We start from the raw sequence: 57,671 nt of genomic DNA, 5'->3' as shown, positions 1-57,671 counted from the left end.
CTCGCACGAGCTCGCCACCCGCATCGACGACGCCAAGCCGAAGCTGGTCATCTCCGCGTCCTGCGGCCTGGAGCCTGGACGTGTCGTGGCCTACAAGCCGCTGCTCGACAAGGCGATCGAAATGTCCCGCCACAAGCCGGACGCCTGCCTGATCCTGCAGCGCGACCAGCTGCGCTGCGATCTGAGGGAGCATTACGATATCGATTTTGCCGACGCCGTTGCCCGCGAGCGCGCCGCGGGCGCCAACGTCGATTGCGTTCCGGTGCTCGCCACCGACCCGCTCTACATCATCTACACCTCCGGCACGACCGGCCAGCCTAAGGGCATCGTGCGCGACAATGGCGGCCACATGGTCGCGCTCAAATGGACGATGGAAAACGAGTTCGGCGTCAGACCGGGCGAAGTGTTCTGGGCGGCCTCCGATGTCGGCTGGGTGGTCGGCCATTCCTACATCGTTTACGGACCGCTGCTGCATGGTGCGACAAGCGTGCTGTTCGAGGGCAAGCCGATCGGCACACCCGACGCCGGCACCTATTGGCGGGTGATCGCAGAACACGGCGTGGTCGCGCTGTTCACCGCGCCGACAGCCTTCCGCGCCATCAAGGGGCAGGACCCCAAGGGCGAATTCGTGCCGAAATACGATCTGTCGAAATTCCGCACTCTGTTCCTGGCCGGCGAACGCGCAGACCCGGAAACCATCAAATGGGCGGAGCAGAAACTCAACGTGCCGGTGGTCGATCATTGGTGGCAGACCGAGACCGGCTCGCCGATGACCATCAACCCGGCAGGCCTCGGCCTGCTGCCGGTGAAATACGGCTCGCCCGGCGTGCCGATGCCGGGCTACGACATTCGCGTGCTCGACGATGCCGGCCATGAAGTGCCGCGCGGCACGCTTGGCAATGTGGTGGTGAAACTGCCGCTGCCGGCCGGCTGCCTGCCGACGCTGTGGAATGCCGACGAGCGTTTCCGGCGAGCCTATCTCGAGGAATTTCCCGGCTTCTACAAGACGGCCGATGCCGGCATGATCGACGAGGACGGCTACCTCTATGTCATGGCGCGCACAGACGACATCATCAATGTCGCCGGACACCGGCTGTCGACCGGGGCCATGGAGGAGGTGCTTTCAGCGCACCCCGATGTTGCCGAATGCGCCGTCATCGGCGTCGCCGACGCTATGAAGGGCCAGGTCCCGCTCGGCTTCGTCGTGCTCAATGCCGGTGTGTCGCGCGATACCGCCGTCATCGAAGGCGAAGTGGTGGGGCTGGTGCGCGAACGGATCGGCCCGGTCGCGGCCTTCAAGACCGTGGTGACGATCAAGCGCCTGCCCAAGACGCGCTCCGGCAAGATCCTGCGCGGCACCATGCAGAAGATCGCCGACAAGGAAGAATGGACGATGCCGGCGACCATCGACGATCCCGCCATTCTTGACGAGATCACCGCGGCGCTCAAAGCCCGCGGCATCGGGGTCTGACGGCCCCAGTGGCGTTGTTTCAGCGGTCCAGACCTCCCCGGCCGGCGCCGCGCGAGCGCCTGGAAATGGATATGGACGACACCGTCGTCTACGCGATCGGCGACGTGCATGGCTGCTACAAGGAATTGCTGTCGCTGGAGCAGAAGATCCAGCTCGACGCGCTGCAATTTCGCGGCCGCAAGATTATCGTCATGCTCGGCGACTATATCGATCGCGGGCCGCAATCGGCGCGCGTGCTCGACCACCTCTTGGCTCTGCCGCCAACAGGGTTCCTGCGCGTCTGCCTGGCGGGAAACCACGAAGTGGCGATGCTGAACTATCTCGACGGCTATCTGTCGCGGGACCGCTGGCTGGCGGTCGGCGGCCTCGAGACGCTGTTTTCCTATGGGGTCGATCCGGCGCGGCTTGCCAGCCTCTATGCCTCAAGCGACGCGGTCGACCGGCGCGTGAAGGAAGTCATTCCGGCCAGCCATATCGACTTCCTGCGCAGCCTGCCGGTGCTGCTCTGTTCGGATAAATTCGTTTTCGTCCATGCCGGCATCAGGCCGGGCATCGACCTGGTCGCACAGGATGAGCAGGACCTGCTCAACATCCGCGACGAGTTCTTCAACGCCGCCTATCTGCTCGACCGCTTTGTGGTGCATGGGCACACGCCGGTCGATATCCCCAGGATTGACGGGCGAAGGCTCGGCATCGACACCGGCGCCTTTCAAAGCGGCCGGCTGACAGCGCTCAGGATCGCCGGTAAATTCGGCAAGCTGATCTATTCCTGACCTGCCGTGCTTCTTCGTTTGAGCGTGATCCTTTCCGAAAACCGGATCTGCTTTTCCGGATCACGCTCCTTTTCCGGATCGCGCTCCGTTCAGGCGGCGGTCTTGGCCCGCACGTCCGATTTCTCCAGATAGTAGGTCGAATAGCGGTCGAAGAACTTTTCCGAGCCGCCGAGCGAGCCGTATTTCGGCAGCTTCTTCAGATCGACCTTGTTGAGCACGGCGCCGACGACCTTGCTTGCGACGTAGGGTTCCTGCTCCAGCAGCGAGCGCACCATGGCGCGCGGCGTGCGGCCCCATTCGGCAACCAGCACGAAGCCGTCGACCAGCGGCGCAAACGCTTTGGCGTCGACCACGGGGCCGAGCGGCGGCAGGTCGACGACGATGTACTCGAACGTCTCCTTGGCGTTGTCGATGAAGCGCCGCATGCCGGCCGACGACAGCAGCTCGCTGGTATGCGAGAACTGGCCACGCAGCACGGCCGGGATGATCGCCAGCTTGGTCTGACGGTCAACCTTGCCGACCGACTGCCAGGTCTGGCCGTTGACCACGGCCTCCATCAGCCCCTGCTCGGCCTCCATGCCGAGGTTGCGGCTGAGGCCAGGATTGCGCAGATCGGCGTCGATCAAAAGCGTCTTCGAGCCGTTGGCGGCCAGCAATCCGGCGAGATTGGCGGCGACCGTAGACTTGCCCTCGCCGGGCAGGACCGAGACCACGCCTATGACCCGGCTGCCTTGCCCTTCCATGACGACGTCGAAGGCGATCTTGGCGTTGCGCAGCGTTTCGGAGAACATCGATGCCGGCGCATCGACGCTGACCCGCATGCGCGCCCGTTTCTCGGCCGCCGACAATGTGTTGGCGCCTTTGGCATCCGCCGCACCGCCGTCGGCGTCCTTGCCGAGCCTGCCGCCGATCATCGGCAAATAGCCGAGGAATTTGAGGCCGACGCGATCGCGAATGTCCTCGCCGGTCCTGAAGAAGCGCTCGTTGAACTCATTCAGGCCACCAAAGCCGGCGCCAAGCAGCACGCCAAGCACCAGCGACAGCGCCAGCACCCTGGAGGTGCGCGGGCTTGAGGCGGAAAGCGGCGTTGAGGCATCCGAGATGATGCGGACCTTGCCGACCGGGAAGGATTGCTGCTGCGAGGCCTCCTCGTAGCGGCTAAGGAAGGTCTGGTAGAGCGTGGTCAGCGCCTGCGCCTGCTGGTCGAGTTCGCGCAGTTTGACCTGGCTCTGGTTGTCGATGGAGCTCTTGCCGGCCGCGTCGGCGATCTTCTGCCTCAGTGAGGTCTCGCGTGAAAGCGCGACTTCATATTCATTGCGATAGCTTTCGGTCAGTTGCTTCAACTCGCCGAAAATCTGGGTCGACAGGTCGGCCTTTTCCTTGGCCAGCGCCACCGCCTGCGGATGGTCGGCGCCGAAATTGGCCGTCACGTCCTGCAGCCGCTTGGCCACTGCGAGATAGCGGGTCTTGAGCGTTGCAATGACGGAGCTTGCCGGCTGATCGCTTGAGATGGCGGAATCGTTGAAGGCATTGTCCGAGCCGCTTTCGACGATGGTCTTGTATTGCTGATAGCGGGCGCTGGCGCGCGCCGTATCGGCCTGCGCGACGATCAGTTGCGCGGTGAGATCGGCAATCTGCTTGTCGCTGATCAGCTGGCCGTCGCTGTTGGCGGCCAGACCATGCTCGGCCCTGAATTTCTCGACCGCCATAGCGGCCGCCTGTGAGTTCTGACGAAGCTCGGTCAGCCGGCCCTGCAGCCAGACCGCAGCGCGCTCGGTGGCGTCGAAGCTGGCATTGAGCTGGTCGGCGAGATAGGCGTCGGCATAGGCCTTGGTGATGGCGGTGGCGAGCGCCGGATTGGTCGACTGGTAACCGATGGCGAGCACATAGGAGCGGCCGTTGCGCTGCGCCAGCACCTCGCTCTGCAGCTTCAGCACGGCATAGTCGTGGCGCGCCGTCTGCATCATGGCCTGGCGTGTCGCCTCATCGACGTTTTCCATGCCGGGAATCTGCTCGGCGGAACTTGAGCGGAAATAGCCGATCACGCCGCGCACGAAGCCGATGCCCTTGACCAGCGCCGATTGCGGCGGGTTCATGAACTCTGCGTTCTGGTCGAGTTTCAGCTTGTCGACCACCACCGAGGCCAGCCGCGCCGAGGTGATGATTTCGATCTGGCTGAGCAGGGCGGCGTCGGTCTGCATGGTGACGGATGCAGCCGAGATGTCGTCGATGACCTTGTTCAGGCCTTCGTCGATCAGCACGCTGGCGACCGACATGTATTGCTTGGGCGTGGTCTGCAGATAGAGCAACCCCAGGAACAGGCCGATGATGGCGCAGACCGCCACCACCTTGACCTGACGCGCCGCCATGCCAAGCAGGCGCTCGACGTCGATGAAGTCTTCACCCTTTTCCTGATCGGGGTTGGGCAATGGCATCCTCTTGTCGAGAGGAAAGCTGGCATAATTCATCTTCGATCCAATTCTAGGTTACAGGCGCCGGAGCGAGACGGGTCAGGTCCCACCTCGTCCGAAGCTGCGGAGATCGGGGGCAAGATATGCAACGCAAGCTTCATGCCATCCGGCGCCGGACCTGAGCGGCCAGGCGTGCAGGCATGAGCCGCGCCATCGTCCAAACGCATATGCCCTCGAAAGATGGGCATTATGCGGCCACTTCCTGACGCTCATGCGACCGCACGAACGCCTGCAGCATTTCCAGCACAGGTCCCTTCATGTCGTCGCGCGCCAGCGCGAAGGCGATGGTCGCCTCTATGAAGCCTTCCTTGGAGCCGCAGTCGAACATGCGGCCATTGAAAGGCTGGGCAAAGAAAGACTGGCTTTTCGCCAGCCGCACCATGGCATCGGTAAGCTGGATTTCGTTGCCGGCGCCGCGCTGCTGGTTGCCCAGCAGCGAGAAGATCTCGGGCTGCAGGATGTAGCGGCCGTTGATGTAATAGTTCGACGGCGCATTGGCCGGCGCCGGCTTTTCGACCATGGCCGTCACCTCGAAGCCGCTGCCTGTCTCGGCGCCGCGCCCGACGATGCCGTATTTGCTGGTCTCGCTGGGATCACAGCGCTCGACGGCGATCACATTGCCGCCGGTCTGCTGATAGAGATCGACTGTTTCAGCCAGGCAACCTCGGCGACCGAACGACACCATATCGGGGAGCAGCAGGGCGAAGGGCTCGTCGCCGATGACTTCGCGTGCGCACCACACCGCATGGCCGAGACCATGTGGCGACTGCTGGCGGATGAAGCTGGTGGCGCCGGCCACAGGCAGCATGCTTTCGAGCGCCTCCAGCTGGGTCTTCTTGCCGGTTTGTTCGAGCGTTCCAATCAGTTCGGGGTGCAGGTCGAAGTAGTCCTCGATGACAGCCTTGTTGCGGCCGGTGACGAACACGATGTGCTCGATGCCGGCTTCGAAGGCCTCGTCTACCGCATATTGGACGACCGGCCGGTCGACCACGGGCAGCATCTCCTTCGGAATCGACTTGGTTGCCGGCAGGAACCGTGTTCCAAGCCCCGCCACAGGGATGACTGCCTTCCTGATTTTCTTCATCGCAAATTCCTTCTGAGCAGATCGATTTCAGCCTGTTGCAGGCCACGAACAAACGTCTTCATGTACTCGCCCTCCTTACCTCTCCGCGCCGACGGCAAACTGCGCCGCCACCCTTTTGAGGCGGACGGCGATCGGCATCGACATGTGCCTGACAGCCGCCGGATCACTTAGCGCGGTGCGTATCGCTTTCAACGGCGAACGCGCCTTGATGTGCTGGACCAGCGACAGGAACGATGCCGCCTTGCGCAGGCTGCGGGCGCGTTTGGCGAAGGCGGCCGCAGCAGCAGCGTCCATGGAATTGGTCTCGGCGAAGACCGCGTCGGCCTTGCGCATCGCCTCGATATGGTGAAGCTCGAGCACGCGCGAGATCGAGCCCGTGCGGATATGGTAGATATAGCCGGTCGTCGGCTCGACGACGCATTTTCCGCCCTTGGCCAGCGCGTTGGCGAGCAGGATGTAATCCTCGCCTATGCTCAGACTTTCATCATAGCGAAGCCCGTTTTCGATCAGGAAACGGCGCTGGAAGATCGGCTTGAGATAGCCAAAGTTGAACGTGGACTCGAAAACGATGTTGCCAGCGATGTAGTCGGCGAGCGTGATTTCACGCAGGCCCTCCAGATATTCGGCGGGAAACATCGTCGCTTCGGCAATGCCGTCCTCGCGCACCACCTGGAGGTTGTCGACGGCGATCACAGCGCCCGCGCTTTCGGCCCGCGCGATCATGGCGGAAAGCCGCCCGGGCAGGACGGCATCGTCGGAATCGAGCACCGCAACCCAGCGGCCGGAAGCCAGTTCGAGCCCGGCATTCCTGGCGCCGCCAGGGCCACGATTTGCCGGCAGCGCAACCACTTTGACGACATCTTCGGGATAGGCTCTTGCAACGTCGAGCGTGTTGTCGCGCGACTGGTCGTCGACGACGATGATTTCGACGCTGACACCGCGCTGGGCCATGGCGCTTGCGATCGCCCGGCCGAGCGTGGCCGCGGCATTGTAGGCGGCGATGACAAAGGAGACGTCAGGCTGCACGCTTGCCCCCTTGCTGCGCGGAGGTGAGGCCGTATTGGCGAATTTCGCTGATACCGACCAGGCCGCTTACGACGCCGACATGCATGATGCCGCGCAGCACGCTGCGGTTGCGGCGGACCGGGCTGATCGCGGTCAACGCCGCCATGCCGAAGCAATAGGCGGCCTTGGCCGAGGCAAGGCAGACAGCCTTCGCACGCTCTATCACGCCTGCGTCATGGCCGATGAGGTGGCCGTGCGTCTGGCCGAAGCGGAAGCGGCGGCGGCGCAGCCAGTCGAAAGCGGCTCGCGAACGCGGCACGACTTCCTCGACCCACGCCTCCGGCGCAAAGGCGATGCGACCGCCTGCCTTGACCATGCGGTCGAAGAATTCGGTGTCCTCGCCGCCGCTCTGGCCGCGCGCCAGGCTGAAACGACGGTCGCGCAAGCTGTCGGCGCTCATCCTCAAAAGGACGTTGCAGGTGTAGCCGGTGCGGATTTCGCCCTGCACCCAGACCGGCAAGGTCGAATGGAAATCGCCCTTGCGCATCCAGTCCGGCGCATCCGGGCGGTAGAGCGCCCGCACCGGACCGAGCACGGCCTCGGCGCCGCTTGTCTCCGCGATAGCAATCAGTTCGGCCAGCCATTGCCGGGAAGCGGTTTCATCGTCGTCGATGAAGGCGACAAAATCGGCCGTGCTGGCATCAAGACAGGCGTTGCGGGCGACCGAGATGTTGCGCGCCGGGGCGTGCCGGTAGCGGACCACGAGCTTCAATTCGCTCGCCAGCGCGGTCACCAGCGGCTCGGCGGTCGGCTCGTCGTCATTGTCGGCGACGATGACGCCGATGCCGAAACCGGCAGGCATATCCATGGCAGCGAGCGACCGCAGCGTGTCGGCCAGTTCCGGCCGCCGGAACGTGCAGACGCAGATGTCGATGCGGCGGCTGTCGGCGACCATCATGCCACCCCGCGCTGCGATCGCGAGCCGAGCAGTTGCAGCCAAAACCCGAGCGACCAGCCGAAATGCATGACCATCGCCGAAATGCCCGCCAGCACATTGTTGGGATTGCGCTGGCTGATGGCGGTCACAGCGCCGTAGCCCAGACAGACCGAAGCCCAGACCAGCAGCGGCACCGCCGCCAGCCAGTGGATAAAGGAAAATACCGCGAGAAGGACGACCGGCGCCACCAGCAGCGGGATCATCTGCCGAACTTTCGGGATCATGCGGTGCTTGAGCACATTCTTGGCGCGGCCGCGGCCATAGCCGAGATATTGGAAATACAGGCCCTTCAGCGACGAACGCGGATAGTAGACCATCTGCGTCTTGCCGCTCATCCAGATGCGGTAGCCTGCCCGGCGCAGGCGGTAGTCGAGTTCGGCATCCTCATTGTGGCTGAAGGTCTCGTCATAGCCGCCGACCGCGGTGAAGGCCGAGATCCGGATCAGCGCGTGATGGCCATGGTCCACCCATTCGCCGGCGGAAAGGTGCCGGTGCTTGGAGCCGCCGGTGCCGAGCTTGGAATTCTGCGCCGCCGCGACCGCTTTCTGCACCGCGCCGCTGCCGCTGGTCAGCATCGAGACGACGACCGAATCGGCTGAAGTGGCGAGCGCCTCCTCGACCAGCCGGTCGCAATAATCGGCGGGATAGCCGCCATGGGCATCGATGCGGATCAGATATTCGGCGCCGTCACCGAGGCAGGCAACGGCGAGGTTGATCGCCGCGCTCTGGATACGTTTTGGGTTGTGCAGGAGGACGACCTGAGGGTCCTTGGCCGCAACCGCTTCGACAATGGCCAAAGTGCCGTCGGTGCTGCCGCCATCGGCAACGACGATGCGGGCGCCGAGCCTTAGCGCTGCCGGCCTGAGCTGCTCGAGCAGCGCGCCGATATGGGCTGCCTCATTCAGGCACGGAATGACGATCAGGCTCGACGGAAGCGCTTCGGTTTGCGTCATCGGCGCCTTCCCATACTCTGTATTTTTCCCGTCATCAGCCATCGCTAAGCCAGCGCTTCGGTCACGAAGGGACCGGGGACCGCCGCCAGACCGCGCAGCCTGTCGACAAAGGCGCGGCAGTCGCTGCCGTCGTAGCTCCAGGTTCGTGGGTTGCGGGCCAGCACGCGCGCCTTGGCCTTGCCGAAGTGCTCCTGGTCCATGCGGCCGAGCGCGGTTTCCAGGATTTCGGGCGTGGCATCGGAAAGCAGGATGCCAATGTCCTGCTGGTTGAGAAAGCGCCCCGTCTCGGTATTGCCCATCGAGATCGGTACGGCGCCGAAGCGGCAGCCCTCATAGAGGCGGTTGGGCAGCAACCATTCCGAATTCTGCCCTTCCTCGAAGAAATCGATCGCCCAGGAAAAATGCACTTCGCCGTAGATCGCGGCCATGTCTTCCGGGTTGCGGTAGGGGCCACGAAAGGAGAGATAGGGTTCGGCCTCGACAAAAGCATGGAAATCCGGGAATTCCGAGAGTGCCGGACGGCCCCGGAGGACGACCTCGAAGCGCCCGCCCTGACGGCGCGTGAAGTCGGCCAGCAGCTCCAGCGAGCGGCGGCAGCGCAGCGCGCCGAACCAGCCGATGCGCCATGGGGGTGCTGCAGGGTTTTCGGCCTTTGACCGGTGATCCAAGACGATCGGCGCGGTTTCGAAGTATTTGTTTTCGACCAGTTCCACCGGTGCGGCGACCTGTCCGAACGGCTTGAAATAATTGGCGATGAAGGCCGGTGAACTCGTCACCAGAAGCTTCACGTCGCGGGCGAGATAACGCTCCGCTGTGCGCAGCGCCTTGCCCAGCATGTCATTGCGCAGCACCAGGCGATGGATGTCGAGGCATTCGTAGACAATCGGCGCGCCGCGAAAGGCGGCCTTGGCGCGCCTGGCCAGCGCCAGCATTTCCAGATTGCGCGCGATGATGAGGTCGGGCTTCGGCATCGCCGCAAGCTTTGAGCCTATCGACAGCGCCGCCTTGGCGACCGCCGCCAGACGCTGGCCGAATCGGCCGTCACGCGTCGCGCCGAGGTCGACCGGCTGCAGCCCCTCGACGTCGGGAACAGCATTTGTGGTCCGACGGAAGCCGGCCAACGTGACCCGCGCGCCGCCTGCCTTGAGCATTATGATCCGCCGGCGCACCGCCGGGTCGGAAACATCGTGCACAAGGTACAAGACATGCAGCATGAAAACTCGACCGCTGTTGGCCCACCCACGGGAATGCTAACCCAGCTTTTGCTGCATCGCAACATTTTTGGTGCGCCGTAGCATAAGTGCACGTTTTTTGTTGCACTGCAAAATTGATGCGTTACCCTCCGTCGGGCTTGAGCGCCGCTCTGACTGGTCACCCAGCCCGATGCAGCGATGAATTGTGACGCGAGCCGCATCGGGATCGTCCTGGCGTTGGTGTTTTCGGTCACCATGCCCGTCCTAGGCACCGCAGGCCCCGCCGCGGAATCTGCTGACGAAATGAGGTATCCCATGAAGATCGTCGTTGAAAACACAGTCTGCCTGAATACCGGGGATGCGGCGATTCTGCTGGCGATCCGCCACATTCTCAAGACGATCGTGCAAGGCGACGTGCGGTTTGCCGTCTTCGACAGCCAGCCCGAGGTTGCGGAACGACTCTATCCGAAGACGGATTATCCCGACCTCGAATTTCATAAGCTGCTGTCGGAATCCCTGTTCCGATACAAGAATGGCAGCGGGCTGAGGGACCGGTTCAAGCCGATCTACAATCGGCTCGTTCTCCAGGCCCTGCGCTGGTTTGGCAGCAGCGCGCTAGGCAATTTTTTCAGCCATCGCGACCGGCGCGGTCTCGATATCTACGCCGACGCGGACATGGTGGTCACCACAGGGGGAACCTATCTCGTCGAGAACTACAATCTCGAACGACGCCTCAATCAGTTCAGGCTCGATGCCGTATTTGGCAAGGATCCGGTCTTCTTCACGCAATCCCTCGGTCCGTTCGACAAAAGTTACAACCGCCAGGAGCTCGGCCCGATCTTTGACCGCAGTCCGCTCATCCTGTTGCGCGACGAACGGTCGCGGACCCATATCCGGGACTTGGTGAAGGATCTCGGCAAGTGCCACGTGGTGGCCGATGCCGTATTCGCCTTGGCCGATACCGACAGGATCCGCAAGCGTCTCGCTTCCAGCCAGCCGCCGGCGTCGACGGGCCGCGTCGCTATTTCGGTCCGCCACTGGAACTACGTCAGCGACGGTGAGGGCGGCATGCGCCGCTATCTGGATTCGGTCCGCGAGATCGCCACAATTCTTGTCAGGGACCTTGGCAAGGAGGTGACCTTCGTCTCCACGTGTCAGGGCGTGCCGGAATATGCCCATGACGATTCCAAGACCGCACAGGCCATCGTTGCCGAGCTCGATCCTGAGATCGCCAGCCACGTGACAGTGGACGCTTCGTTCCACACGCCGGACCAGTTGATGGCGCTGGTGAAGGGCTTCGACTTCGTCGTCGCGACGCGCATGCATATGATGATCATGTCGCTTTGCGTCGGCACGCCGGTGCTGCCGATCGCCTACGAGTTCAAAACCAAGGAAGTGGCCAAGCGAATCGGTGTCGACGATGTGCTGCTCGACATCGACACCGTGACGCCCGAAGAGGCGCGCGAAAAGCTCGGCCGGTTTGCGGGAAATCTCGACCGCTATCGCAAGACAAGCCTTCAGGCCGTGCTCGAAGAACATGCTTCGGCAATGTCGGCCACAAACCTGCTGGCGCCGCTGATCGCCGGCCGCTCAGCGGATATTGCGCGCGGCGTTGGACAGGGTGGTGAACAAAGCGCGTCGCGACTGCGGGACGGCAAGCATGAAAACGAGACCGATGCCGTAGTTGAGGGCAAGCGCCAAAAAGACCGCGAGCAGGTCTGACTGGCCCGTTAGAGACGCCGGCAACCACAGGTACAGGAACCAGGCAAGCAGGGACGAGGCGATGAAAAGCCCCTGCATGAGCAGGAAGTCGGCGGCGGTCACCGGACCGACGCGATGGACCAGTAGCGCCAGCACGGGAACGCGCAGCACGTAACCGCTGATGGCATAGGCCGCGGCAACGCCGACGGCGCCCCAGTGCAGGCCAACGACGAAGGCAGCGACGGTCGTCAGCGACGAATAGATGCCCCAATAGAACATGGTCTTCGTCTTGCCCTGACAGATGAATATCCATCCCGTCGTGCTTGAAACGGACTGGACCAGGCTGGCGATGCCCAGCCAGGCAAAGATCGGTGCGACCGGTGCCCAGCCCGCGCCGAAGAGAAGTCCGACGATCTGATTGGAGGTCAGCGTCAGCGCCGCGATGCCCGGCATGGTAACGGCCGCCAGCATCCAGTTGGTGCGCACATAGATATCGCGAAAGCGGGCCTTGTCATCGTGGATGCGGCTGAGCAGCGGCACCATGACCCGTGTAAGCGGCTGGTTGATGTTCTGAAGCGGGAACAACAGGAGCTTGTAGGCGCGGTCGTAATAGCCGAGTTCGATCGCCCCGGAATATTTTCCGATGAGAATGTTGTCGAGATTGCGCGAGAAGAAGTTGGCGAGGTTGAAGCCGGTCAGGTTGGCGCCGAACGACAATATATCGGCATCGACCTTCAGGTCCGGCCGCAAAGGCGTCCAACGCGCCACCAGCCAGGCGGCAGCCAGGGCGATAGCTGCCGAAACCGCCGGGCCGATGACCAGCGACCAGTAGCCCAACCCCGCATAGGCCGCGATCGCGGCGGCCAGAAGTCCGGCGGCGGCGCTTATCACGTCGTTCAGTGCGAGCTGGCCGAACTGCAGGTGCCGGTTCATCAACGCCAGCGGCACTGCGGCGAGACTGCCGAGAAGCAGCGGCAGGGCGGAGCCAAGGGTGATGCCGGACATACGTTGATCGCCATAGAACGCGGCGATGGCAGGCGCCAGGCCGGCCACTACCACGGCACTACCCAGCCCGACGAGCGCGCTGATCCAGAACACCTGGTTGAGCTGCTGGTTGCTGATGTCCTTGCGCTGAACCACAGCCTGCTGCAGGCCCAGATTCTGAAGCAGCCCGACGAAGGCCACGATCGGCCCGACGGAAGCCACCAGACCGAAATCCTCGGGGACGAGCAGACGGGCCAGCACGATGACGGAGAGAAACTGGATCGCCATCTTGAAGCCCTGGGCGCCGATGGTTACCAGCCCGCCGCGCAGGGCGACACGACCGAACTGGGGGGGCGGATTGGCGTTCATGCAAGCGACCTCGTTTCGCCAAGCCGCATGGCGATTTCCACGAAATGTTGGTTCAGCAGATCGGAGTTGAACTCGGCCTCGATCTTCTTGCGCGCTGCGAGAGCGATCTCTTCACACGGCTTCGGATTCTCGGCGATCCAGGCAAGCTTTCCGGTCAGCGCCGCAACGTCCCGCTCAGCCACGAGAAAACCCGTCTTGTGATCATCGATCAGTTCAGGGATCCCGGAATGATACGTGCTGACCACCGTCAGGCCGGCGGCCATCGCTTCCATCAGGGAAACCGGAATGCCTTCCAGATCGCCATCGCGGGCGCCGACGCTGGGCAGCAGGAACACATGCGCATCGCGCAGACGCTGTTTGACTTCGCTGTGCGGCCGGGGCCCAAGAAAATTCACCCTGTCGGCAATGCCAAGCTCTGCGGCGATCCCCTTCAGCTGCTCGAGAAGTTCTCCGCCGCCGATCACCGAGTAGATCCAGTCTCGCCGCGGCAGGCCAGCAAGCGCGCGAAGCGCATATTCGATGCCCTTCTTTTCAGTCAGGCGGCAGACCGAGATGAAGGAGAGCGTAGCCTGCTCCCATGAACGCCACCGATAGTCGATGTCACTCGGCCGCACCCCCATATGGTGAACCACAACCTGCTCCGGCGATGCACCGACCTCAATCAAGGCATCGCGGAAAAACGCATTCACCGGCAGTTGAAGAACGCCCTTTTCGAACACAATCTTGTAGCGCGCGAGCGTATTGTCATGCAGCGGTTCGCCGACATCACGGCCGTGAAATATCGTCACCAGGGGAGCGGAAATCCTCCCGCGCTTGATCGCGCGGGCCACGCGCATGCCGTTGTTGCCGAAATGGGCAACGATGACGTCGGCGCCCTGCAGTTTTCGCGCATGAGCAATGTCGATGGCGGTCGAGAGCTTGTCCCAGAACCTGCCGGACCACTTCCTGAGCAGCGGGCGATAGCGACCCAGGCCACCCCACCAGCATACGACCTTTCCTGGCAACGCCTGCCAGCGCGGATCATCGATGTTGCTGTCCCTGCCGAAGGACGTCTCGTTGCAGACGACGCCGACTTCCATGCCGCGCTCAAGGCATCCGGCTATCTGGTCGAGAACAAAGGTTTCGGACAATGAGGGAAACTTGTCGACTACAAAGCAGATCTTCATCGGCAGGATGCGCTCGTCCGGGGAGCCGGTGTCCCTTTGACAAAAGCCGGGCCGAAGACAGGGTGGCGGAAGCACAAGACATGCAGCATGGAACTCTACCGCTGTTGGCCCACCCGCAGGAACGTTAGTACAGGTCTTGCTGCACTGCAACATTTTTGGTGCAGTGTAGCAAGATTTCCCTCAGCTTGGCGTGCCTGCCGATCAAACGCAGAGGAGCAGTGTCAGCCGGCAGATGAAGGATCCGCCAAGCCCTCGGAAACGCCGACATGACCGGTGGGTGCATGCGCAGGGCTCGATGTGGCCAGTTGGGTAACGATCTGCGCAAAACGTTCATTCAGAACATCTGCGTTGAAGTCCTCCTCGACTTTGCGGCGTGCGGCAAGCGCGATACGCTCGCATTCGGTCGGGTGCTCCGCGGCCCAGGTAAGCTTGCCGGCAAGCGCTGAAATATCTCGCTCGGGCGCAAGCAACCCCGTCTCCCCATCCTTGATGAGCTCCGGGATTCCCGAATGATACGTGCTGACCGCAATCAATCCGGCGGCCATGGCCTCCATGAGCGCGACCGGAATGCCTTCCATATCCCCGTCGCTGGCAGTGATACTTGGCAGCAAAAAGAGATGCGCCATGCGAAGCCGTCTTTTCACCTCTGCGTGAGGGAGGCTGCCGAGGAATGTTACGCGACCAGCCAAGCCCAGCTCTACGGCCAGCTTCTCCAGATTCATCCGCAGAGGACCGTCGCCAACAATGTCGTAACGCCAGTCTAGCTGCGGCTGGGAGGCCTTGAGGGAGGCCAGGGCTCGCAAGGCGAACTCGACGCCTTTCTTTTCGACCAGGCGGCAAACCGTCGTCACGACCAGTTGGGTGCCTTCCCACGATTCCCAGCGATAGCCGATTTCGCGGGTGTCAATTCCCATATGGTGGACCGTCGTGCTCGCCTGGGACAGGCCGGCTTCCAGCAGCATCGTGCGGAAGTAATCGTTGACGGGCAGGTTCAGGGTCCCATGCTTGGTCAGCCCGGCATATTGTGTCGCGAGCACTGCCTGCCGCGCCGGGATCGCCACGTCCGCGCCGTGAAAGATGGTTATGATCGGTGGTTTGAGCACCTTCCATTTCTTCAGTGCGGCTGCTCTCTCGCCGTTCTGTCCGAAGTGGGCGACAATCACGTCGCAGCGGTTCAGGCGGCGTGCAAAGGCGATGTCGAGAACGGTCGAGGCCTTGTATCGCAGACGCGGCGGCAGACGCTGTACAAATTTGCTGATTACAGCGGCCCATCGCCACCAATGTCGGGTTCTGGCGAGCAGCGTCGCCATCGGCTCGCTTTGCCGGTCAATTCGGTGGTCACCTTGCATCTTTTCGCAGACCACTTCGACCTGAAAGCCCCGCGCCAGCAGCCCAGCCATCTGGTCCACGACGAAGGTTTCCGAAAGCAGAGGGAATTCGCCGACGACAAAGCCCACGCGCATGACCCGCCCATAAGGTTGGGGCTTGCTCGGACCAAGCGGTCCATATCGCACAAGCCCTAATGTAGACAGGCAGAATACACGTTGATTGCTGCAGTGCCACAAAATATTGCACTGCAGCAATTAAAAGTGATCCGGACGGGCGCACGACGCCTGGACCTGGCTAACGGGAACTTTGCGCGACCACGGTCGTGCAGCGTCTCAGCTGAAATGCAACACGACGCGTTTAGGCTGCGCGCTCCAAACCGACACGTCTTGCGCGGTCGAGAACGCCCATGAACGTTGCGAACTGGCTGTCGGGGTTCATCTGCCGCCGCTCCGAAAACTGACGTGCTGTCGCTGACAGCCGCTTGTACTCGGCCTCATCGCTCCACAGCCGCCTGATCGTTGCGACCCAGTCGGCGAGCGGGGCGTCGTAGTCCAGTACCACGCCGCCGGCGCCGATCGCTTCCGGCAGACCGCCGCGCCGCGAGCCGACCACGGGAATGCCACTACAATGCGCTTCCGAGGCCACCCGGCCCCAGGCTTCTTCCCATTTGCTGGGCGCAAGCAGGATTTTCGTGCGGCCGTAGACCGTCTTCATGTCGCTGGTGCGGCTTTCCAGCTTGACGTTCTGGAGGGGAGAGATTGTTGCTTCGATCCGGGCTCGATGATCGTCGTCGAGCTTCCAGCTTTCGACGAACAGGAACGGGATCTCGGGACAGGCGGCGGCAATGCGCACCGCAAGATCGAAGCCTTTTTCCTCATATGGATTGATGAGCGTGACAAATTCACCGGTCGTCGGTGTGCTGTAGAACGCGGGATTGATGGTCGGCGGAATAACCGTCGAATCGATATCGAATTTTGCCTTATAGGCGCGCGCGGTGAACTCGGAGTTGGCGATATAGACCGCCGAATGGAGCTCACGCAGATCGCCGGCCAATTCGTCGAATTCGACATTCCTCAGATAGACGGTCAGCGGCACGCCAAGCCTCTGCAGCTCTCTGCCGATCGGCACCGAATTGTGGCACTGCACGACCGCGACATCCGGCCTCAACTTTTTGACGGCGAAGTCGGCCGCTTCCCAGGGGAACCACGCCCGTACAACCGGATAGCCCGGGAAATTGTCGATGACCGCGCGCTGACGAAGGAGCTTCATCTTGGCGCGCGCCCTGAAGCCGAACATGCCGTCGCCGAACAGCGCTGCCAGAACGGATGCCTCGTGACCGTTTTCGCGCAATTGCTCGACCAGGTGGTGGGTGCTCGACTGGACGCCCCCGCTGAATTGCGGCGTGTAGCCGGTGCCGCCTGCAAACAGAACTTTCATGAACCTGGCTCCGCGTTGTGCCGCCCTGCCTTCACGCCGCCATCCTGCCGATCGAGAAATACTCGATGCCGTGACGGGCGATGACCTTGGGATCATAGAGGTTACGGCCATCGAAGATGACCGGCGTGGTCAGGGCATCCTTCACCGCGTCGAAGGACGGGGCGCGGAAACTCTTCCATTCGGTGGCGATCAGCAACGCGTCGGCGCCGCGCAGTGCCGCCTCCTTGGTGCCGCACAACAAAAGGTCGTCGCGCAGGCCGTAGATGGCCTGGCATTCCTGCATCGCCTCGGGGTCGTAGGCCTGCACATTGGCGCCGGCCTGCCACAGCGCCTCCATCAGGACGCGCGCCGGCGCCTCGCGCATGTCGTCGGTGTTGGGCTTGAAGGCGAGGCCCCAGAGCGCGAAGGTCTTGCCCTTGAGACTGCCCTTGAAATAACGGTGCACCTTGTCGAACAGCACCGACTTCTGGGCATTGTTGCGCTCCTCCACGGCGCGCAGCAGCTTGGCGTCGAACTTGACACCTTCGGCGGTCTTGATCAGCGCGCGGACATCCTTGGGAAAGCACGAACCGCCATAGCCGAGGCCGGGATAGATGAAGTGGTAGCCGATGCGCGGATCCGAGCCGATGCCCTTGCGTACCTCCTCGATGTCGGCGCCGAGCTGCTCGGCCAAATTGGCCATTTCGTTCATGAAGGAGATCTTGGTCGCCAGCATGCAGTTGGCGGCGTACTTCGTGAATTCGGCGCTGCGCACGTCCATCACGATCATCTTCTCGTGGTTGCGGTTGAACGGCGCGTAGAGCTCCCGCATCACCGCCTCGGTGCCCTCGCTGTTGGTGCCGACAATGATGCGGTCAGGCTTCATGCAGTCGGCGACGGCGGAACCCTCCTTGAGGAACTCAGGATTGGAAGCGACGTCGAAAGCCAGGTCCTGGCGCCCGCGCGCCTTCAGCGTCGCGGCGATTTTGGCCTTCACCTTTTCGCAGGTGCCGACCGGCACGGTCGACTTGCCGACGACGATCTTGGGACCGTCCATCTCGCGGCCGATGGTCTCGGCCACCGCCAGCACATATTTGAGGTCGGCCGAACCATCTTCGCCGGGTGGCGTGCCGACCGCAATCATCTGGATCTCGCCATGCTTGACGCCGGCGGCGGCATCGGTGGTGAACTTGATGCGGCCGGCGGCGTGGTTCTCCTTGACCAGTGCCTCCAGTCCCGGTTCGAAAATCGGCACCAGGCCCTGGTTGAGCCGCTCGACCTTCTTTTCATCGACATCGACGCACACCACCTGGTGCCCGACCTCCGCCAGCACCGCGGCCTGCACGAGACCGACATAGCCAATTCCAAAGACCGTCAAATTCATTCGGGTTAATTCCTGTTCACGCCCTTTGGCCTTATATGGCCGGGCCGGTTCAGATCTACTTTATGCTGCTTACACTGCATGCCAGCGATTCCGGAAACTGGCACGGCTGGCCGAGCGCGGTGAAGGCGACGCGCTGCACCTGCATCGTCACCTGGCGGCCGGGGTCGGAAAAGGCGCCCATCCAGTTTTTCAGCGTGTCGCTGCCCCAGAGGCTGAAGAATATCTTCTGCGAGTGGGTCGGCAATTGCTCGGGATTGGTCACTTCCTGGACCAGCTTGCCGTTGACGTACCAGCGCAGCCGGTCCTTTTCCCAGATAAAGGCATAGTCGTTGAAGCCCTTGTCGGCGCCGCCTTCGACCTCGGCCAGCTTCTCGTTCTTGGGCTTGCCGGCGATGTAGCTGTTGACCTGCACCTTGGATGTATCCTTGGTCAGCACCTCGAAGTCGATCTCATACCAGGGCTGTTTGTCGGCAGGGCCGATATAGGTGAAGAAAGCGGCGTTGAGACCGGATCCGGTGTCGGTCTTCATCCGTGCTTCATAGGTCCCATAGCCGAAGCGCTGCTTGGTCTGGATCTCGGCGCAGGCGAACTCGCGGTCCTTCAGTTTGCGCTTTTCGAAGCCGAGCGTCAGCATGTTGTCGGAAAATTTTACCAGGCTTTTCGACCAGGTGCAGTTCTGGTGATTGCCGTTCGACCAACCGTCGGAGACATACCAGCGCGAACGATCGAAACTCTTGAAATCGTCGACGAAGGACGGTGCGCTTTGCATCTCCGGGGAGGCGTCCTGGGCGCGGGAGGGGTGGGCGGCGCCGAGCAGAGCTGCGGCTGCCGCCAACAGAAGCGCACCAACGGATAGAAGACGCGTTGGGTTTACAAGACGCATTGGCCGATTTGGCCGCGTCGAAATCATGGCATCGATTGCCGCCATGGGCGTCGTCTTCGGATCTGCGTTCATATCAATTCACCTTTGTGCTGTTCCGCCCCAACCCAAAGTCACCGATTGGCCCACATTGCTAACGGGCCGATCCCGATCCTCCGTCCCCGAACTTTCTCTTCTGTGTCTCGTGTGACCGTGTTCAGCCGAAGCGACCTGCGGGTTTGACATATTCCCCGTGCGAATCAGAACTCTGGCCATCCTCGCCGACGATCGCGTCGAGTGAATGACGCAGTTCCTTCATCCGGCTCGTCTGGCGCACCAGCTCGGCGATGCGCTGTTCGCAGTTCAGGATGGACTTCGTCAGCTCGCCGACTTCCGACAGCTTGCGTGCCGACGCCGAGCCGTTCTCCATCGACTCGACCAGGAAGGCCGCGTTGGTGGACTTCGACCGGTAGCGGGCCTCCAACCCGGTCTTCTCGGCCGCAATCTCGGCCGTGATCTGATCCAACAGCTTTGCCAGACGGTCGAAACGCGCCAGATCGGTCTGCTTGTCGCGCGCTGGGTCCCTGGACCTGAAGCCGAAAATTGAAGCCATCCGGTTGGCCTTCCAAAATTGCTGCACCGCAACATACAGTGCCATCGTCGGGGCGTGTAGGCAACCTCCGAGTTTCAGAAAGGCAATTTTTTCAGCCTTGCGGCCGCCGTCCCGGACCTGGCGGAGCCTACTTTTGCGCCGCCGTGCTGGTACCGGCCATGAGGAAGCGCAAGGGCGGCACCGGCTGCTGCCGCGGGGGCAGACCGGCGTGGCGAAACAACGCATCGAGCTTGTCGGCGGCCACGCCGACAACGATGGGAATGAGATTCGACTGGCTGGCCAGCGCGTAGGCGGCGGCAGACGCCATGCCGCGCTCGGCCTTCACATCGAGAAAATTGCGCAGCCGGTATTTGTCACGCACATGCCGCTCGTGCTTGCGCAGCAGGGCCTTGGAGCCTTCCGGCAGGCTGTCGATCTTGAGCAGTGCCAGATCCGCATCGGCGAGGCGCTTCAGATCCTGTGTCTTGTGGCGCCCGCTCAGCGAATCGGCGCGCACGATCGCGCCATAGCCGCAGGAACGGATGACCTTGAAGCGTGCGCCAAGGGCAAAGGCGCGGGCGTACAGTTCATAATCTTCGCCGAGACGCAGGTTCTCGTCGTAACGCAGCCCATGCCTGTCGAGGAAAGCTCTTGATATCACCGGCTTGAGAAAGCCGAGTTCGCCGCGCTGGACACGCCGTCTGGAGATGTTGCCCTCGATGAACCGCTCGAAGTCGAGGAATTCCGGGTCCGCCGAAAAGGACGGGGCGACGATCTTAGAGACGTCGGTCGCCGTATCGTCACGGATCAGCATGATGTTGTCGGCGGCGAAATCCCAGTCGGTGCTGGCAAACAGCTGGCGAAACCGTCCCTGAAGGAAGAAATCGTCGGCGTCGAGAATGCTGATGAAAGGCGATTTCGACCCGGCAATGGCGGCATTGCGGGCGAAGGACGGGCCGCGATTGACGTCGAGCCGGATGACCGAAAGCCGACCGCTGCCATCGTCGGCAGCGCTGGCCACTTTTGCGGTGTCGTCGGTGGAGGCGTCGTCGACGACAACGACTTCCGCCACCTCCGGCTCGCGCAGCGCCGAGGCGATGGCTGCGGGAATGGTCCGGGCCGCGTTGCGCGCCGCGATGATCACGCAGACCCGGGATTCTGTCATGGACATAGGATGGCCTTTCGATTGCGTAAAGTGTCGCGAGGCCCCTCGCCCTCCCGGCGCGCGGCGCCGGACCCCGATCCATCCTCCCATGATCCATCCCCAGCGGATCGGGACGGAACGTTTTCTGCCTGCTGCATGACGACCCTCATCGTCACCGGCTTTCCCGCTCGAAAATCCGCCGGCTGAGGTCGGCTGACGCGGCCCAGCCGGCCTCGGTCAGGTAGCGGACAGGTTCGCGGCCGCACAATTCCCACAAAACGGTGCGCCGTTGCGGCCATCTGAGCGACGACAGCCACGGCGCGATGACCATGTGGAACAGGTCTTCATTGCCGATGCGTGACAGGATCCTGGTGGCCCGATCCGACAGCAGCGTGCCGGCGCCACCAAGTAGCACATCGGCGGCGCGCAGGCCCAGCAGCAGGGTGTCGGCCAGCCCCTGCTCGGCCGCGTAGTCGAGCACAGTCTGCTGCTCGGCCTCGCTCAGCCGACTGGCAGCGGCCCGGATATCGCAGACATAGCCCGCGCATGGCTCGCGGTTGAACAGCGCCTTTGCGACACTGATGCAGGACAGAAGCAAAGTGTCGGAGGCCGAGATGAACGGCACGCTGGAGCCGGCGATCGCAAGCGCGCGCTTGCGGCGCAGGAACCCTTCCGTATCGCGCGGGCTGGGCGATCCCGGCTGCTGGAGCCGGTAATGGAGATCGACGGTGGACAATTTCCGACCCTGGCTGCGAACCATGTGCTGCTCGCCCAGAAAGCGCACCCACCAGACGGAGCGGGACTTGCCGGCGACCTCGTAGCCGATCGAGCGCAACGCATCGCGAGCTCTAAAGAAGCCGGCCGGCGACACCAATATGTCGACATCTCCGGACGGCTTCATGAAATGGTCGCCATAGAGCAGTTGCTGCTGGAGGGGCCCCTTCAGGAACACGAAATCGATGCCGCTGCCGCGCAGCGCCTTGTCGATGGCCATCGAATCCATGATGCCGGACGAGTTCATCGCAATCGTGCGCCGGCGATAAGTGTCGAGCCACTCGAGCAATCCCGGCGGCGTCTCGCCCGCCGGTGGGCGCGACAGCGCCTTCAGCATGAAGGTGGCGACCTTGTTCAGCCTGGCGATGTCGCAAACATCGGCAACGGAGATGGCCGGTGCAGGCGCGGTGCCGGGGCTCGCCCCGGAGGCGAAGAACAGCCGCAGGCACGCCTGCACATAGGCCACTTCGTCGGCGCAGCCAGCGGCGCGCAACCTTTCGAAGGTCCCTTCCTGCAAGGCCATCTGCTGCAGCATCTCCGCAAAAAATTCGCCAGGCGCGTTATATTGCAAGTGCGAAGCAAAGCATCGCCAAATTCATGCGCCGCGTCCAGTTTTTTCCTTGGAGACAATTTTCCTGCAACCTCTGCGTCTAACGACACAGTCGTACAACGGATGCAAGGCGTCGCCTGATCGGAGCCTATGCCCGACACGTCAGCAACAATCTTGTGGGAACACGCGCTAGCGCCCAAATGACGAGCGTTCGACTAGAAAATTTAATGTAATAAAATCAGCTACGTAACTAAGAACCACGGTCACTCCGCTGAAATCACCTAGGCTGTGAAAATGCAAGCGGTTTTGATCACCATTGAAGGCTACCGCAACCGAGAATTGATTAACGGCGGGTAAATCAGGCTTGACTCATAAATGCTGCCATGCAGCTATTGCGGTGCAGCAATAGCTCGCTGCCGGCAATCGACAGGCCGCTTCCAGTCCACAAGTGGAGAGTAAATTGGAACAGAATGTTGAAAAGCATGAGTACGAAACCCCTAGCCTGACGGTCCACGGCTCGATCGAGACCATCACGCAAGGCGGTAGCGGTACTACGGCACTCGACGCCTCGTTTCCGGCACATACGCCGGTCGGCGAACTCACCTTCTCCTGAGTCTTCTCTCGTTGGGGTGACAAAGTCCGGACTCTGCAAACAGAGCGCACTAAGGAGAGTCGGGGGTCAAACCCCGGCTCTCGCGTCTTTGTCCGGAATTGCCGAAGCGTTGGTGTTGTGAGCGAGGTTTAGGAATGGACTGGAACCCCACGGACCATGATCGGATGAGCGCGAGCAAGGATGCCGTGGCCTGCGAATTCGGCAACGGCCTGGCGCTGCTCGATATGAGGTCCAACATCTATTACAGCCTGAACAGCGTCGGCGCCTATATCTGGGAGCTGATCCAGGAGCCGCGGCCGATTTCCGAAATCCGCAGCGCCGTGCTGGATCGCTACAATGTCGATCCGGAACGCTGCAAGGCCGATGTCGATGGATTGTTGAAGGGCTTGGCGGACGCCGGGCTTGCGAGGCTCCATGATGAGGAACTTGTCTAGAGCTTTCTCACTGAGCGGGCCGGAGATGCTCTTTCTCGCCCACTGCCTTGCGGTGGTCGTGGCGGTGCGGCTGGGGCTGACGCTGCTTTCCTACAACAAAGTGCGCCGCGTGGTGACCCGGCTCGACGCGCGCGAACCAGCCGACATCGGCGATCTCAGGCGTGTCGCCTGGGGCGTGGCTGCGGCTGCCCGCCTGGTGCCTGGCGCAAGCTGTCTGACCCAAGCGCTTTCCGGCCAGTATTTGCTTGCCCGCCAGGGCAACGCCTCAAAAATCCGCATCGGCATCGAGCGCGACACCGGCACCGAGTTGAAGGCGCATGCCTGGCTGGTCAGCGGCGACCATATCGTGCTCGGCGGCTCGCTTGGCAGGTTTAACCATCTCGTCGACCACGGCCAGTGAGGGATGAGCGGCGTCGCCGGAATTCTGCTGAGGCAGGAAGGCAGGCAGGCCGCCGCGGCCGACATCCAGCGCATGCTTGCCCGCATGCAGCATCGCGCGCCTGACGGCAGTTCGTGGTGGATCGACGAGGGCGTCGTTCTTGGCCACGCCTGGCTCAACACCACCGATGAAGCCGGCCCCGGCCCGCTGACCATGGCCGGCGGCAAGCTCGCAATCACCGCGGACTGCCGGCTGGACAATCGCGACGAATTGCTGGCCAGGCTCGGCATCCGGGACAATTCGGTTGCCGACGCCGTGCTTGTGATGCGCGCCTATCTGCGCTGGGGCGAAGCCTGTCCCGAATATCTCCAGGGCGACTTCGCCTTTGCCATCTGGGACGCCGAGCGCCAGAAGCTGTTTTGCGTGCGCGACCATTTCGGCGTCAAACCGTTCTACTATCATTCGAGCGACCGGCGCTTCGTCTTTGCCTCGGAGATCGGGCCGATCCTCGATGCCGGCGGCGTCGACATGCGCATCAGCGAACACCAGATTTCGGGATTCCTGGCCGGGCTGCCCGATAATCCGCAGTCGACAGCCTATGCCGATATCTTCCGCCTGCCGGCGCGCCACAGTCTGACCGTGACCGGCAAACAGGTGGTGCTGCGTCGCTACTGGCAGATCGAACCCTCGCCAAGGCAGATGCGATCGGATACGGTCGAGGAATTTCGGCATTTGTTTTCGCAATCGGTCCGCAACCGTATGCGCGGCACGCCTGCGGTCGGCGCAATGCTGAGCGGAGGCCTCGATTCCTCCTCGATCGCCTGCGTGGCGGGCCTTCAGAATGCCGCGCAGAGAAAGCCGAGGCTGCCGACCTTCTCGCTGGTGTTCGAAAAGGGTTCGCCGATGGACGAGCGGCCTTTCATCGAGGCAGTGCTTGGACAGGAGAAGGTCGACGGCACTTTGATTTCCGTCGGCAACTACGCGCCCTTCGCCGAGTTCGAACGCATTCTGGAAGAGCAGGAGGAAACGTTCCTGGCGCCCGGCCTGTCGTTGACCCGCGACATCTACAGGACCGCCGGCGCCAAGGGCATGAAGGTGCTGCTGGACGGCCATGGCGGCGACGAGGTGGTTTCGCAGGGCCACGGCCATCTGCACGAACTCGCCTATGCCGGCAAATGGATGGAGCTGTGGCGCGAGCTGCGCAGCGCCTCCAACACCTATGGCGACGGCATGCTCGGCCTCTACTACCAGTTCCTTACCCTTTACGGACCGGCCTGGCGCATCGCGAGAATCAAGCGGTTCGCGAACCGCGTGCTTGGCAAATTGCGGCGCCATCCAACTGGGCGGCCGGCGACGAGCTGGCGCGGCCTGATCAATCCGGACCTGGCGATGCGCACCGACCTCGTCGAGCGGTTCCGCAGGGCCGGCTACATGCCGCCCGCGGTCAGCGCCAGCGAGACCTTGACCCATCGCTGGCTGCTGTCGAACGGCATGGTGCCGCACGCCTTCGAGGTTCTCGACAAGGCCGCCGCCAATTTCGGCGTCGAGCCGCGCTACCCCTTCTGGGACAAGCCGCTGGTCGAGTTCTGCCTGGCGCTGCCCGGCGCGGAAAAGCTGAACCAGGGCTTTGGCCGCTCGGTGCTGCGCCGCGCCATGGAAGGTATCCTGCCGCCGGCGGTGCAGTGGCGGCGCGACAAGATCGATTTCACCTCGAACCTGGTGAAAGGCATGCTCGGCAATCACCGTGATCTCCTCGACAAGGTGCTGGTAGCGGATGCGGCGCTGATCGCGCCCTATGTCAATTTGCTCGAAGTGACAGCCGCCTATGGCCGCATCGCGCGGCAACCGGACGAAGCCACCCTGCCCGATGTCCAGTATGTCTGGCGTTCGATCGCGTTGTCGCTGTGGCTAAGGCAGGTGCAACAGCGCGGGAGCCAAGCATGACACTGGCCAACATGCCACTCACCGCCGATGCGATCCGCGATGCCGGCCATCCCAAGGCTCGCGCGCAACGCTTCTACAGGGCTTATGGCCTGACGATCGGTTCGCAGATCGAATTGCCCGAGCTGGAGCCGAGCGCGCCGGCGGCGGTCGATGTGGTGATTACAGTCGGCCCGATCGACTTGCCAAAACCCTCGCCCGAGACCGGAACTGCTTTCCGCTTCGAGGCGCGGCAGCAATATCTGGCATGGCAGACGGTCGGCGCGTTCCTGATTACCGATGCCTGCCGCATCGAGGTGGAGCCGGCGCCTGATGTCGACGACGCGCTGCTGGCGTTTCCGCTGCTCGGTCCGGTCATGGCACTGCTCCTGCACCAGCGCGGCCTGCTCATCCTGCACGCCAGCGCCATTGCCGTCGGCGTCAAAAGCGCTGTTTTCATGGGCGACAAGGGCGCCGGGAAATCGACGACGGCGAGCGCGATGATCCGCGCCGGCCATCGCTTGCTGACCGACGATGTCGTGGCGCTCGATCTCACGGACCGGCCGATGATCGTTCCGGGTTTTCCGCAGCTGAAACTCGCCGCCGATGCGGCCGCCGCGTTTCCCATCCGCCAAGCAGAAATACGCCCGCAGGTGCATGCGGCGATCGACAAGATGCAGCATCGCCTGCACGCCGGATTTGCGGCAGACGCGGTGCCGGCGACCCGGATCTATATCCTCGAGCGCAGCGACAAAGCAGCGATCACGGCGCTGCCAGGCATCGGCGCCCTGCCGGCAATCATCAAATTTTCCTATGTGACGCGTTTCGGCCGTCCAGCCCTGGTCGGCGATTTTGCCACGACACATCTTCGCCAATGCGCCGCCCTGGCCAGCCAGATCGGCGTCTGTCGCCTCGAAGTGCCCACCGGGCTCGACCGTATCGGCGAAGCTGTCGCCCTGATCGAAAACGATCTGGCGGCCGACAAAGGGCCGCGGTGACTGACATGTCCGCATCGCAGATCCTGCGCTTTTCGTTTTACCGCGATGTCGCCGGCTTCGGCGCCGCCATGGCCCGGATCGGCGGGCGCAGGACCTTCACGGCATTGCTGTTCCTGATCCTGGGAAGCCTGACCGAAGGCATCTCGATCCTGCTTCTGGTGCCGCTGCTGCATCTGGTCGGGCGACCCGAGCAGAATTTCGCGGTCAGGTTGCCTGACCGCGACTGGGTGCGCTGGCTGGCTCCGGACGGAACGCTGCAATTGACCACGGTGCTTTGCCTGCTGGTCGGGCTTGTCGCACTGCAGGCAGCGTTCAACCGCTATAAATCCGTCTACATGGCGCGGCTGCTGCTCGACTTCATCAATCGCCTGCGCATGAACCTGTTCGAGAGCATCGGCAAGGCGCGGTGGGGGATATTCGCGCGCATGCGAAGCTCGGATCTCGACCATGCGCTGACCGGCGATATCGACCGCGTGCAGTCGGCGGCGTTCTCGCTGCTGATGCTGGTGCAGATCGCCGTGCTTCTGGCGGGTTATCTCGTTGTCTCGCTGTTCATTTCGCCAGTGATGACGGCGTTTGCCATTGTCGTCGGCATCGTCACCTTCCTGGCGCTGCAGCCGTTTCGGGCACGAGCCAGCGCCTTCGGCCGGGTCTTGACCAGCAATCGCCAGGAGCAGTACCGAACGGTCTCGGAGTTCCTCGGCGGCATCAAGGTGGCCAAGAGTCTGAATGTCGAGGCGACCTATTACGCGCAGCTTCGCGCGACGCTGGAGAAGATGAAGGCCGACAACATCAACTATGTGCGCAACAGCACCATCGGCACCGCTCTGTTCCAGGTCGCCAGCGTCATTGGTCTGAGCCTGTTCATCTATGTCGCTTTGGTCCGCTTCAACCTCTCGCTGGCCGAGATCGTTGTCCTGCTTCTGGTGTTCATGCGCATCGCGCCGCGTTTCATGGACATGCAGATGCAGGCGCAGCAGGTACTGATCAACCTGCCGGCCTATGCCTCGATGCGCGACATGCAGGCGCGTTTCGATGCCGAAAGCGAGCCGGCAAACCGCGAATCGGATGCCAAGCTGTCGCTCGATGTCGGGCTCAACATCCGCAACGTCTCCTTTGCCTATGAGGCCGGCGGCAAGCCGGTGGTGAGCGATGTCACCTTTGGCCTTCCCGCCGGCAAGGTAACGGCGCTGATCGGTCCGTCAGGATCGGGCAAGAGCACGCTTGCCGACATGCTGCTTGGCCTGCTCGAACCGAGCGAGGGCAAGATCCTGGCCGATGGCGTCGAGATCGGCGCCGCCAACCGCCGGCGCTGGCGCGACCAGGTGGCGTATGTGCCGCAAGACGTGTTCCTGCTGCACGATACGATCGCCGCCAATCTGCGCCTTGCCGCGCCGCAAGCCAGTGACGCGGAGCTGTGGACTGCACTGCGCGCCGCGCATGGCGCCGACTTCGTCGAGCGGCTGGAGTTGCGGCTCGACACGGTGGTCGGCGACCGCGGCGTCCGGCTCTCGGGCGGCGAACGCCAGCGCATCGCGCTGGCGCGCGCGCTGCTGCGCAAACCTTCGCTGCTCATTCTCGACGAGGCGACCAGCGCGCTCGACTGGCAGAATCAGTCCCTGATCGCCAAATCGATCGACGGCTTGCGCGGATCGATGACGATCCTGACCATTGCGCACAGGCCATCGATGATCGCCTTCGCCGACTGGGTGGTTGCAGTCGAAAACGGACGAATCGTCGAAGTCGGGCAATATCAGAGGTTGAAAGCGAAGGCCGGCAGCCGCCTGTCGAAAATGCTTTCAGGCGAGCAATCGGAACCCGAGCCGGCCGAAGCAGGCTGAGTCCGGCTGCAAGATGATCCGAGGCCGACCTTGCGGCTTCAGACTGCTCAATGCACGCTGCGCCTCGCCGAGAGCTTCTCGCCTTCAACCGCCTTGTCGGCGCCGAGGCTTCTTTCGGCGTCGCGAGCCCTGTCGGCCGATGTCGGCGCGCTCCTGGCGATCATCACATACACCAACAGGAAATAACCGATTTGGATGAGGACAGCGCAGCCGATGACGCGAAGCACCGTTGTGGTGACCGTCGCGCCGTCGACATAGGACCACGCGACCACGATCGCGAGGGCGAAAACCATTCCAATGACGAATTTTGGTAATGACATGTTCGGCGGCCCGTCAACCGGCCCGAGCATGCAAAAGCGATGACTTACCCACCCGAGTATCTCCCCATTCGCCATGCGAGCTTATTTAGCTGCTCTTTTTCGGCCGGTTGCTTCCGGCCTTCCCAACCCATCCAGACTCTATCAGGAATAATTTGCGACTCTATTAAGGCGCGAAACTGACGGCAAGGGCAACCTGCAATAATTTTCGGCTTGGCGGCGGCTTGGACTCCGCCATGCTGCGATGCACACGCAGGGGTGGTGACCTAACTCGTCATGCGCTTTATACTACAGTAGAATCTACAATGTTGATTAGTATTTTACTTGATTAATTTAGCGAAGCCAGTGATTCGAAAATCAGTTAGAGCCGTTCCCTCTGCGGCAAAGGACGATTTGCCCAAAACCCGCCGAAAAAAGGCATTACATTTCCTACGGTTGCTAATTATTCGTCACAAACCCGCCATAAAGGGCAAAATTTGGGCAAGGAGCGTTTATTATTTAGTCAATTCCTGACGTGACTATTTCAGCCATATGGGAAATTGTGTGTTGCGCTGCAGCATTTTTTTGGTATCGTGGCATAAACCATCCGTTCAACGTATGGAGCTTTTGCATGAGGGACGTTGCCAAGTCGGCCAATGCGGCATTTTCGCATGTCGGCGTAGATTTTCCGCCACCCATCGGCGGGCTGCTGAAGCGCAGTTTCGATATTTTCGGTTCACTTGTCGGCCTGGTGGCGCTTAGCCCGCTGTTCCTGATGGTGGCCCTTCTGGTCAAGCTTTCCGACGGCGGCTCGATCTTCTACGGCCACAAGCGCATCGGACGCGGTGGGCGGATTTTCCCCTGCCTCAAGTTCCGCACCATGGTCGAAGACGGCGAACGTGTGCTGGCCGCCTATCTCGCGGCCAATCCGGAAGCCAACGCCGAATGGATCGCGACCCGCAAGCTGAAGAACGATCCGCGCGTCACCCGCGTCGGCGCCGTTCTGCGCAAGCTCAGCCTCGACGAGCTGCCGCAGATCATCAACATCCTGCAGGGCGACATGAGCCTTGTCGGGCCTCGCCCGGTGGTGCGCGACGAGCTTGAGATCTACGGCAGCGCCGCGGTCTATTATTTGAAGTCGCGGCCGGGCCTGACCGGGCTCTGGCAGGTCAGCGGACGCAACGATGTCTCCTATGACAGTCGCGTCGCGTTCGACCGTCACTATGTCGAGAACTGGTCGCTGTTCGAAGACGTTCGCATCATCCTCAAGACCGTGCCTGCGGTGTGGATGTCGCGCGGTTCCTACTGACCGACCGCAACTGGTCAGCAATCGGGCCGGTACGGCCCGAAGCCAATCCGGTCCAAAGCTATTCGGCGATGGGCCGGTCTCGCATTGCAGCCATAGTATTCTGCCAGGTTCCGAAGGAGGCACTCGGCAGCAGGCCTATCGGGCGGATGGGGCCAAAACGGATCGGAAACGTTCAGTTGAAAACAGACATATCAGCGTATTTTCGCCTTGCCGGCCCGATGCGGCCGGCACGGCTCGTCGCCACGTGCCTCGCTCTGTCGCTCGCGGTTCCAGCCATGGCCGACGAGTACCGGCTCGGCTCGCAGGACAAGCTCAACATCCGCGTCGCCGAGTGGCAGACGGTGGAAGGCACGTTCCGTGACTGGTCGGCGGTAAACGGCGAATATTCGGTCGGTCCCGCCGGCAATTTGTCGGTGCCGTTCGTCGGCGAACTGCCGGCCGCCGGCAAGACCACGTCGGAGGTTGCGGCCGCGATCAGCGTCGCCCTGCAGCGCAAGCTTGCCTTGTCGGACAAGCCGGAAGCCTCGGTGGAAATGGTGCAGTTCCGGCCGTTCTACATCTCGGGCGAGATCCAGACGCCTGGCCAGTTTCCCTATGTGCCGGAGCTGACCGTGCTCAAGGCGATCAGCATCGCCGGCGGCATCCGGCGCAACGCCGATTTCGGCACCCAGCTCGGCAAGGACCTGATCACCGCCAAGGGCAATTTCGACATTTATGACGACCAGCGCGTGCGGTTGATCGTCAAGCGTGCCCGCATCGATGCCGATCTCGCCGGCAAGGAGAGTTTCGAGGCGCCCAAGGAAGTCGAGGGCGACCCGCGCCTGGCGACAATCGTCTCCGACGAAATGCAGATCCTGATCTCCGACCAGAAAGCGTTGAAGCTGAAGCTGCAGGCGCTTGACGATCTGAAAGGGGTCCTGCAGTCCGAAATCGAGGCGCTGCAGAAAAAGATCGTCAACCAGCAAAAGCAGGTCGACCTGGCGCAGCAGCAGGCGGACAGTATCGGTCCGCTGGCGCAAAAGGGACTGGTCGCCAACGCACGCCTGCTTTCCTCGCAACAGTCGGTCACCGATCTGCAGGGCAAGATACTGGACTATGAGACGGCGATCCTCACCGCCAAGCAGTCGGTCAGCAAGGCGACGCAGGATGCCATCGATGCCCAGAACACGTTGAAGTCGAGACTTGCCGCCGACCGGCAGCAGGTCGAAGCAGACCTCAACGAAGCCGCACTCAGGGTCAACATGCAACAGGGCCTGATGGCCCAGGCATCGGACCCGGCCACGACCGCCGCCATCACAAACAACAATGAAGAGCCGGCGCTCATCTATTCGCTGGTGCGCGTGACGGACGGCAAGACCAGCGAGATCGACGCCAAGGAAGATACGCCGGTGCTGCCGGGCGACGTCATCAAGGTGAAGCTGGCGCCGACGGCCAGCCAGTAACCTGTTTGTTTGGAGCAATTCCGGACGGAAAACCGTTTCCCACTTTTCCCGGAATTGCTCTAGCGCTCGGGCTCGCTCGGCGAGGCCCGCGCGATGGAGGCGGGAGGAACCAGTTCGGCTCGTTCGCGCCAGGGTGCGGGCGGGAACTTCCGTTTTTCGACCGCTTGAAGGCATTCCATGCAGCCCGCCGCACCGCGCCACGTCTACCTCAATCTCGATGCCATCCGCGGCGTCGCGGCGATCAGCGTCATGCTCTACCACTTCTCGCCGTTCCTGGCCGCCGGCAAGGTGCTGCCGTCGAGCTATTTGGCCGTCGACCTGTTCTTCCTGCTCAGCGGCTTCGTCATCGCGCATGCCTATGACCGCAAGATCGAAAACGGCATGGGCGTCGGCACCTTCGTGGCGATCCGCCTGATACGCCTCTACCCGCTCTACCTCGCCGGCACGCTGCTCGGTTTCTTCTATCTCGTCGTCAAGAACCGGCTGATTCCGGCGGAATACATGCCGATCTCCGAGATCGGCACCATGCTGACGACCGGCATGTTCTTCATCCCGCTGGTCAGCGATGCCTATCACACGATCTTTCCGCTCAACCCCGCGTCGTGGTCGCTGTTCTTCGAGCTGATCGTCAACATAGCCTATGTCGCCGTCTTCTTCCTGCTGACGAAACGCGTGCTGAGCACGCTCATTGCCGTCAGTCTGGTGTTGCTGGTGGTCGTCTCTATCATTGCCGGCACCCTCGACTTCGGCATGACCGGATCGACCATCATCAGCGGCCTGCCGCGCGTCTGTTTCTCGTTCTTCCTGGGCGTGCTGCTTTGCCGGTCCATGACACGCTATCAAAGCGGGCTCGGCTTTCTGCGGCGCGGCTGGTGGATAGAGGCCGCGATCGCACTGACGCTCGTCGTCTTTGCCATCGCGCCGGCCGGCGGCGCGCGCGTCGCCTACGATCTCGCCTGCGTCGTCTTTGTTTTCCCGGCGCTGGTGGTGGTCGGCACTATTGCGCCGACGGCGCCGCGCCTGTCAGGCCTCTATGGCTGGCTGGGGCGGATTTCCTACCCAATCTACATCATCCACACGCCGCTGCTGATGATCATCGCCGGGGCGGGCAAGGCCGCAGCGATCGACCCGTTCGCGCATCATCCCTGGTTCGGCATCGTCATGGCGGTTTCCGTCATCGTCATCGCCGACATCGCCACGCGCCTCTATGACGAGCCGTTGCGCCGCTTCCTGCAGCGGCTGATGCTGCGCAAGCGCGCCGTCGCCTGAGATAAGCAAGTCAGACGCGCGCCGGCATGCGGCCGTTGGCGGTGTTCTCGTCCGGCACCGGAACATAGGCCCGCCTTGCCCTGGCGAGCGGCACCGGGCGCAGCTTGAACAGGCCGTAATAGACGATGAACGAGGCCATAAAATAGGGGCCGAGGATCTCGACCTCGAAGAAGGAGCGGATCAGCATCATGCCGACCGCGCCGGCGAGCACCACCGAATCGGCGCTCCAGTCACCGAACACCACCTTCGAAACATGGCCCCAGAAGGAGCGCAGGATGATCAGCGCCAGCATCGTCACGCCGATGAAGCCGAGCTCGACCAGCGTCTCGATATAGGTGTTGTGGAAATGGAAGCCGGTGCGGGTGGAGATGTAGAACTCGGCCCAGAGCCGTTCCGGATCGGCAAAACCCTGGATCCAGTAGGCGGCATAGCCATAACCGAGCACCGGACGCTGCTGCGCGGCGGCCCAGCCCTGTTCCCAGAGATAGGTGCGGCCGGTCAGCGTCGAATCCTTGCCGAAGATGCCGAGCACGACATCGAGCAGGCCAAGGTTCAGCGCAGCCATCACACCGCCGACCAGCGCCGTAGCGCCGACGACGAACAGCACGCGGCGGTAGCGGCGTGACAGAACCTTGCTCATGGCAAGCAAGGCAACGACACCGATCACCGCCGGAAGCGAAGCGACTGACGTCGCCGAGTGGGCGATCGCCAGCATATAGACGGACAGCAGGATGATCGGCGCGGTCCAGACGAAGCTCATCCAGTTGCGCCGGTAGAAGGCCAGAAAAGCGAAGCAGAAGAAGATGCCGAGCGAGGCGAAGAAGCCGATCTGGTTCTTGGAGCCGAAGGCGCCGACGAAATTGGTGGTGCCGTCGATAGTGTCGAGCGCATAGGCGCCAACCTTCAGCGAATACAGCAGCACGATGAAGATGCCGATCAGCGAGCCCAGCACCAGCGTGCGCGTGCTGATGGTGCGCGCCGCGATGTAGGCGCACAGCATGTGGGAGAAATATTGCAGCCCCGCCCGCGCGCTGATGCCGGCCGCTTGCGACCAGAACAGCGACAGGCAGACATAGGCCGCAAACAGCAGCGGCAGCCAGGCGCTGGAGAGATCGCGGGCGAAACGCCGGTAATCGACGAACAGCAGCGGCAGCCATACCAGATAGTAGGCGAGGATCAGGATCTGGCCGAAATTGGTGGAGTAGGCGAAGGCAAAGACCGACACCGCAACGGCGAAGGCGGCATAGGCCTTGTTGTTGTCCGGATCGATCAGAATGGATTTCGGGATCTTCATATCCGTACCGGATTTCTCATGCTGCCGCCTTTCGGCTGGGCTGAAGCGCCCATGGTCGGCTTTTCTGCGTCATGCGCGATCGCCGGAACCTGCCCTTGCCGGACCCCGATCAGCGGGCATCCATTGTGCAGTGCACAATATAACCTTTATCGCCTGTCACTCAATGGTAAATTTGCCGCGAGGGGTAAAGTTGCTGCAGGCAGGGCCAAAACGACCATGCAACCGACAAATGGCGTTAATGCGGCTCGCTTGTTCGAAAATTCAAACTGTGGCCGCTACCACAGCGCTCCGCCGGTGACCTGGATGTTTTCCATGGTGATGCCCTTGGCCAGATCCGAGCACAGGAACACGGCTAGAGCCGCGATTTCCTGCGGCTGCAGCATGCGCTGCTGGGGATTGCCCTTGGCGATCTCGGCCATCGCTTCCTCGGCGGTTCTGCCCTTGCCCTCACGCTCGACGATCTGCGCCACGTTGCGGCGCATCAGTTCGGTCTCGACCCAGGTCGGGCTGATCATGACGCAAGTGACACCGTGCGCGGCGCCTTCCAGCGCTACACAGCGGGTAAGGCCGAGCAGCCCGGCCTTCGAGGCGCAGTAGGCCGGGTTGTCCTTCCAGCCGACGGAAGCCGCCGTCGAGCCGATGTTGACGATACGGCCCCAGCCGCGCTCGATCATGCCGGGCAGCACAGCTCGGGTGACGCGGAACGCTCCGCTGAGATTGGTGTCGACGATCTTGTCCCACAGCGCGTCGGAATGGCCGCAGACCGGCTGTTCGGCGGTGGTGCCCGCGGCATTGACCAGTATGTCGGCCGGGCCGATGGCGGCCTGCACGTCGGCTGCAAACCGGTTGGTCACCTCGCTGTCGCGGACATCGAGATGGGCGGCACAAACCTTGGTGCCGTGTGCCGACAGGGCCAACCGCACGCCCTCGAGTTCATCGGCGCCGGGATAGTAGGCGGCGTCGGATCTGTCGGCGCTGGCGGGCGCGATGTAGGAGCCGACGGCGACATTGGCGCCGGCTTGCGCCAGGGCCGTAGCAATGGCGAAACCCATGCCGGAAAACCCGCCGGTGACGATGGCGCTGCGGCCGGAAAGGTCTGTCATGGTGGGCAGTCTCCGATGCGACGTACGATGCGTTTATTCAAAGTCCGTCGCCGGCTAGGAGCGCTACCTTGCCGGCAACGCGGCCGTAACATCGAGTTTCGCTAAAGCGGTTTGCCCAGCCACTCGCGGTAGAAGCCTTCGAGATCTGGCTCGAAATCATGGACGATCGGGTAGCCCGGCGCCGCCGCTTCCACTTCGTGCATGGTGCCGCATTGTGGACAGATGAATTCGCGAATTTCCATCCATTGCGGATCGGGGATATCGCTGTTGGGATAGATCTCGCGCAGCGCTTCCTCGGTGTTTCGCACGTTGATCGCAGCCTTGAGCTTCCAGTTCTTGCGGTAGTCGCCGAAGGAGTGGCCGCATTCGCAGCGGGTGATCCGTTCATCGCCGCTTTGGCAGATGAAGAGGTGATCCGAGACCGGCAGCAGGATCGGGTCCTTCCATGCGACACGGTCCTGATAGACGGCGAGCATCTTGAAGAAGCGGTCGTCGTCCTTGTAGGCGCTCATGATGCGCTTTGTCTGCGGCCAGGGCAGCTTGCCGGCTGAGAGATCGCCGAGGACTTCCTTGCTGTATGAGGTCATGGCTTTGCTCCCGGCATGAAGATCGATCTGGCGTCGACAGTCCAGAAATCACTGAAATCCCTGGTGAAGCGCGACGATAGCTTGATCGCGCTGGCATACATTTTCTTCACCTCGGGCGCGAAGTCGGCCTTCTCGACACGGCCGCGTTCGGCAGCGATCCAGTCCGAAACCGGGATCGCCTTGGCCAGACGCTCTCTGCGCATGGCGGCACGACGTTCGACGGTGGCGTCGATATCGGCAACCGGATAACCCTCGGCGTCGTCCTTCAGCACGATGCCGAAAATCTGGATCGCCGCCTGGCGGGTGAGAAAACCGTTCTCGACATCCCAGGCGGTCTTGACCGGATCGCGCTCCAGCACGTCGCCGTAGCCGCCGCCACCATTGTAGGAATGGCTGAAGATGTCCCCCGACTTGTGCGGCGAGGTGATGTAGGGGCCTTCGACCACGGCATGGTCGCCGCCGATGTTCTTCTCGTAGTCGGAGACATGCGGATCGATACCTGGGGCATGCGAGAGCGGTTCGCCTTTTGCCGCCAGTTCGTGGATGTTGGAGTTGCGCACCGCGCGATGCTTCTGGCAGGTCGGCGCGGGATAACCGCCGCACATGCCGCCATTGTCGAATACCCGCGAGGAGTGTTCCGAGGTGTGCAGTCGCAGGTGCGAGGTCTTGTTGATCAGCCAGGTCGAGACGAAGGAACAGCCGCCGCGATATTTGCCGGCCCCGCCCGAATTGGGCATGATCGAGCGGCCGATATAGACCATCGGCATCGACTGTTCCCAGACCTCAATGTTGCCCATGTCGGATTCCGGATTCCAGCCGACATAGGCGGTGTCGAGGCCATCGGCGATGGCGAGCGCGCCGGAGCCGGCGGCGGCGCATTCGAAATGCGCCATGCCGAACGGCGTGCCGTACTGGCTTTCGCCGCCCATCTCGATCATCGGGCTGTTGACCTGGCCGACGAAGGCTTCCTCGACGAAGCCGCGCGCGACGAAGCCGCGCGACAAAAGGCGCTGGAACACGCCATAGGCCGGCAGCAGCAGCGCCCAGGATGTGGCGGTCGCCACCATCTCATTGTCGGGATTGGTCCAGGTGCCGTGCGGCAGCTTCAGCTCGGTCGCCATCCAGGCGCCGTCATTGACCAGGCCCTCGAAATTCATGTGCTGGGTCAAGGTGACGAACATGCCGCCATCCATGCCGGCCGGCGTGCAGTTCATCGAATGGTAGCCCCAGGGCTGCGTGCCCTCGAAGTCCATGGTGATCTTGCCGTCGGTGGTGATCTCCATCTCGATCGGGATGTTGTAGAGCCAGTCGGGATCGCCAAGCAGCTGGAAGCCGGGCTTGCCCGTCGTGACATGGCCATAGAAGGTGTGGCCGCGATAGATGCCGGGCACGGTGAGCTGGCGGGTGCGGGCGAGCTGGGCACGACGACCCTCCTCAATGAACTCCTTCGATACCTTCATCCAGTAGTCGAGGCCGATCTCCGAGATCAGCTGCTTGACGCTTTCGCGCATGTCGATGCAGGAGGCGACCTTGGCCTTCTCGTCGAGCACCCAGTAGATCGGCATGCGTAGATTGCGCTCGCAGCGGATGACGTAGTCGCGGCGGATCTCGTCATTCTCGCCGATCTTCTCGGCGCAGACGAACAGGCCTTCGGTGAAGCGCTCCTGCGCCAGGCAGACGTCGCCGCCGGGCGTGATGCCGCCGGCTTCGAGCTCGTGGCAGACCGCACCGGCCCAGCCGACCAGCGTGCCTTCATGGAAGATCGGCACCACGTCCATGACGTCGGGCACCTGCACTGTGCCGATGAAGGCATCGTTGTTGGCAAAGATGTCGCCTTCGCGGATCTTCGGGTTTTCCTCGTAATTGTTCTCGATCATCCATTTGATGAAGCGGCTCATCGTGTGGACGTGGACCATGATGCCGTTGGACAGCGCGATCGCATCGCCCTCGGGCGTATAGATCGCCACCACCATTTCGCCGACTTCGCGCACGCCGGGCGAGGCCGAGATGCGGCGGGCCATTTCGCGGGCCGAGACGCAATAGGCACGCAGCTTGGTGTGCAGCGTCTCGAATTTCAGCGGGTCCTGGTTGCGTAGCGTGAGCTCGGTGATGCCGTCATAGCAGCCGGTCTCTTCCATCAGCCGTTCTGAATCGAGCAGCCGTTCGCGAAGGCGCAGGGCCGAGGCAGGTCTGTCCAACATGGCGGTGCTCTTTCAAGAATGGGTGTAATGCAGCAGCGTCCACTCATCGACGTGGACACGGTCCTGCGGATGAACAACGAGCGTGGTGGCGGGATGTTCGATGATGGCCGGACCGATCACCTCATGACCGGGCTGCAGTAGGTCCATCTCGTAGAGATTGGCCTTGTGCCAGCGTCCCCCGATATAGGCCTCGCGCACGCCCTTGTGCGCTGCTGCCGGGGCCGACTTGCCGAGCGGGCGCTTCAAGAGCACCGGCTTGACCTTGTCGGCGGTGGCGATCAATCCGAGCTCGGTGATGGTGAAGCCGGCTTCGCCATAGCGCGAAACGCGATGGTTGACCTTGGCGTAGACCGCCTCGAACTCGTCGATGACCCTACGCATGTCGTCAGCCGAATTGACCTCGGCAAGCGGTGCCATGACCTCGACATCCTCGAGCTGGCCGGTGTAGCGCATCATCAGGAACGGCACGGTCTTGATCTTGTCTCTGATATGGCCGTCGCTGATCATCTCGTTGACCGCCGCCTTGGTGAGATCATTCCAGACGTCGGTGACCTTCTTGCCGAAAGCGAGCAGCTCGTTATCGCTTGCGCGGGCGCCGATGTCGTGCTGCGTCGACACCGAATGCCGACGCATGAAATCGGCGGTGGTGCAGCCGAAGGCCGAGAAGGCGGCGGCAAACTGGAAGGTGATGATGTCCTTGAAGCCGATGCCCCTGGAGCAGCCGGCCAGATGCAGCGGACCCGAGCCGCCATAGGACAGCAGCGTGAATTCCGAGGGATGGATGCCCTGGCCGGAGATGACCCGGCGCAGCGCGTTGTTGGCATCGGCTTCCAGCATGTCGATCATGCCTTCGGCAGCCTCCTCGACCCCGACGCCAAGGATGCTGGAGCATTTTTCCTCAAACGCTTTGCGCGCCTTCTCGACCTGCAAGACGACCTTGCCGCCGAGGAAATAATACGGGTTGAGGCGGCCTAGTATGGCGTCGCAATCGGCGATGGTGGGTTCAGTGCCGCCCTTGGCGAAGCAGATGGGGCCGGGGTCGGAACCGGCGCTTTCCGGCCCGAGCGAGACTTTCTTGGTCAGCGGGTCGACCTTGAGGATCATGCCGGCGCCGGCGCCGATCGTGTCGAGATGCAACGTCGGCACGTTGAGCTTGAAACGGTCCATCAGCGGCTCGTTCTCGATCCGCGTCTGGCCGCGCGAAATGACGCCCATGTCGAAGGAGGTGCCGCCCATGTCCGAGCAGATCAGGGAGTCGTTGCCGATGAGCTTGCCGACATAGGCCGCGCCGAGAATACCGCCGATCGGGCCCGAAATCATGGTTTCGTGCAGGCGCGGATGATTGATCGAGGTCAGGCCGCCAAAGGAGAGCAAAGTCTGCACGCCGTATTTGAAGCCGTATTTCTTCGAGACGTCCTCGATACCCCTAAGCTGCTTGCGGCCGCGCGACGTCGCGTAGGCCTCGATCAGCACCGAGTTCAGCCGCGACTGTTCGCGAATGACCGGGCGGACTTCGTGGCTGGTGTAGACGAGAATGTCGGCGCCGGCCTTCTGCACTTCCTCGCGGCAGATCTCGGCGATGCGCTTCTCGTGCACCGGATTGACGTGCGAGAAGATGGTCATGATGCAGATCGCCTCGACCTTGTCGGCGATCAGCTTCCTGGCTGCAGTCGCGACCTCATGCTCGTAGAGCGGCAGCACGATGTCGCCGAACTGGTCGATGCGCTCGGTGACGCCATGGGTGCGACGGCGCGGCACCAGCGGATCGGGATGATGGTGGGTCACCGCATGCAGCCGGTCGGCATAGGAATAGTCGGCCCAGGCCTGCAGGCCGCGACCCATCAGGATCATGTCTTCCAGACCCTTGGTGGTGATCAGGCCAAGCCGGCGCCCGGTGCGCGACAACAGTGTGTTGAGCATGCCGGTGCCGGAATAGAGCACGACGTTGACGCCGGAGAACAGCTGCTCCAGCGAGATACCCCAGGCGTCGGCCGCGTCTTCGGCCGATGCAAGGAAGCCTTCGGCTTCGTTCTTGGGCGTGGTTGCCGACTTGCCGATCTTGAAGTGGCCGTCCTGGTCGACAAGGATCGTGTCGGTCATGGTGCCGCCGGCGTCGATGCCGATGACGATTGGATTGCCGACAATGGGACTGGTGGGGTTGGGTTGTGTCACGGTCGCCTCAGGCTTGCTCTAGGATGGCTCAAGCTAGATTCCTTGGGCGGCCTGGCGCCATATGCCAAAAGACACAATGACCGCCGCGTCGGGATTGCCGAGAAAAGGGCATGCGCATGGGCAATATCTGGGGGCCGCTCGCCAGGGCGATTGCCGCCAACGGTACGGACAGGCATGTCGACTGCCTGATTGACCTGATCGGCGCCGATATCGAGCACGATCTCGTCACCGTGACCCGATATTCGGCGACGCAGACGCCGGAATTCATCAAGCACCGGCGCTTCTCCGACGAGATGGTCCGGCGCTATCTCGACAATTACTATGTCTTCGACCCGTTTTATGCCTCGTGGCGGCGTGAGCAGAGGCTGGGCATCACGTCGCTGAAGCGGCTTGCCGACGACGAAGCCAAACGCGGCCAGTACATAGCGGGCTTCCTGGCGCAGTCGGAAATCTGCGACGAGGTCGGTATCATGCTGGCCGATGGCGGCGACTGGTGCCTCGGCATCTTCCTCGACCGCTCGACCTCCACCTTCAAGGACAGCGAGATCGCCCTGCTGGACGAGCGGCTGCCGGTGTTCGAGGCGCTGCATGCACTCGACATCAAGGCGCGGGGGACGGAATTCTCCCGCACATCGGCGCCGACCGGCCCCGGCGCCTCGCCCCGGCAGGAGCCGACCATTCCTGCGAGCCTGTGGCCGGAGCTGTCGCTGCGCGAGCGGGAATTGGTGCAGTTGATCCTGGCGGGACATCCGACCGCCAACATCGCGGAACGGCTCGGCATCGCCGTCGGCACGGTGAAGAACCACCGCCGCCGCATCTACGAGAAGCTCGACATCACCACCGAACGGGAGCTGTTTTTGCAGTTCTTCCAGCATCGGGCAGACGGTTAGTCCGCCATCGATATCGTCGTCAGTCGTGCAATTGCCTGGAAATCGGCGGGCCGACAGTAAAGCCGGAGAATGTTACCTCAAACCCTTCGCGCTGTGGCGAGCAGCACATCATTCCGACATCGACGGATTTCGAGATCGGGAAATAGGCCAGCCGCACCGGCTTCCAATGGCTATCCGTGGAGTCCAGATACTGGATGCGGATCGCCTCCGCGTGGCGAGTCAGGCGGATGCGGACGCCGTCGGGGCCGTTGGGGATGCTAAGCAGCGACCAGTCCGAGGTGTCGTTGGTGACGACGACGGAAAAGTGCGCCAGCCCGTCGGTGTATTCGATGCCTGCCTTGATCCAGTGCGTTTCGCTCAGCCGCAGCATCAGCCCGGCCTGGTCGTAGAGCACCTTGTAGTCGCCCTTGACGGTGACCTCGGCGCTGAAATCACCCTCAACCGGGCGATAGAGGAAATGGCCATTGTCACGCCAGAAGCCGTAAAAGGTTTCGCGCCAGAAGTCGGTTTCCCCGCCGGTGCGCACATGCACGATGCCATTACCGAAAGCATGGTGCGGCGGCGGGTTGAGCCAGGTCAGTTCCTCTTTCGCCGCTGTCATCGGTTCCCCCGCGATCAGCCGGCAAATGTATAGGCTGTCTTTACCGTGGTGTAGAACTCCGCGGCATAGCGGCCCTGCTCGCGCGGGCCGTAGCTCGATCCCTTGCGACCACCGAACGGGACGTGGAAATCGACGCCCGCCGTCGGCAGATTGACCATCACCATGCCGGCTTCGGAGTTGCGCCGGAAATGCGTGGCATGCTTGAGGCTCGAGGTGCAGATGCCGGACGTCAGGCCGAAGGGCGTGTCGTTGGCAACCGCCAGCGCCTCGTCATAATCCTTGACACTGATGACATTGGCGACCGGCCCGAAGATTTCTTCGCGCGAAATGCGCATGGCGTTGGTGCTCTCGGTGAACAGTGCCGGCCTGAGGTAGAAGCCGGGCGTTTCGCGATCGAGCCGCTCGCCGCCGAAAGCGAGGTTGGCGCCTTCCTTGCTGCCGATGGCGATGTAGTCCTCGTCCTGCTTGAGCTGGCTCGCATCGACGACCGGTCCTATCTGGGTCTTGGTGTCGAGCGCATCGCCGATGACGAGCTTTTCCAGGCGCTCCTTGAGCGCGGCGACGAAGCGGTCGTGAATGCCCTCGGTCACCACCAGGCGAGAAGAGGCCGTGCAACGCTGGCCGGTCGAGAAATAGGCGCCGTTGATGGCGCATTCGACCGCCGTGGCGAGGTCGGCGTCATCAAGCACGACCATCGGGTTCTTGCCGCCCATTTCGAGCTGGAACTTGCGCATATGCTCGACGCTTGCGGCGGCGACGCGTTTGCCGGTGCCGACCGAGCCGGTGAAGGTGATGGCGTTGAGGTCGGGGCTGTCAAGCATGGCCTGGCCGACCACCGAGCCCTTGCCCATGACCAAATTGAGCACGCCTTTCGGCAGGCCGGCGCGGTGCAGGATGTCGACAATGGTCCAGGCGCTCTCCGGCACCAATTCGGCCGGCTTGAAGACGATGGTGTTGCCGTGGGCCAACGCCGGCGCGATCTTCCAGGTGGGAATGGCGATCGGGAAATTCCACGGCGTAATGATGCCGACGACGCCAACGGCCTCGCGGGTGATCTCGACGCCGACGCCCGGGCGCACGCTGGGCACCAATTCACCCGACAGGCGCAGCGTCTCGCCGGCGAAGAAGTCGAAGATCTGGGCGGCGCGGATGGTCTCGCCAATGCCCTCGGCCAGCGTCTTGCCCTCTTCGCGCGACAGCGCGCGGCCGATCTCGTCCTTGCGCGCCATGATCTCGTCCGACGCCTTTTTCAACACGGCGTGGCGCACCAGCGGCGCCGAACGCGACCAGGCCGGGAAGGCGGCTTTGGCCGCCGCTATGGCCTGCTTTGCCTGTTCGGCGCCGGCCGAGGCATATTCGCCAACGACATCCCCCGTGTTCGAGGGATTGATGTTGCGCGAGCCGGCCTCGCCCACCCACTCGCCATCGATCAGATTTTTACGAAACAGGCTCATGTCGCGGTTTCCTTGTATTGGTTCGCTGGGGGTGCCGTATGCCTGAATTATTTATCAGACAAATGACGACACTGTGAGGGCTGAAATCTGGCTGCGGACTGGATAGCCGATGGCGCGCGGCTATGAAAGCCGCGACCTCAAGATGGACAATATGAAGCGGCCCTGTCAGGTCGGAAAAGTCCAGAACAGGCAAGCCAGCGTCGCCGCGGCGAAGATGACGAAAAACAGGCTCCTGAGCAGGATGTTGCGGCGCAGCTCGTTCATGGTGAAATGGCTGCCAACGATGGCCGCGGCAAACAGGAAACGCCAGTTCAGCAGTGCCCACAGCACGCTGCTCTGTCCGAAGGCCCAGCGGGCGGCGAGACAGCCGACAATGGTCGCGAACAAGGCGATCACCGCCCAGAACAGCGCATCCGCAGCATGGGTCAAGACGATGCCGGCGGCGCGGATCGGCAGGATCATCATCAGCATGGCGCCGAAGAAATAGACGGCGGCGAGCGGCAGGAACGAGCCGGCATCGGCAATGCCGTCCAGCCGCCTCACGCCGATCGCGCCATAGGGATAACCGTGCCTAGCCACCGCCAGGCTGAGCGCCATGAGCAATGCGGTGAGCACCGCGACCAATGCGAATGTAATGAGGGCCTTGCTCATGCCGTTCCTTGCTTTGAGGCCCTGTCAGAGCCGAATCACGAGGAACGATTTTAGCGCACGGTCCGCGATTGCGCGTCAGCTTTGCTGAGCGTTGCGCTCTTCACCGATCGCTGTTTTCGAAGGCGCCCATGCCTTGCGCGATCAGATTGGTTGCCATGACAAGCGAAACGATGGCCGCCGAGTTGAAGATCACCACCCACCATTTGCCGCCGGTCAGGAAGCCGTAGCCGTCGGCGACCTCCAGTCCCCAATCGGCTGAGGGAGGCTGGATGCCGAGGCCGAGGAAGCTCAGCGTGGCGATCGAAAAGAAGGCGTAGCCAAGCCTTGTGACCAGCTCGATGAGGATGGTTTCCCTGACATTGGGCAGGATCTCGAGGAACATGATGGCAAGAGCGCTCTCGCCGCCGAGACGGGCGGCGCTGACATAGTCGCGGTCGCGCTGTTCGCGCACGGCGGCGCGCACCGTTCGCGCCACCAGCGGCGCATAGGCGATGCCGATCACCAGGATGACGGTGAGGTTGGACGGCCCGAGCGCGACCAGCGTCATGGTGACGAGCACGATGAAGGGAAAAGCCATCAGCGTGTCGAGCAGCCTGGCGCCGATGGCGTCGATCAGCCCGTCGAAATAGCCGAGCACGAGGCCAAGCACACTGCCGGCGGCTACGCCGAGCAGGGTTGCTGCCGGCGCGACCAGCAGGATGTCACGCGAGCCGACGACGATGCGCGACAGCACGTCACGACCGAGCTGGTCGGTGCCGAACCAGTGCGCCGCGTCGGGCGGCGCCAGCATGACGAGGAAATCCTCGGCATAGGGATCGTAGGGCACAAACAGGCTGCCGAACACGGCACAGCCGACCCAGAACAGCAGGATCAGCGAGCCGATGATGACCGAGGGCGGCAGCTGCGAAACAGTCTCGCGGATGCGACTTGCTGCCCGCCAGCGCAGCGTACGGCGCTCCGGCAATTCCATCAGTTCCATCATGGCGAGACACGGCGGCGCTGCCGCGGATCGAGCAAGGCATTCACGAGATCGCCTGCCGCGGCCGACAGCACGAAGATGGTCGCCATGACCAGCACGCCGGCTTCGAGCATCGGGAAATCGCGCGCCTTGGCGGCGTTGAGGACAAGGTTGCCGAGGCCCTGTATGCCGAACAGGGCTTCGATGACCACCAGACCACCCAGCATGTAACCGGTCTGGGTCGCGAGCACGGCGATGGTCGGCGTCAGCGCATTACGCAGCACGTGCCGGATGAGTATCTCGCGACGCTCGAGGCCCTTCAGGACGGCGGTGCGCGTATAGTCGGCGGCCAGCGCCTCGATCACGCCGGCCCGCGTCATGCGGGCGATGTAGCCGGCAAGGTTCAGCACCAGCGGCAGCGCCGGCAGGATCAGGTAATAGCCACTGACCCAGAGCCCGGCGCCATCGGGAGCAGCGCCCGTGATCGGGAACCAGTTCAGCCACAGGCCGAAGACGATGAGCAACAGCAGGCCGGAGACGAAGTCCGGGACAATGCCGAAGGACACGCCGGCGAGTACGATCAGGCGGTCGATAAAGCGGCCCTGGTTGAGACCGGCGACGATGCCGGCGCCGATGCCCAGCGGCAGCAGAAAGACGAGGATAATTCCGGCAAGGGCCGCCGAGCGCTTGAGGCTTTCCAGAACGAACGGCGCCACCGGCAGACGCAGCGACAGGGAGGTGCCGAAGTCGCCTGACAGCACGCTGCTGAACCAGTGCCAGTATTGCACGAGCACCGGCTGGTCGGCGCCCAGCTGCTTGTTCAGCGCAGCCACAGCCTCGGCATCGGCGAACGGCCCGAGCATGAGGCGGCCGACATCGCCGGGCAGAACCTGCCCGGCGAAGAACACCAGCATACTGACCAACCACAGCGTGAGCAGAAGCGAGGCTGCCCGCACCGACACAGTGCGGCCGGTCAGCATCGGATTGTGGTGCCCGGAGTGGCTGGACGTCTCACAATCATGCCTGGGCGAACGTCACGCGATCGAGCAGCAGATGCGAGATTGCCGTGAAGCGGACGCCCTCGACCTTGGACGAGACGATGCGGCTGTATTGCGAGAAGTAGCTGATGATCAGCGGCGTCTCGTCCAGCAGCAAGGTCTGGATCTTGCCCGCGGCAAGGCGTTGCGCCTGAAGGTCGCGGGCCTTGCCGTATTCGAGCAGCAACCCGTCATAGGCCGGGTTGTTGAAATGCGCCGCGTTCCAGGCGCCCGAACTCTTCAGCGTCGCGTTGAGGAAGATGTCGGGCGTGCCGCGATGGCCAAAATCGGTAATGCCGAGATTGGAATCGAGCCATGGCGACGAGCCGAACTTCGCCGAGCCATAATAGGCGTCCTGCGGCAGCACGTTGAGCTTGATGTCGATGCCGGCCTTCTTGGCAAAATTCTGGATCAGCACGGCATAATCGGGAATGTCATAGGCGCGCTCGGTGGTCAGCGTCACCGGGAAGCCGTTCGGCACGCCGGCTTCGCCAAGCAGGCGCTTGGCCTCGGCGATGTCCTGCTTGCGCTGCGGCACCGACGGATCGGCCGAGGGGAAGATCGGCGCGAACGGGGTGTCGTTACCGACGATGGCGCGGCCCTTGAGCAAGCCCTTGACCACCGCCTCGCGGTCAATGGTGAGCGCCAAGGCGCGGCGAATGCGCTTGTCGGTGAACGGCGCCTGGTCGGTCCGCAGATGCACCTCGTCATGCGAACTTGCCTGCACGCTGAGCAGCTTGAAGTTGGGATTGCCCTCGATCGCCAATTCCAGCCGGGTCGTGCTCGGGATGACGTCGAGCTGGCCGGCCTGCAGCGCCAGCACCTGCGCCTGCTCTTCGTCGAAGAACTTGATTTCGACGCGGTCGGGCAGCGCCTTGTCGCCCCAATAGTCAGGGTTGCGCACGAAGCTGGCGCCCTGCTTGGGGCGGAAGGATTCGAGCTTGAACGGGCCGGTGCCGTTGAAATTCTTCTCGAAATCGCCGGCATAGTCGGCCGGCAGTATTACGGCGTTGTAGACGTCGGAGGAGACATAGAAGGGGAAGTTGCTGTTGGGGCCGTCGAGATCGAAGGCGACTGTCTGGTCGTCGACGACCTTGGCGCCGCCCTTGGACAGGATGCCCTTATAGGCAGACAAAGCGGACGAACCGCTGGCCGGATCGACCAGCCGCTCGAAGCTCGCCACCACATCCTTGGCGGTGACGGTGCGGCCGTCGTGGAATTTCACGCCCGGCCGCAATTTGAAAGTCCAGCGGCTGGCGGTCTCGTCGGCCTCCCACGACAGAGCGAGCTTGGGCTGCAGACCGTCCTTGGGATCGTCGAGGATGAGATATTCGCCGACCTGGCTGATGACGCCGATGCTGGCCGGATCGGTGATGGAGACGGGATCGATCGCCTTGGTCGGCTGTCCGAGCCCAACGCGGACCGTGCCGCCGGCGCCGGCAGCGCGCGCCGTGCCGAAACCAGCAAGTCCCTGCGAGGCGGCAAAGCCTGTGAGGCCGATCAAGGCTGCGTATTTCAGGAGATCGCGGCGCTTGAGGAAGCCGGCCTGGTGTTCGTCGACGGCAACATTCCAGATATCGCCGGAAAGATTGCGAAGCGTATCGATATCGTTGCGGTTGGTCATTCTGAAACCCCTGTCTGAAATGACTGATGGATGTTAGGCGACGGGTTCGCCGTCGAGATGGATGCGGTCGACGGCTTGCGGGTAGAAGGCGATGAGGCACTTGATCTTGGGCATTTCGGCAATGGGATCGCGGTAGCTCCAGGCGATATCAGGGCTCACCGAGCCGTCGGCGCGCCGGCCCGACCAGTAGGAGGCGATGCCCTTGTAGGGACAGCGCGTCGTGCTGTCCGAGTCGACCAGCCGGTCGAGCCTGACATCGTCCGGATGCAAATAGAAACGCGTCGGCAGATGCGTTTCGAACAGCAGCACCGGGCGATGGCTGTCGGCGATCACTTCGCCGTCGAACCAGATCTGGACATGGCTTGAACTCTGCAGAGCGTCGATGCGGGCGTATGGGTCGCGGGCGTGGACGAAGACTTCTTCCTCCTCCTCGAACCATTGGTCGACCGCTTTCCAGGTGAAGGCGATGCGGCCGGCCAGTGGCGACAGGCTTTCATCCGGCGGCGCGACAAACGACCAGGCCGCATTGGAAGAAGCTTTCGATCCCGTCTCCAGGTCCCAATAGGTGGTTTCGCCGCCGACTGGATGCGGCTGGCGATGCTCGGACGGCTTCAAGAGCGAGCGGTCCACCGAGGAGGCCGGGAAGAAATAGATCGGCAGAAAATGGTTGGAGCGCAGCACCAGGACGTTGCGGCTGTCGGCGATGGTGCGGCCGGCGAATTTGACCCGAATGCGCTTGGGGCTGTGCAGAACATTGATGAGCTGCGGAGCCGTGGCTTCGCGGGGCTGAAGTTTTGGCGCTGCGGTCATATCAGTTGCCCCAAGTCAGGATACGGCGCGCACATTGTCGCGCTGTTCGGCGAAGCGGTTGGCCGGCCGAGCCAGGCCGAAACGATCACGCAGCGTCCCCGGCGCATATTCGGTGGGGAATACGCCGCGGCGCTGCAGTTCCGGCACGACCTGCTCGGCAAAATTCACCCAATCCTCCGGGAGCAGCGGGAACATCAGGTTGAAGCCGTCGGCGGCACCTGCCTCGAACCAGTCCTGCAGCTGATCGGCGATCTGGTTCGGTGTGCCGACGACAGTCGGCACCGAACCGCTGTTGGCAAGCTTGCGGGCGATCTCGCGCAGGCTGAGGTTCTGCTTCGACCATTCCTTGACCCGGTTGAGCGAGGTGCGGCCGCCATTGAAGGTGCTCTCGTCCGGCAGCGGCGGCAGGGGGCCGTCAGGCGGGTAGACCGAAAGATCGACGCCGCTCCAACTGGAGAGAAGGTCGATGCCGACGCGATCGGGCAGCAAGCTCTGCAGATACTCCTGCCGCTCGCGGCCTTCCGCTTCGGAAGCGGCAACGATCGGCAGGATGCCCGGCAGGATCTTGAAGCTCTCGGGCTTGCGACCGTAACGGGCGAGGCGCTCGTTGATGTCCTGCCTATATTTCATGCCGTCTTCCTTGGTGCTGTAGATGGCAAAGTGCGCATCGGCGTGCGCGGTAGCGAAATTCTTGCCGTCTTCGGACGAGCCGGCCTGGACGATCAGCGGATGGCCCTGCGGCGGGCGCGAGACATTGAGCGGTCCGCGCACCTTGAAGTGCGGGCCCTTGTGGTTGATCGCATGGACCTTGTCGGGATCGGCGAAATAGCCCGATGCCTTGTCGATAAGCAGGGCTTCGTCTTCCCAGCTGTCCCACAGCGCCTTGACGATATCGAGGAATTCGGTGGCGCGCTCATAGCGAAAGGCGTGCTCGATATTGCCGTCGCGGCCGAAATTGCGGGCCTCCTCGTCCATGGCCGACGTCACCACATTCCAAGACGCCCTGCCCTTGCTGATATGGTCGAGCGAGGCAAACATGCGGGCGACATTGTAGGGCTCGCTGTAGGAGCTCGAGGCGGTTGTGATGAGGCCGATATGCCTGGTCACGCCGGCAAGCGCCGACAACAGCGTCAGCGGTTCCAGGCGGGCATTGGCGTAATGGGCGACGCCGCTCTGTACGGAATCCCAGATCGCGACATGGTCGGCGACGAAGATCGTATCGATCCTGGCGCGCTCGGCAGACTGGACGAGATCGCGGTAGAAGTCGAAGTCGAGCACTTCGCGGCCGGGCGCGCGCGGATGGCGCCATGACATACGATGATCGCCCTGCGGGTTGAAGAAAAACGCGCTGAGGATCATGTGGTCGCGTGCCATGTCGGCCTCCTTGCAGAACTGCTCCAAGCGACCGTCGCGACGCCTCGACCGGCTGCGACAATCTCTCCTGAGCGATGAAAGGTAGATTGCGCTCCAGCTTAATTCGAGTAATTTTATCGAGATTGTGCGTTGCGAAAGCGGAAGCGATTGCCCTTGAAGGCCGCGCCGAAAGAAAGTGGTTTCAGCAAGACATGTCGTCATCGGTTCTGAACGTCGAGCAGCTCACCGTCGCCTATGATGGACGCCGGGGATCGCGTCCGGCCGTCAACGGCGTATCGCTCGCCATCGGCGAAGGCGAAGCGCTCGGCCTTGTCGGCGAGTCCGGATCGGGCAAGAGCTCGGTGGCTCTCGCTATTCTGCGCTATCTGCCGCGCAACGCCCGGATCGCCGCGTCGGCGCTCGAATTCCAGGGTCGCGAGATCCGCAGTCTCTCCGGCGAGCAGCTTCGCCGGCTAAGGGGCGATCGCATCGCGGCCGTCTACCAGCATCCAGGTGCGGCACTCAATCCGGCCATGACGATCGGCCGGCAGATCACCGAAACGATCATGCGGCATCGCCCGGTTCGGCAGGACGAAGCACGCACCCGCGCCGCCGAGCTGCTGAGCCGTGTCAGGGTGAGCAATCCGGAACGGGTGCTCGATCTCTATCCGCACGAATTGTCGGGCGGCATGCAGCAGCGCGCCAACATTGCGATTGCCATTGCGCTCGACCCGTCGCTGCTGGTGCTCGACGAGCCGACGACGGCGCTTGACGCCAGCGTCCAGTCCGAGATCGTCGCCATCCTGCAGGACTTGCGCCGCGATCACAAAACCAGCGTTCTGCTGATCAGCCATGACATCAACATGGTCCGCCGGGCCTGCGATCGGGTGGCCGTGATGCAGTCGGGGACGGTGGTCGAAAGCGGCACCGCCAACGATGTCTTCGAGAACCCTGTTCACGCCTATACCAAGGCGCTGATCGCCTCGATCCCGGCGCTCAACTTCACCAAGCGCGACGGCAGGCTGGCCGAGACGCACGCAACCGGTCCTTTGGCGCCTGTCCGCAGCGATCAACCGGAAGCCGCGCGTCCGATCGCCGTCGCCTGCAAAGGCATCAGCCACGCCTTCGGCTCCCAGGCCGTCCTGCACGATATCGACCTGGAGATAGCCCAGGGCGAGACGTTCGGGCTGATCGGCGAATCCGGCTCCGGCAAGTCGACATTGGCAAGGATCGTGACTGGCCTCCAGACGCCGGACGCTGGGTCGGTCGAGCTGTTCGGCAGCACTGTCGCGCCGCGCGTCGAGAAAAGAAGCCTGAGCGAACGGCGCGACGTGCAGATGGTGTTCCAGTCACCCGACCGCACGCTCAATCCGCGCCAGCGGATCGGCAGGATCCTCGGCCGTCCGCTGCGGCGGCTCGCCGGCTTTGGCCGCAGCGAGGTGAAGCAGCGTGTCGCCGATCTCCTGGCCTCGGTTCGTCTTGCCGCTACGACCGTCGACCAGAAGCCGAGATCGCTGTCTGGTGGCCAGCGCCAACGTGCGGCGATTGCGCGCGCCTTTGCCGGCGCGCCGAAGCTCGTGGTGCTGGACGAGCCAACCTCTGCGCTCGACGTTTCCGTGCAGGCGACCGTGCTCAATTTGCTCAACGACCTGCAGCGCGACAAGGACACCACCTATCTGTTCATCAGCCACGACCTCAGGGTGGTGCGCTATATGGCCGACCGGATCGGCGTGCTTTATCGCGGCCGGCTGGTCGAGACCGGCTCATCCGAGCAGATTTTCCGTGGCCCCAACCACCCCTACACGAAGCTGCTTCTGGCCGCCTCCTCGGATGAGACGGCGCCGAAGGCTCCGGCTCAGCTCGACGTCGCGGCACACGATGCCGAGACCTCCGGATGCTCCTTTGCCGCCCGCTGTCCTGTCGCGCTGCCCGATTGCCGAAAGGCGCAACCACCCGTCAGGCAGGCCGGCGACGGTCATCTGATCGCCTGCTGGAGGGACACAGGCAGTCTCTGATTGCGAAGCGGGCCGGCCCAACTGCAAGCCTGCCTTCGAAGAGATGTCCCCCGGCCGATGCGCCGGAGGACAGGCTTGGGAGGTGCCGGACGTCGGCTGAAAATTTCCGGCGATGGTTTTGACCAGCGTCGATTTGCCGGCGCCATTGTCGCCCATCAGGCCGAGAAACTGGCCCTCGTTTATGTCGAGCGAGACGTTGTCCAGCGCGCGGACGGCACCGAAATCCTTCACGATATGTTCGAGACGCGCTAGAACCGGCATCCCATCCTCCCATGCCAATTTGTAAGTTTCTGATACAAATCATCGTTGAAACTTGGGTCAATGGGCATGGGGATGCTGATATTTTGTTGCAACGCACCCAACCTTGGGTCTTTCAAACCGCCTAGAAATTCTATTAGTATGACAATCAAACAAATTGTGGAGAACGACGTGCTGGTGTCGACCGATCTTCGGCCGAACGAAACGCGGGCACTTGCGGCGCTGTTTCGTGCCGGCGCGTCGAGCCGAGCGGCGCTCGCACGCGATCTCGGCCTGACCCGGTCGACCACCGGCGCCCTGGTGCTGGGGCTGACGGAAGCCGGTCTGGCGCGCGAGCGGTCGGATGGAGCGGATGACGAGCAGGATAGCGAGGGTCGGGTCGGCCGTCCCGGTATCCTGGTCGAGATCGACGGCAATGGCGGCTTCTTCCTTGGCGCTTATATCGGCGTCAACTGGATCGCAGTCGTGGCTGTCGACCTTGCCGGCGCGCGGCGTGCGAGCGCCTCTAGGGCATTTGCCGGCCCCGGTAGCGCGCCCGAAGCCGCGGTCGACATCATCGGGGAACTCGTCGCCGAGATCCGCTCACAATTGCCTGCGGGCACGCGCCCCTACGGGCTCAATGTCGCCGTGCCCGGCTTCCTCGCCGCCGACGGGATTTCATACCATGCCACCATCCTTGGCTGGCACGGGGTCAATCTGGCGGAGTTTTTGCGCACTGCCTTTGGCGCGGACTTTCCAATCCTCTTGGAAAACGATGCCAATGCCGTGGCGGTGGCCGAGACATACCGGTCGCGGCCAGGAAAGGACGACGAGGATGCTCTGGTCATCCTGATCGAGAACGGCGTTGGCGGCGGCATCATCAATGCCGGCAGGCTGCATCGCGGCCGGCTCGGCGGCGCCGGCGAAATCGGTCATCTTCGCATTGGCGACGAAGGTTTTGTCTTCGACGCGAAGCGCCCGGGGCGGCTGGAATCCTATGTCGGCAAGGATGCGTTGCTGGCTCGCTATTTGCACATAAGCGGACTGCGCGCCGGCCTGCATGAGTTTGTGGCGGCATTGGCCGACGGCGATCCGCCAGCCGTTGCCACGGCGCGCGACTGGGCGCTCTGGTTCGGTCGCGGGCTGGCGACACTTGCCTGCACCTTGCAGCCGGAGCGCATCATCCTCTCCGGCTCGGTCAATGCGGTTTATCCCTTTGTCGCCGAACAGGTGGAAGCTTTCTTGCTGGACTTCCTGGCTGAAGGTTACCCCGTTCCCACGGTCGAACTGTCGCGCGTCGGGGCCGACGGTCCGGCATTGGGCGCTGCCTGTCTGCTGCATCAGGCAGCTTTGTCGGGCGATCCGCAATTTCAACTTCGCGGCCTCGCCGCGCGCTAATCAGGAGAGATTCCATGCCTCGCAAAGACGAAAAGCGGCTGCGCGTCGGCGTGCTCGGCTGCGGTCCGATTGCGCAGGCGGCGCATTTCGAATCCTGCACCAAGGCACGCAATGCCGATCTCCATGCCATCTGCGATGTCGCCGACGATCTGCGCGACAGGATGGCCGCGACCTACGCGCCCGAAAAATCCTATGCCGACTACGGCCAGATGCTGGCCGATCCCGATCTCGATGCCGTCATTATCGCGACATCGGACATTTTTCACGTCAAGGCCGCGGAACTGGCGCTCGATGCCGGCAAGCATGTGCTTTGCGAAAAGCCGCTGGGCGTTTCGGTCGAGGAGGTCGAAGGCTTGCGGGCCACGCTCGACAAGAGCGGCAAGGTGCTTCAGGTCGGCCATATGAAGCGCTTCGATCCCGGCATCCAGGCGGCAAAGGCTTTCGTCGACGACGAAATGGGCGAGCGGCTGGCGTTCAAAGGCTGGTACTGCGACAGCACCCACCGCTACCCGATGACCGATGCAGTGCAACCGCTCATCATCACCAGCGCCAAGGCGCGCAAGCCTGCCGTCAATCCCAAGGCGGATCTGCGCCAATACTACATGCTGGCGCATGGCAGCCATCTCCTTGATACGGCGCGCCATCTGCACAGGTCGATCGAGGCGGTGGAGGCCCGGCTCACCGAGCGCTATGGCGCCTATTGCTGGTTCATCACCACCATCTTCGCCGACGGCACGATCGGCCATCTCGACCTGACGGTCGCCGTGCGCATGGACTGGCACGAAGGGTTCCAGATCTACGGCGAGAACGGCAGCGTTCTCGCGAAGACCTATAACCCCTGGTACTACAAGAGCAGCGAGGTCGACATTTTCCGCGAGGCCGATGGCAGTTGGCACCGGACGCTTGGCGCGGATGGCCACTTCTATCGCCGGCAGCTCGAAGGCTTTGCCGATGTCGTGCTAAATGGCGCGCCGATGATCGGCGCCGGCATCGAGGACGGCATCGCCTCGGTCAGGGGCATGGCGGCCATCGCCCGCTCGGCCGCTGCCGGCGGCCGCGCCGTCCGTCTGGCCGATGTCGACGGGGTCGTGTGATGCAGCTTGGGATTTTCGCCAAGACCTTCGCCACCACCGGCGCCTTGCCGGTGCTGCGCGCGGTCGCGGACGGCGGCTACACGGCGGCGCAGTTCAACATGGCGTGCCTTGGACTGCCGTCGATGCCGGACAGCATTGAGCTCGGCGCGGCCCGGTCCGTCGCTGAGGCGAGCGGCGAGGCCGGCGTTTCGATCGCGGCGGTTTCGGGAACCTACAACATGATCCACCCGGATCGCACGGTTCGCATCCAGGGACTCGCCCGGCTTGAGGTACTGGCCGCGTCATGCGCCGATATGGGCACCCGTCTGATTACGCTGTGCACCGGCACAAGGGATGCGCAGGATCAGTGGCGCTGGCATCCCGACAATGCAAGCGAGGCGGCATGGAGCGATCTGCGGACGGAGATGGAAGCGGCGATCGCGATTGCCGAGCGCTTCGACATCGAGCTTGGCATCGAACCGGAACTGGCCAATGTCCTCTCCAGCGCCCGGGCCGCACGCCGCCTGCTGGACGAAATGAACAGCACGCGGCTGCGCATCGTGCTCGATCCGGCCAATCTGTTCGAAGTGGCCGACAGCGCGGAGCGTCATCGCCTCATCGACGAAGCCATCGATCTGCTGGCCGCCGAGATCGGCATGGCCCATGCCAAGGACCGCCATGCCGATGGCAGTTTTGCCGCAGCCGGAAAGGGCGTGGTCGACTTCCCGCATTTCATCGGCCGCCTGAAGGCTGCCGGGTTCGACGGCCCCTTGATCACACATGGCCTGACAGAGGCAGAGGCGCCCGGCGTCGGCGCTTTTCTGCGCACCGTGCTGGAAGCGAGCGACGACACGTGAAAAAGACCTTCAGCCGAGATGGCGTCGACCTTGCCTACCGGGACGTCGGCGCCGGGCCTCCCTTCATCTTTCAGCACGGCCTAGGCGGCGACGACGCGCAGGTCGCCGACGTGTTTCCCGATCTGCCGGTGACCCGGCGGGTGACGCTCGAATGCCGTGGCCAGGGTGGATCCGGCTACGGGCCGGTCGAGCGGCTTTCGATCGCGACGTTTGCCGAGGACATTGAAGCGTTGGCCGACGATCTCGGCATCGGTCCGGCCGTCGTCGGCGGCATTTCGATGGGCGCGGCGCTGGCACTGCGCCTGGCGGTGCATAAGCCGGCCCGCGTGCGCGCGCTGGTGCTCGCGCGGCCCGCCTGGGTAGCCCAGGCGGCTCCGGAAAATATGAAGCCCTATGCCGTCGTCGGCAATCTCTTGATGCGCCATTCGCCTGAAGACGCCAGGCGTCTGTTCGATGACAGCGCTATTGCCGGCGAACTGGCCAGGCTGGCGCCGGACAATCTCGCCAGCCTGCAAGGCTTCTTCAATCGCCCGGACCCTGTTCTGTTCGGTAGGCTGCTTTCGGCGATCGCCGGCGATGGTCCCGGCGTGAGCGAGGCGGACATCCGCGCTATCGCGGTGCCGACTCTTGTCATCGGCCATGACCATGACCTCGTCCATCGCCTGGCCGACGCACAGACGCTGGCCGGACTCATTCCGTCGGCCCGGCTTTGCACCATCACAGCCAAATCGCAGGATCGCGCCGCCTACCGGCTGGAATTCCGCGCCTGTCTTTCGGAATTCCTGGAACCGCTCGCATGACGCATCAAACGATGGACGACACGATCGCCGTGGTCGAGATCGGCGGCACGTCGGTCAAGGTTGGCTTTGCCGACCACGGCATCCCGGTGGATTTTGCCCGCATCTACCCGACCGCGCAACTGCGCAAGGGCGCGCCTGTGGCGGGGTTGGCCGATGCGGTCACCGCAGCCTGCCGCGATGCCGGGCTCAAACCTGCACGGGTCGTTGCGACGGTGCCTGGGTTCATCGACCGCGACTTCGACACGGTGCTGCACACGGCCAACATTCCCGAGCTGAACGGCATCCGGCTGGGTACGGAACTGGCATCGCGGCTCCGCGTTCCCGTGCGGCTCGAACGCGACGTCGTGCTGCAATTGCTCGGTGAAAGCGTCGCCGGCGCAGTGAAGCGGCAAAAGGAAGTGCTGGCGGTCTATCTCGGCACCGGCATCGGTGCGGCCTATCTCGGCAAGGACGGCATTTTCAGGGGCGGCGGCTGGGCGCTGGAAATCGGCCATATGCCGATCTACCGGCCTGACGAAAGCGGACCGCCAAACCGCGTCGAGACCTACGCCTCAGGGGCAACGCTTGTCGACCTTGCCGCGGACTACGATATCCCGGTTGCCGAGCTGTTTTCGGCAACCGGGCAGCCGCCGTCGCTGCGCGAATGGCTCGATGAGATCGTCTGGCAGCAGGCGGTGACCATCGCAACGGCAGCCGCTTTGTTTTCCCCGCAGACGATCCTGATCGGTGGCGGCATTGTCGACATGAAGTCCTATCCCCGCCAGGCGCTCAAGCAGCGCATCGCGGACAGCCTGCCGCATTCGCTTGTTGTAGAGCCTCTGGACATACGCTGGGCGGCCCTGGGCTGGCAGGCGGCGATCCATGGCGCGGTGCTGCTCGGCGCGGTGTGATCGCCGTGGTTGCTGTCGGCGAAGGATTACTTGATCGTCTTCCCGTCCGCCCCAAACCGGTATGTCTTACCCGGCTCCGGCGTTGCATACAGCGTCGCACCTGGCTCGGCGTCGTAGACACCGAAAATGCGGACCGTGATCAGCCCGGCCTTTTCGCAGTCGAGATAGAGGTTGGTGTCGGCGCCGAGATGTTCGGCATGCACCACCGTTCCCTTCCAGGCGCCGGACCTTGGATCCACGGTCAGATGCTCCGGCCGCACGCCGATCGTCTTGGCCGTCTCGCCCAATCTGGCGCCGTCGATGAAATTCATCTTCGGCGAGCCGATAAAGCCGGCGACGAACTCGTTTGCCGGCGAATTGTAGAGCTCCATCGGGCCGCCGATCTGCTCGATCTGGCCGGCGTTGAGCACGACGATCTTGTCGGCCAGCGTCATCGCCTCGACCTGGTCGTGGGTGACGTAGATCATCGTCGCCTTCAGCCGGCGATGCAGCTGCGCGATCTCCAGCCGCGTGTTGACGCGAAGCGCTGCGTCGAGGTTCGACAAGGGCTCATCGAAGAGGAACAGTTTTGGCTCGCGCACCACGGCGCGGCCGATGGCGACGCGCTGGCGCTGGCCGCCCGACAGTTCCGCCGGCCGGCGCTCGAGATACGGTTCCAGCGACAGCATCGACGAGGCGACGCCGATGCGTCGCTCGATCTCTGGGGCGGGCGTGCCGGCCTGCTTGAGACCGAGGCCCATATTGTTCTTCACCGTCAGATGCGGGTACAAGGCATAGGTCTGGAACACCATGGCGATGCCGCGTTTTGCCGGGGGCGTGGCCGAGACATCGGCGCCGTCGATCACCACCCTGCCGGAGGTCGAATCCTCCAGCCCGGCGATGACCCTGAGCAAGGTTGACTTGCCGCAGCCAGATGGGCCGACGAAGACGACGAATTCGCCGTCGGTCAC

At 62.9% G+C, this 57,671-nt stretch carries 48 protein-coding genes and 2 pseudogenes (2 of these 50 only partly in view); 19 read left to right on the top strand and 31 right to left on the bottom strand.

The genetic code is table 11. From position 1 onward, the window contains the following. Nucleotides 1-1,471: the 3' portion of a propionyl-CoA synthetase gene (locus NLY36_RS18620; protein ID WP_023736203.1), read on the top strand. The gene continues 437 nt to the left of window position 1, outside the view; only the last 1,471 of its 1,908 coding nucleotides appear in the window; the start codon falls outside the window, past its left edge; it ends in the stop codon at nt 1,469-1,471. Between the two features lie 71 nt (nt 1,472-1,542). Further along, a complete protein-coding gene (locus NLY36_RS18615; RefSeq protein ID WP_348524909.1) occupies nt 1,543-2,244 on the top strand; it encodes a metallophosphoesterase family protein in 702 nt (233 codons plus the stop codon). A gap of 89 nt (nt 2,245-2,333) precedes the next feature. On the opposite strand, the gene NLY36_RS18610 is transcribed toward NLY36_RS18615, so the two are convergent. The 6 genes from NLY36_RS18610 to NLY36_RS18585 all read right to left on the bottom strand — a co-directional run bounded on the left by NLY36_RS18610 (nt 2,334) and on the right by NLY36_RS18585 (nt 9,968). Further along, nucleotides 2,334-4,712, bottom strand: a complete 2,379-nt coding sequence (locus tag NLY36_RS18610; RefSeq protein WP_023702325.1) for a polysaccharide biosynthesis tyrosine autokinase — start codon at nt 4,710-4,712, stop codon at nt 2,334-2,336. Between the two features lie 190 nt (nt 4,713-4,902). Continuing rightward, nucleotides 4,903-5,799: a UTP--glucose-1-phosphate uridylyltransferase GalU gene (gene galU, locus NLY36_RS18605; protein ID WP_023668795.1), complete on the bottom strand. Its 897-nt coding sequence runs from the start codon at nt 5,797-5,799 to the stop codon at nt 4,903-4,905. 75 nt (nt 5,800-5,874) lie between these two features. Next, nucleotides 5,875-6,825 carry a glycosyltransferase family 2 protein gene (locus NLY36_RS18600; protein ID WP_023736205.1) on the bottom strand — a complete coding sequence of 317 codons (951 nt, stop codon included), beginning with the start codon at nt 6,823-6,825 and terminating at the stop codon, nt 5,875-5,877. Beyond that, nucleotides 6,815-7,762, bottom strand: a complete 948-nt coding sequence (locus NLY36_RS18595) for a glycosyltransferase family 2 protein (protein ID WP_023736206.1) — start codon at nt 7,760-7,762, stop codon at nt 6,815-6,817. Before NLY36_RS18595 ends, NLY36_RS18600 begins: the two co-directional genes overlap by 11 nt. After that, on the bottom strand, nt 7,759-8,754 hold the full coding sequence (locus NLY36_RS18590) for a glycosyltransferase family 2 protein (RefSeq protein WP_023736207.1): 996 nt from the start codon (nt 8,752-8,754) through the stop codon (nt 7,759-7,761). The genes NLY36_RS18595 and NLY36_RS18590 overlap by 4 nt, the downstream gene beginning before the upstream one ends. A 44-nt stretch (nt 8,755-8,798) precedes the next feature. Next, nucleotides 8,799-9,968, bottom strand: coding sequence for a glycosyltransferase (locus tag NLY36_RS18585; RefSeq protein ID WP_286461297.1), 1,170 nt, complete (start codon nt 9,966-9,968; stop codon nt 8,799-8,801). A gap of 177 nt (nt 9,969-10,145) precedes the next feature. Between NLY36_RS18585 and NLY36_RS18580 the strand changes: the two are divergent. Then, nucleotides 10,146-11,264: pseudogene (locus NLY36_RS18580) on the top strand (polysaccharide pyruvyl transferase family protein); the annotation flags it as partial. Nucleotides 11,265-11,537: 273 nt separating this feature from the next. On the opposite strand, the gene NLY36_RS18575 reads toward NLY36_RS18580, so the two are convergent. The 9 genes from NLY36_RS18575 to NLY36_RS18535 all read right to left on the bottom strand — a co-directional run bounded on the left by NLY36_RS18575 (nt 11,538) and on the right by NLY36_RS18535 (nt 22,188). Beyond that, the gene (locus NLY36_RS18575) at nt 11,538-13,001 is read right to left on the bottom strand and encodes a lipopolysaccharide biosynthesis protein (RefSeq protein WP_023736208.1); all 1,464 of its coding nucleotides are present in this window, start codon (nt 12,999-13,001) and stop codon (nt 11,538-11,540) included. Continuing rightward, nucleotides 12,998-14,167 (bottom strand): glycosyltransferase, encoded by a 1,170-nt coding sequence (locus NLY36_RS18570; protein WP_023736209.1) that lies wholly within the window; start codon nt 14,165-14,167, stop codon nt 12,998-13,000. The genes NLY36_RS18575 and NLY36_RS18570 overlap by 4 nt, the downstream gene beginning before the upstream one ends. 221 nt (nt 14,168-14,388) lie before the next feature. Next, on the bottom strand, nt 14,389-15,630 hold the full coding sequence (locus tag NLY36_RS18565) for a glycosyltransferase (RefSeq protein WP_023736210.1): 1,242 nt from the start codon (nt 15,628-15,630) through the stop codon (nt 14,389-14,391). Nucleotides 15,631-15,853: 223 nt separating this feature from the next. After that, nucleotides 15,854-16,933: a glycosyltransferase gene (locus tag NLY36_RS18560; protein ID WP_023668804.1), complete on the bottom strand. Its 1,080-nt coding sequence runs from the start codon at nt 16,931-16,933 to the stop codon at nt 15,854-15,856. Nucleotides 16,934-16,964: 31 nt separating this feature from the next. Further along, on the bottom strand, nt 16,965-18,296 hold the full coding sequence (locus NLY36_RS18555; protein ID WP_023668805.1) for a UDP-glucose dehydrogenase family protein: 1,332 nt from the start codon (nt 18,294-18,296) through the stop codon (nt 16,965-16,967). Nucleotides 18,297-18,351: 55 nt separating this feature from the next. Then, nucleotides 18,352-19,251 carry an endo-1,3-1,4-beta-glycanase ExoK gene (gene exoK / locus NLY36_RS18550; protein WP_023668806.1) on the bottom strand — a complete coding sequence of 300 codons (900 nt, stop codon included), beginning with the start codon at nt 19,249-19,251 and terminating at the stop codon, nt 18,352-18,354. 121 nt (nt 19,252-19,372) lie between these two features. Beyond that, the gene (locus tag NLY36_RS18545) at nt 19,373-19,768 is read right to left on the bottom strand and encodes a cytochrome P450 family protein (RefSeq protein WP_023668807.1); all 396 of its coding nucleotides are present in this window, start codon (nt 19,766-19,768) and stop codon (nt 19,373-19,375) included. A gap of 127 nt (nt 19,769-19,895) precedes the next feature. Beyond that, nucleotides 19,896-20,918, bottom strand: coding sequence for a glycosyltransferase family 2 protein (locus tag NLY36_RS18540; protein WP_023729642.1), 1,023 nt, complete (start codon nt 20,916-20,918; stop codon nt 19,896-19,898). Nucleotides 20,919-21,063: 145 nt separating this feature from the next. Then, nucleotides 21,064-22,188 carry a nucleotidyltransferase family protein gene (locus NLY36_RS18535; protein ID WP_023736211.1) on the bottom strand — a complete coding sequence of 375 codons (1,125 nt, stop codon included), beginning with the start codon at nt 22,186-22,188 and terminating at the stop codon, nt 21,064-21,066. A gap of 487 nt (nt 22,189-22,675) precedes the next feature. On the opposite strand from NLY36_RS18535, the gene NLY36_RS18530 reads away from it, so the two are divergent. The 6 genes from NLY36_RS18530 (at nt 22,676) to NLY36_RS18505 (ending at nt 28,400) form a co-directional block, all read left to right on the top strand. Continuing rightward, nucleotides 22,676-22,828, top strand: a complete 153-nt coding sequence (locus NLY36_RS18530; protein WP_023684233.1) for a lasso RiPP family leader peptide-containing protein — start codon at nt 22,676-22,678, stop codon at nt 22,826-22,828. A 164-nt stretch (nt 22,829-22,992) separates the two neighbouring features. After that, nucleotides 22,993-23,262, top strand: coding sequence for a PqqD family protein (locus NLY36_RS18525; protein ID WP_245259933.1), 270 nt, complete (start codon nt 22,993-22,995; stop codon nt 23,260-23,262). Nucleotides 23,263-23,287: 25 nt separating this feature from the next. Further along, a complete protein-coding gene (locus NLY36_RS18520; RefSeq protein WP_023689984.1) occupies nt 23,288-23,662 on the top strand; it encodes a lasso peptide biosynthesis B2 protein in 375 nt (124 codons plus the stop codon). A gap of 3 nt (nt 23,663-23,665) precedes the next feature. After that, nucleotides 23,666-25,585 carry a lasso peptide isopeptide bond-forming cyclase gene (locus NLY36_RS18515; RefSeq protein WP_023736213.1) on the top strand — a complete coding sequence of 640 codons (1,920 nt, stop codon included), beginning with the start codon at nt 23,666-23,668 and terminating at the stop codon, nt 25,583-25,585. A gap of 11 nt (nt 25,586-25,596) precedes the next feature. Further along, nucleotides 25,597-26,559 (top strand): phosphoenolpyruvate carboxykinase (ATP), encoded by a 963-nt coding sequence (locus NLY36_RS18510; protein WP_502882038.1) that lies wholly within the window; start codon nt 25,597-25,599, stop codon nt 26,557-26,559. Between the two features lie 5 nt (nt 26,560-26,564). Continuing rightward, complete coding sequence (locus tag NLY36_RS18505; RefSeq protein ID WP_023736215.1) at nt 26,565-28,400, top strand: ABC transporter ATP-binding protein; 1,836 nt, start codon at nt 26,565-26,567, stop codon at nt 28,398-28,400. Nucleotides 28,401-28,447: 47 nt separating this feature from the next. On the opposite strand, the gene NLY36_RS18500 is transcribed toward NLY36_RS18505, so the two are convergent. Beyond that, nucleotides 28,448-28,720 carry an exopolysaccharide production repressor protein gene (locus NLY36_RS18500; protein WP_023668815.1) on the bottom strand — a complete coding sequence of 91 codons (273 nt, stop codon included), beginning with the start codon at nt 28,718-28,720 and terminating at the stop codon, nt 28,448-28,450. Nucleotides 28,721-29,327: 607 nt separating this feature from the next. Here NLY36_RS18500 and NLY36_RS18495 point away from each other — a divergent pair. The 3 genes from NLY36_RS18495 (at nt 29,328) to NLY36_RS18485 (ending at nt 32,716) form a co-directional block, all read left to right on the top strand. Next, a complete protein-coding gene (locus tag NLY36_RS18495) occupies nt 29,328-30,005 on the top strand; it encodes a sugar transferase (protein WP_023668816.1) in 678 nt (225 codons plus the stop codon). Between the two features lie 218 nt (nt 30,006-30,223). Beyond that, nucleotides 30,224-31,447, top strand: a complete 1,224-nt coding sequence (locus NLY36_RS18490) for a polysaccharide biosynthesis/export family protein (RefSeq protein WP_032998072.1) — start codon at nt 30,224-30,226, stop codon at nt 31,445-31,447. Between the two features lie 177 nt (nt 31,448-31,624). Continuing rightward, nucleotides 31,625-32,716 carry an acyltransferase family protein gene (locus NLY36_RS18485; protein ID WP_023707795.1) on the top strand — a complete coding sequence of 364 codons (1,092 nt, stop codon included), beginning with the start codon at nt 31,625-31,627 and terminating at the stop codon, nt 32,714-32,716. Between the two features lie 10 nt (nt 32,717-32,726). On the opposite strand, the gene NLY36_RS18480 is transcribed toward NLY36_RS18485, so the two are convergent. The 5 genes from NLY36_RS18480 to NLY36_RS18460 all read right to left on the bottom strand — a co-directional run bounded on the left by NLY36_RS18480 (nt 32,727) and on the right by NLY36_RS18460 (nt 40,001). Next, complete coding sequence (locus NLY36_RS18480) at nt 32,727-34,010, bottom strand: O-antigen ligase family protein (RefSeq protein ID WP_023736217.1); 1,284 nt, start codon at nt 34,008-34,010, stop codon at nt 32,727-32,729. 275 nt (nt 34,011-34,285) lie between these two features. Next, a complete protein-coding gene (locus NLY36_RS18475) occupies nt 34,286-35,113 on the bottom strand; it encodes an SDR family NAD(P)-dependent oxidoreductase (RefSeq protein WP_023736218.1) in 828 nt (275 codons plus the stop codon). Nucleotides 35,114-35,214: 101 nt separating this feature from the next. Beyond that, nucleotides 35,215-35,700, bottom strand: coding sequence for an acetone carboxylase subunit gamma (locus tag NLY36_RS18470; RefSeq protein ID WP_023668821.1), 486 nt, complete (start codon nt 35,698-35,700; stop codon nt 35,215-35,217). Continuing rightward, nucleotides 35,697-37,901 (bottom strand): hydantoinase B/oxoprolinase family protein, encoded by a 2,205-nt coding sequence (locus tag NLY36_RS18465; protein ID WP_023736219.1) that lies wholly within the window; start codon nt 37,899-37,901, stop codon nt 35,697-35,699. The genes NLY36_RS18470 and NLY36_RS18465 overlap by 4 nt, the downstream gene beginning before the upstream one ends. 12 nt (nt 37,902-37,913) lie before the next feature. Beyond that, entirely contained in the window at nt 37,914-40,001 is a 2,088-nt protein-coding gene (locus NLY36_RS18460) for a hydantoinase/oxoprolinase family protein (RefSeq protein WP_050485755.1), read from the bottom strand. 182 nt (nt 40,002-40,183) lie between these two features. Between NLY36_RS18460 and NLY36_RS18455 the strand changes: the two genes are divergently transcribed. Further along, nucleotides 40,184-40,963 (top strand): helix-turn-helix transcriptional regulator, encoded by a 780-nt coding sequence (locus NLY36_RS18455; protein WP_023736221.1) that lies wholly within the window; start codon nt 40,184-40,186, stop codon nt 40,961-40,963. Between the two features lie 19 nt (nt 40,964-40,982). Here the strand turns inward: NLY36_RS18455 and NLY36_RS18450 are convergent, their stop codons facing one another. From NLY36_RS18450 to NLY36_RS18415, 8 genes are all read right to left on the bottom strand, one after another. Then, nucleotides 40,983-41,564 carry a DUF1349 domain-containing protein gene (locus NLY36_RS18450; protein ID WP_023736222.1) on the bottom strand — a complete coding sequence of 194 codons (582 nt, stop codon included), beginning with the start codon at nt 41,562-41,564 and terminating at the stop codon, nt 40,983-40,985. 14 nt (nt 41,565-41,578) lie between these two features. Then, nucleotides 41,579-43,018 carry an aldehyde dehydrogenase family protein gene (locus NLY36_RS18445; protein WP_023736223.1) on the bottom strand — a complete coding sequence of 480 codons (1,440 nt, stop codon included), beginning with the start codon at nt 43,016-43,018 and terminating at the stop codon, nt 41,579-41,581. A gap of 165 nt (nt 43,019-43,183) precedes the next feature. Then, nucleotides 43,184-43,669: a hypothetical protein gene (locus tag NLY36_RS18440; protein ID WP_023732562.1), complete on the bottom strand. Its 486-nt coding sequence runs from the start codon at nt 43,667-43,669 to the stop codon at nt 43,184-43,186. A 100-nt stretch (nt 43,670-43,769) separates the two neighbouring features. After that, entirely contained in the window at nt 43,770-44,651 is an 882-nt protein-coding gene (locus tag NLY36_RS18435; RefSeq protein WP_023736224.1) for an ABC transporter permease, read from the bottom strand. Then, nucleotides 44,648-45,607, bottom strand: coding sequence for an ABC transporter permease (locus tag NLY36_RS18430; RefSeq protein WP_031249230.1), 960 nt, complete (start codon nt 45,605-45,607; stop codon nt 44,648-44,650). The genes NLY36_RS18435 and NLY36_RS18430 overlap by 4 nt, the downstream gene beginning before the upstream one ends. Nucleotides 45,608-45,644: 37 nt before the next feature. Continuing rightward, the gene (locus NLY36_RS18425) at nt 45,645-47,288 is read right to left on the bottom strand and encodes an ABC transporter substrate-binding protein (protein WP_023696946.1); all 1,644 of its coding nucleotides are present in this window, start codon (nt 47,286-47,288) and stop codon (nt 45,645-45,647) included. Between the two features lie 33 nt (nt 47,289-47,321). Continuing rightward, entirely contained in the window at nt 47,322-48,098 is a 777-nt protein-coding gene (locus NLY36_RS18420; RefSeq protein WP_023696945.1) for a DUF427 domain-containing protein, read from the bottom strand. A gap of 15 nt (nt 48,099-48,113) precedes the next feature. Beyond that, nucleotides 48,114-49,472 carry an LLM class flavin-dependent oxidoreductase gene (locus tag NLY36_RS18415; protein ID WP_023696944.1) on the bottom strand — a complete coding sequence of 453 codons (1,359 nt, stop codon included), beginning with the start codon at nt 49,470-49,472 and terminating at the stop codon, nt 48,114-48,116. A 191-nt stretch (nt 49,473-49,663) separates the two neighbouring features. Between NLY36_RS18415 and NLY36_RS18410 the strand changes: the two genes are divergently transcribed. Beyond that, nucleotides 49,664-51,466: a dipeptide ABC transporter ATP-binding protein gene (locus tag NLY36_RS18410; protein WP_023696943.1), complete on the top strand. Its 1,803-nt coding sequence runs from the start codon at nt 49,664-49,666 to the stop codon at nt 51,464-51,466. An 81-nt stretch (nt 51,467-51,547) separates the two neighbouring features. Here NLY36_RS18410 and NLY36_RS18405 read toward each other — a convergent pair. Beyond that, nucleotides 51,548-51,727: pseudogene (locus NLY36_RS18405) on the bottom strand (ATP-binding cassette domain-containing protein); the annotation flags it as partial. A gap of 138 nt (nt 51,728-51,865) precedes the next feature. Between NLY36_RS18405 and NLY36_RS18400 the strand changes: the two are divergent. The 5 genes from NLY36_RS18400 to NLY36_RS18380 are packed head-to-tail and all read left to right on the top strand — an operon-like array spanning nt 51,866 to nt 56,721. After that, complete coding sequence (locus NLY36_RS18400; RefSeq protein WP_050589008.1) at nt 51,866-53,101, top strand: ROK family transcriptional regulator; 1,236 nt, start codon at nt 51,866-51,868, stop codon at nt 53,099-53,101. 14 nt (nt 53,102-53,115) lie between these two features. Beyond that, nucleotides 53,116-54,195, top strand: coding sequence for a Gfo/Idh/MocA family protein (locus tag NLY36_RS18395; RefSeq protein ID WP_023696940.1), 1,080 nt, complete (start codon nt 53,116-53,118; stop codon nt 54,193-54,195). Further along, nucleotides 54,195-55,031, top strand: coding sequence for a sugar phosphate isomerase/epimerase family protein (locus NLY36_RS18390; protein ID WP_023696939.1), 837 nt, complete (start codon nt 54,195-54,197; stop codon nt 55,029-55,031). Before NLY36_RS18395 ends, NLY36_RS18390 begins: the two co-directional genes overlap by 1 nt. Further along, nucleotides 55,028-55,831 (top strand): alpha/beta fold hydrolase, encoded by an 804-nt coding sequence (locus NLY36_RS18385; RefSeq protein ID WP_027049253.1) that lies wholly within the window; start codon nt 55,028-55,030, stop codon nt 55,829-55,831. The genes NLY36_RS18390 and NLY36_RS18385 overlap by 4 nt, the downstream gene beginning before the upstream one ends. Next, a complete protein-coding gene (locus tag NLY36_RS18380) occupies nt 55,828-56,721 on the top strand; it encodes an ROK family protein (RefSeq protein ID WP_023736226.1) in 894 nt (297 codons plus the stop codon). Before NLY36_RS18385 ends, NLY36_RS18380 begins: the two co-directional genes overlap by 4 nt. Nucleotides 56,722-56,747: 26 nt before the next feature. On the opposite strand, the gene NLY36_RS18375 is transcribed toward NLY36_RS18380, so the two are convergent. Continuing rightward, on the bottom strand, nt 56,748-57,671 hold the 3' portion of the coding sequence (locus tag NLY36_RS18375) for an ABC transporter ATP-binding protein (RefSeq protein ID WP_023668840.1). It continues 75 nt past the right edge of the window; the window shows 924 of its 999 coding nt (coding positions 76-999); its start codon lies beyond the right edge, outside the window — the gene reads right to left on this strand; the stop codon is at nt 56,748-56,750.

The organism is Mesorhizobium sp. C399B (assembly GCF_030323185.1).
Taxonomy (GTDB): Bacteria; Pseudomonadota; Alphaproteobacteria; order Rhizobiales; family Rhizobiaceae; genus Mesorhizobium.
This window is presented reverse-complemented; position numbering and strand designations above follow the sequence as displayed.

Coding starts and splice junctions, on each gene's coding strand:
- NLY36_RS18615 (WP_348524909.1), top strand. CDS start 1,543: ATGGACGACACCGTCGTCTACGCGATCGGCGACGTGCATGGCTGCTAC.
- NLY36_RS18610 (WP_023702325.1), bottom strand. CDS start 4,712: ATGAATTATGCCAGCTTTCCTCTCGACAAGAGGATGCCATTGCCCAAC.
- galU (WP_023668795.1), bottom strand. CDS start 5,799: ATGAAGAAAATCAGGAAGGCAGTCATCCCTGTGGCGGGGCTTGGAACA.
- NLY36_RS18595 (WP_023736206.1), bottom strand. CDS start 7,762: ATGATGGTCGCCGACAGCCGCCGCATCGACATCTGCGTCTGCACGTTC.
- NLY36_RS18590 (WP_023736207.1), bottom strand. CDS start 8,754: ATGACGCAAACCGAAGCGCTTCCGTCGAGCCTGATCGTCATTCCGTGC.
- NLY36_RS18585 (WP_286461297.1), bottom strand. CDS start 9,968: ATGCTGCATGTCTTGTACCTTGTGCACGATGTTTCCGACCCGGCGGTG.
- NLY36_RS18575 (WP_023736208.1), bottom strand. CDS start 13,001: ATGAACGCCAATCCGCCCCCCCAGTTCGGTCGTGTCGCCCTGCGCGGC.
- NLY36_RS18570 (WP_023736209.1), bottom strand. CDS start 14,167: ATGAAGATCTGCTTTGTAGTCGACAAGTTTCCCTCATTGTCCGAAACC.
- NLY36_RS18565 (WP_023736210.1), bottom strand. CDS start 15,630: ATGCGCGTGGGCTTTGTCGTCGGCGAATTCCCTCTGCTTTCGGAAACC.
- NLY36_RS18560 (WP_023668804.1), bottom strand. CDS start 16,933: ATGAAAGTTCTGTTTGCAGGCGGCACCGGCTACACGCCGCAATTCAGC.
- NLY36_RS18555 (WP_023668805.1), bottom strand. CDS start 18,296: ATGAATTTGACGGTCTTTGGAATTGGCTATGTCGGTCTCGTGCAGGCC.
- exoK (WP_023668806.1), bottom strand. CDS start 19,251: ATGAACGCAGATCCGAAGACGACGCCCATGGCGGCAATCGATGCCATG.
- NLY36_RS18545 (WP_023668807.1), bottom strand. CDS start 19,768: ATGGCTTCAATTTTCGGCTTCAGGTCCAGGGACCCAGCGCGCGACAAG.
- NLY36_RS18540 (WP_023729642.1), bottom strand. CDS start 20,918: ATGTCCATGACAGAATCCCGGGTCTGCGTGATCATCGCGGCGCGCAAC.
- NLY36_RS18535 (WP_023736211.1), bottom strand. CDS start 22,188: ATGGCCTTGCAGGAAGGGACCTTCGAAAGGTTGCGCGCCGCTGGCTGC.
- NLY36_RS18525 (WP_245259933.1), top strand. CDS start 22,993: ATGAGCGCGAGCAAGGATGCCGTGGCCTGCGAATTCGGCAACGGCCTG.
- NLY36_RS18520 (WP_023689984.1), top strand. CDS start 23,288: ATGCTCTTTCTCGCCCACTGCCTTGCGGTGGTCGTGGCGGTGCGGCTG.
- NLY36_RS18515 (WP_023736213.1), top strand. CDS start 23,666: ATGAGCGGCGTCGCCGGAATTCTGCTGAGGCAGGAAGGCAGGCAGGCC.
- NLY36_RS18510 (WP_502882038.1), top strand. CDS start 25,597: ATGCCACTCACCGCCGATGCGATCCGCGATGCCGGCCATCCCAAGGCT.
- NLY36_RS18505 (WP_023736215.1), top strand. CDS start 26,565: ATGTCCGCATCGCAGATCCTGCGCTTTTCGTTTTACCGCGATGTCGCC.
- NLY36_RS18500 (WP_023668815.1), bottom strand. CDS start 28,720: ATGTCATTACCAAAATTCGTCATTGGAATGGTTTTCGCCCTCGCGATC.
- NLY36_RS18495 (WP_023668816.1), top strand. CDS start 29,328: ATGAGGGACGTTGCCAAGTCGGCCAATGCGGCATTTTCGCATGTCGGC.
- NLY36_RS18490 (WP_032998072.1), top strand. CDS start 30,224: ATGCGGCCGGCACGGCTCGTCGCCACGTGCCTCGCTCTGTCGCTCGCG.
- NLY36_RS18485 (WP_023707795.1), top strand. CDS start 31,625: ATGCAGCCCGCCGCACCGCGCCACGTCTACCTCAATCTCGATGCCATC.
- NLY36_RS18480 (WP_023736217.1), bottom strand. CDS start 34,010: ATGAAGATCCCGAAATCCATTCTGATCGATCCGGACAACAACAAGGCC.
- NLY36_RS18475 (WP_023736218.1), bottom strand. CDS start 35,113: ATGACAGACCTTTCCGGCCGCAGCGCCATCGTCACCGGCGGGTTTTCC.
- NLY36_RS18470 (WP_023668821.1), bottom strand. CDS start 35,700: ATGACCTCATACAGCAAGGAAGTCCTCGGCGATCTCTCAGCCGGCAAG.
- NLY36_RS18465 (WP_023736219.1), bottom strand. CDS start 37,901: ATGTTGGACAGACCTGCCTCGGCCCTGCGCCTTCGCGAACGGCTGCTC.
- NLY36_RS18460 (WP_050485755.1), bottom strand. CDS start 40,001: ATGACCGACACGATCCTTGTCGACCAGGACGGCCACTTCAAGATCGGC.
- NLY36_RS18455 (WP_023736221.1), top strand. CDS start 40,184: ATGCGCATGGGCAATATCTGGGGGCCGCTCGCCAGGGCGATTGCCGCC.
- NLY36_RS18450 (WP_023736222.1), bottom strand. CDS start 41,564: ATGACAGCGGCGAAAGAGGAACTGACCTGGCTCAACCCGCCGCCGCAC.
- NLY36_RS18445 (WP_023736223.1), bottom strand. CDS start 43,018: ATGAGCCTGTTTCGTAAAAATCTGATCGATGGCGAGTGGGTGGGCGAG.
- NLY36_RS18440 (WP_023732562.1), bottom strand. CDS start 43,669: ATGAGCAAGGCCCTCATTACATTCGCATTGGTCGCGGTGCTCACCGCA.
- NLY36_RS18435 (WP_023736224.1), bottom strand. CDS start 44,651: ATGATGGAACTGATGGAATTGCCGGAGCGCCGTACGCTGCGCTGGCGG.
- NLY36_RS18430 (WP_031249230.1), bottom strand. CDS start 45,607: ATGCTGACCGGCCGCACTGTGTCGGTGCGGGCAGCCTCGCTTCTGCTC.
- NLY36_RS18425 (WP_023696946.1), bottom strand. CDS start 47,288: ATGACCAACCGCAACGATATCGATACGCTTCGCAATCTTTCCGGCGAT.
- NLY36_RS18420 (WP_023696945.1), bottom strand. CDS start 48,098: ATGACCGCAGCGCCAAAACTTCAGCCCCGCGAAGCCACGGCTCCGCAG.
- NLY36_RS18415 (WP_023696944.1), bottom strand. CDS start 49,472: ATGGCACGCGACCACATGATCCTCAGCGCGTTTTTCTTCAACCCGCAG.
- NLY36_RS18410 (WP_023696943.1), top strand. CDS start 49,664: ATGTCGTCATCGGTTCTGAACGTCGAGCAGCTCACCGTCGCCTATGAT.
- NLY36_RS18400 (WP_050589008.1), top strand. CDS start 51,866: ATGACAATCAAACAAATTGTGGAGAACGACGTGCTGGTGTCGACCGAT.
- NLY36_RS18395 (WP_023696940.1), top strand. CDS start 53,116: ATGCCTCGCAAAGACGAAAAGCGGCTGCGCGTCGGCGTGCTCGGCTGC.
- NLY36_RS18390 (WP_023696939.1), top strand. CDS start 54,195: ATGCAGCTTGGGATTTTCGCCAAGACCTTCGCCACCACCGGCGCCTTG.
- NLY36_RS18380 (WP_023736226.1), top strand. CDS start 55,828: ATGACGCATCAAACGATGGACGACACGATCGCCGTGGTCGAGATCGGC.